Annotated in this window: 59 protein-coding genes (2 of these 59 cut by a window edge); 34 read left to right on the forward strand and 25 right to left on the reverse strand. The window is 40.9% G+C overall.

The features are described 5' to 3' along the window. Both C9J45_RS11265 and C9J45_RS11270 read right to left on the reverse strand, forming a co-directional pair. On the reverse strand, positions 1-145 hold the 5' end (the start) of the coding sequence (locus tag C9J45_RS11265; RefSeq protein WP_107292532.1) for a phosphoethanolamine transferase. Its footprint begins 1,259 nt before the window's first position; only the first 145 of its 1,404 coding nucleotides appear in the window; it begins with the start codon at positions 143-145; the stop codon falls past the left edge of the window. 198 nt (positions 146-343) lie between these two features. Beyond that, positions 344-2,170, reverse strand: a complete 1,827-nt coding sequence (locus tag C9J45_RS11270) for a sodium:proton antiporter (RefSeq protein WP_107207362.1) — start codon at positions 2,168-2,170, stop codon at positions 344-346. A 382-nt stretch (positions 2,171-2,552) separates the two neighbouring features. Here C9J45_RS11270 and C9J45_RS11275 point away from each other — a divergent pair, with 382 nt between their 5' ends. Together C9J45_RS11275 and C9J45_RS11280 are read left to right on the forward strand one after the other, a co-directional pair. Next, positions 2,553-2,774 carry a hypothetical protein gene (locus C9J45_RS11275; RefSeq protein ID WP_107207363.1) on the forward strand — a complete coding sequence of 74 codons (222 nt, stop codon included), beginning with the start codon at positions 2,553-2,555 and terminating at the stop codon, positions 2,772-2,774. A 274-nt stretch (positions 2,775-3,048) separates the two neighbouring features. Further along, positions 3,049-3,267, forward strand: coding sequence for a hypothetical protein (locus tag C9J45_RS11280; RefSeq protein ID WP_107261330.1), 219 nt, complete (start codon positions 3,049-3,051; stop codon positions 3,265-3,267). A gap of 98 nt (positions 3,268-3,365) precedes the next feature. Here C9J45_RS11280 and dbpA read toward each other — a convergent pair whose 3' ends face one another. Next, on the reverse strand, positions 3,366-4,751 hold the full coding sequence (gene dbpA / locus C9J45_RS11285; RefSeq protein WP_107292533.1) for an ATP-dependent RNA helicase DbpA: 1,386 nt from the start codon (positions 4,749-4,751) through the stop codon (positions 3,366-3,368). Positions 4,752-5,136: 385 nt separating this feature from the next. On the opposite strand from dbpA, the gene C9J45_RS11290 reads away from it, so the two are divergent. Beyond that, entirely contained in the window at positions 5,137-5,694 is a 558-nt protein-coding gene (locus tag C9J45_RS11290; RefSeq protein ID WP_045083127.1) for a type II secretion system protein, read from the forward strand. A gap of 58 nt (positions 5,695-5,752) precedes the next feature. On the opposite strand, the gene C9J45_RS11295 is transcribed toward C9J45_RS11290, so the two are convergent. Further along, positions 5,753-7,282 (reverse strand): sodium:alanine symporter family protein, encoded by a 1,530-nt coding sequence (locus C9J45_RS11295; protein ID WP_107292534.1) that lies wholly within the window; start codon positions 7,280-7,282, stop codon positions 5,753-5,755. Between the two features lie 109 nt (positions 7,283-7,391). Here C9J45_RS11295 and C9J45_RS11300 point away from each other — a divergent pair, with 109 nt between their 5' ends. From C9J45_RS11300 to C9J45_RS11320, 5 genes are all read left to right on the forward strand, one after another. Beyond that, positions 7,392-7,634, forward strand: coding sequence for a hypothetical protein (locus C9J45_RS11300; protein ID WP_107292535.1), 243 nt, complete (start codon positions 7,392-7,394; stop codon positions 7,632-7,634). A gap of 622 nt (positions 7,635-8,256) precedes the next feature. After that, complete coding sequence (gene trpS / locus C9J45_RS11305; protein ID WP_107207368.1) at positions 8,257-9,273, forward strand: tryptophan--tRNA ligase; 1,017 nt, start codon at positions 8,257-8,259, stop codon at positions 9,271-9,273. Positions 9,274-9,313: 40 nt separating this feature from the next. After that, positions 9,314-11,032: a VRR-NUC domain-containing protein gene (locus tag C9J45_RS11310; protein ID WP_233217696.1), complete on the forward strand. Its 1,719-nt coding sequence runs from the start codon at positions 9,314-9,316 to the stop codon at positions 11,030-11,032. Between the two features lie 92 nt (positions 11,033-11,124). Next, complete coding sequence (locus tag C9J45_RS11315) at positions 11,125-11,469, forward strand: hypothetical protein (RefSeq protein ID WP_107292536.1); 345 nt, start codon at positions 11,125-11,127, stop codon at positions 11,467-11,469. Between the two features lie 280 nt (positions 11,470-11,749). Then, the gene (locus tag C9J45_RS11320) at positions 11,750-12,322 is read left to right on the forward strand and encodes a DUF2913 family protein (RefSeq protein ID WP_107207371.1); all 573 of its coding nucleotides are present in this window, start codon (positions 11,750-11,752) and stop codon (positions 12,320-12,322) included. A gap of 172 nt (positions 12,323-12,494) precedes the next feature. Here C9J45_RS11320 and C9J45_RS21535 read toward each other — a convergent pair whose 3' ends face one another. Beyond that, positions 12,495-12,641: a hypothetical protein gene (locus tag C9J45_RS21535; RefSeq protein WP_158260222.1), complete on the reverse strand. Its 147-nt coding sequence runs from the start codon at positions 12,639-12,641 to the stop codon at positions 12,495-12,497. Between C9J45_RS21535 and C9J45_RS11325 the strand changes: the two genes are divergently transcribed. Next, positions 12,640-13,191: a DUF2799 domain-containing protein gene (locus C9J45_RS11325; protein WP_107246520.1), complete on the forward strand. Its 552-nt coding sequence runs from the start codon at positions 12,640-12,642 to the stop codon at positions 13,189-13,191. The genes C9J45_RS21535 and C9J45_RS11325 overlap by 2 nt on opposite strands. A gap of 230 nt (positions 13,192-13,421) precedes the next feature. Here C9J45_RS11325 and C9J45_RS11330 read toward each other — a convergent pair whose 3' ends face one another. The 9 genes from C9J45_RS11330 to C9J45_RS11370 are packed head-to-tail and all read right to left on the reverse strand — an operon-like array spanning position 13,422 to position 20,318. After that, positions 13,422-13,865, reverse strand: coding sequence for a F0F1 ATP synthase subunit epsilon (locus C9J45_RS11330; protein ID WP_005366515.1), 444 nt, complete (start codon positions 13,863-13,865; stop codon positions 13,422-13,424). Between the two features lie 16 nt (positions 13,866-13,881). Further along, positions 13,882-15,267, reverse strand: a complete 1,386-nt coding sequence (atpD, locus tag C9J45_RS11335) for a F0F1 ATP synthase subunit beta (protein ID WP_107207373.1) — start codon at positions 15,265-15,267, stop codon at positions 13,882-13,884. Between the two features lie 21 nt (positions 15,268-15,288). Beyond that, positions 15,289-16,161, reverse strand: a complete 873-nt coding sequence (atpG, locus tag C9J45_RS11340) for a F0F1 ATP synthase subunit gamma (RefSeq protein WP_107207374.1) — start codon at positions 16,159-16,161, stop codon at positions 15,289-15,291. A gap of 58 nt (positions 16,162-16,219) precedes the next feature. Next, the gene (atpA, locus tag C9J45_RS11345; RefSeq protein WP_105061588.1) at positions 16,220-17,761 is read right to left on the reverse strand and encodes a F0F1 ATP synthase subunit alpha; all 1,542 of its coding nucleotides are present in this window, start codon (positions 17,759-17,761) and stop codon (positions 16,220-16,222) included. 13 nt (positions 17,762-17,774) lie between these two features. After that, positions 17,775-18,323, reverse strand: a complete 549-nt coding sequence (locus C9J45_RS11350) for a F0F1 ATP synthase subunit delta (RefSeq protein WP_107287967.1) — start codon at positions 18,321-18,323, stop codon at positions 17,775-17,777. A 14-nt stretch (positions 18,324-18,337) separates the two neighbouring features. After that, a complete protein-coding gene (atpF, locus tag C9J45_RS11355; protein WP_107207376.1) occupies positions 18,338-18,808 on the reverse strand; it encodes a F0F1 ATP synthase subunit B in 471 nt (156 codons plus the stop codon). 52 nt (positions 18,809-18,860) lie between these two features. Then, positions 18,861-19,097, reverse strand: coding sequence for a F0F1 ATP synthase subunit C (gene atpE / locus C9J45_RS11360; RefSeq protein WP_004730405.1), 237 nt, complete (start codon positions 19,095-19,097; stop codon positions 18,861-18,863). 53 nt (positions 19,098-19,150) lie between these two features. Continuing rightward, on the reverse strand, positions 19,151-19,918 hold the full coding sequence (gene atpB, locus C9J45_RS11365; protein ID WP_107207377.1) for a F0F1 ATP synthase subunit A: 768 nt from the start codon (positions 19,916-19,918) through the stop codon (positions 19,151-19,153). 1 nt (position 19,919) lies between these two features. Next, the gene (locus C9J45_RS11370; RefSeq protein WP_107207378.1) at positions 19,920-20,318 is read right to left on the reverse strand and encodes an ATP synthase subunit I; all 399 of its coding nucleotides are present in this window, start codon (positions 20,316-20,318) and stop codon (positions 19,920-19,922) included. Between the two features lie 1,393 nt (positions 20,319-21,711). On the opposite strand from C9J45_RS11370, the gene C9J45_RS11375 reads away from it, so the two are divergent. Together C9J45_RS11375 and C9J45_RS11380 are read left to right on the forward strand one after the other, a co-directional pair. Further along, complete coding sequence (locus C9J45_RS11375; RefSeq protein WP_107290657.1) at positions 21,712-22,773, forward strand: helix-turn-helix domain-containing protein; 1,062 nt, start codon at positions 21,712-21,714, stop codon at positions 22,771-22,773. A 161-nt stretch (positions 22,774-22,934) separates the two neighbouring features. Next, positions 22,935-23,156 carry a VF530 family DNA-binding protein gene (locus tag C9J45_RS11380; protein ID WP_005366553.1) on the forward strand — a complete coding sequence of 74 codons (222 nt, stop codon included), beginning with the start codon at positions 22,935-22,937 and terminating at the stop codon, positions 23,154-23,156. Positions 23,157-23,446: 290 nt separating this feature from the next. On the opposite strand, the gene ltrA is transcribed toward C9J45_RS11380, so the two are convergent. Beyond that, positions 23,447-24,919: a group II intron reverse transcriptase/maturase gene (ltrA, locus tag C9J45_RS11390; RefSeq protein WP_107288191.1), complete on the reverse strand. Its 1,473-nt coding sequence runs from the start codon at positions 24,917-24,919 to the stop codon at positions 23,447-23,449. Positions 24,920-25,750: 831 nt separating this feature from the next. Between ltrA and C9J45_RS11395 the strand changes: the two genes are divergently transcribed. Then, positions 25,751-26,308, forward strand: a complete 558-nt coding sequence (locus C9J45_RS11395; RefSeq protein WP_146144066.1) for a DUF6402 family protein — start codon at positions 25,751-25,753, stop codon at positions 26,306-26,308. Continuing rightward, positions 26,308-26,709 carry a DUF6201 family protein gene (locus C9J45_RS11400; RefSeq protein WP_107207382.1) on the forward strand — a complete coding sequence of 134 codons (402 nt, stop codon included), beginning with the start codon at positions 26,308-26,310 and terminating at the stop codon, positions 26,707-26,709. The genes C9J45_RS11395 and C9J45_RS11400 overlap by 1 nt, the downstream gene beginning before the upstream one ends. A 365-nt stretch (positions 26,710-27,074) precedes the next feature. On the opposite strand, the gene C9J45_RS11405 is transcribed toward C9J45_RS11400, so the two are convergent. Both C9J45_RS11405 and C9J45_RS11410 read right to left on the reverse strand, forming a co-directional pair. Continuing rightward, entirely contained in the window at positions 27,075-27,290 is a 216-nt protein-coding gene (locus tag C9J45_RS11405) for a DUF465 domain-containing protein (protein ID WP_107207383.1), read from the reverse strand. Positions 27,291-27,442: 152 nt separating this feature from the next. Then, positions 27,443-28,684: an NAD(P)/FAD-dependent oxidoreductase gene (locus C9J45_RS11410; RefSeq protein WP_107246523.1), complete on the reverse strand. Its 1,242-nt coding sequence runs from the start codon at positions 28,682-28,684 to the stop codon at positions 27,443-27,445. Between the two features lie 247 nt (positions 28,685-28,931). Here C9J45_RS11410 and C9J45_RS11415 point away from each other — a divergent pair, with 247 nt between their 5' ends. Then, positions 28,932-29,810: an alpha/beta hydrolase gene (locus C9J45_RS11415; RefSeq protein WP_107246525.1), complete on the forward strand. Its 879-nt coding sequence runs from the start codon at positions 28,932-28,934 to the stop codon at positions 29,808-29,810. Positions 29,811-29,820: 10 nt separating this feature from the next. On the opposite strand, the gene C9J45_RS11420 is transcribed toward C9J45_RS11415, so the two are convergent. Continuing rightward, on the reverse strand, positions 29,821-30,888 hold the full coding sequence (locus C9J45_RS11420; RefSeq protein WP_107292537.1) for a methyltransferase: 1,068 nt from the start codon (positions 30,886-30,888) through the stop codon (positions 29,821-29,823). A 127-nt stretch (positions 30,889-31,015) separates the two neighbouring features. Next, complete coding sequence (locus C9J45_RS11425) at positions 31,016-31,414, reverse strand: hypothetical protein (protein ID WP_107246528.1); 399 nt, start codon at positions 31,412-31,414, stop codon at positions 31,016-31,018. Positions 31,415-31,645: 231 nt separating this feature from the next. On the opposite strand from C9J45_RS11425, the gene C9J45_RS11430 reads away from it, so the two are divergent. From C9J45_RS11430 to C9J45_RS11510, 17 genes are all read left to right on the forward strand, one after another. Beyond that, a complete protein-coding gene (locus C9J45_RS11430) occupies positions 31,646-32,377 on the forward strand; it encodes a beta-ketoacyl synthase chain length factor (RefSeq protein WP_107261735.1) in 732 nt (243 codons plus the stop codon). Then, positions 32,374-33,192 (forward strand): 1-acyl-sn-glycerol-3-phosphate acyltransferase, encoded by an 819-nt coding sequence (locus tag C9J45_RS11435; RefSeq protein WP_107246532.1) that lies wholly within the window; start codon positions 32,374-32,376, stop codon positions 33,190-33,192. The genes C9J45_RS11430 and C9J45_RS11435 overlap by 4 nt, the downstream gene beginning before the upstream one ends. Before the next feature lie 5 nt (positions 33,193-33,197). After that, positions 33,198-33,458, forward strand: coding sequence for a phosphopantetheine-binding protein (locus tag C9J45_RS11440; RefSeq protein ID WP_045148502.1), 261 nt, complete (start codon positions 33,198-33,200; stop codon positions 33,456-33,458). A 15-nt stretch (positions 33,459-33,473) separates the two neighbouring features. Continuing rightward, positions 33,474-33,728, forward strand: coding sequence for an acyl carrier protein (locus C9J45_RS11445; RefSeq protein ID WP_107246534.1), 255 nt, complete (start codon positions 33,474-33,476; stop codon positions 33,726-33,728). A 3-nt stretch (positions 33,729-33,731) separates the two neighbouring features. Next, a complete protein-coding gene (locus C9J45_RS11450) occupies positions 33,732-34,295 on the forward strand; it encodes a hypothetical protein (RefSeq protein ID WP_107246535.1) in 564 nt (187 codons plus the stop codon). A 61-nt stretch (positions 34,296-34,356) separates the two neighbouring features. Then, positions 34,357-35,754 (forward strand): AMP-binding protein, encoded by a 1,398-nt coding sequence (locus C9J45_RS11455; protein WP_107292538.1) that lies wholly within the window; start codon positions 34,357-34,359, stop codon positions 35,752-35,754. A 14-nt stretch (positions 35,755-35,768) separates the two neighbouring features. Further along, a complete protein-coding gene (locus C9J45_RS11460; RefSeq protein WP_107292549.1) occupies positions 35,769-36,143 on the forward strand; it encodes a 3-hydroxyacyl-ACP dehydratase in 375 nt (124 codons plus the stop codon). After that, positions 36,136-37,827, forward strand: coding sequence for a glycosyltransferase (locus tag C9J45_RS11465; protein ID WP_107292539.1), 1,692 nt, complete (start codon positions 36,136-36,138; stop codon positions 37,825-37,827). Before C9J45_RS11460 ends, C9J45_RS11465 begins: the two co-directional genes overlap by 8 nt. Beyond that, positions 37,814-39,373, forward strand: coding sequence for a histidine ammonia-lyase (hutH, locus tag C9J45_RS11470; RefSeq protein WP_107292540.1), 1,560 nt, complete (start codon positions 37,814-37,816; stop codon positions 39,371-39,373). Before C9J45_RS11465 ends, hutH begins: the two co-directional genes overlap by 14 nt. Before the next feature lie 122 nt (positions 39,374-39,495). Further along, positions 39,496-39,936, forward strand: a complete 441-nt coding sequence (locus C9J45_RS11475; RefSeq protein WP_107207395.1) for a thioesterase family protein — start codon at positions 39,496-39,498, stop codon at positions 39,934-39,936. Next, positions 39,920-40,591, forward strand: a complete 672-nt coding sequence (locus tag C9J45_RS11480) for an outer membrane lipoprotein carrier protein LolA (RefSeq protein WP_107207396.1) — start codon at positions 39,920-39,922, stop codon at positions 40,589-40,591. The genes C9J45_RS11475 and C9J45_RS11480 overlap by 17 nt, the downstream gene beginning before the upstream one ends. Continuing rightward, positions 40,575-42,938 (forward strand): MMPL family transporter, encoded by a 2,364-nt coding sequence (locus C9J45_RS11485; RefSeq protein ID WP_107292541.1) that lies wholly within the window; start codon positions 40,575-40,577, stop codon positions 42,936-42,938. Before C9J45_RS11480 ends, C9J45_RS11485 begins: the two co-directional genes overlap by 17 nt. A 15-nt stretch (positions 42,939-42,953) precedes the next feature. Continuing rightward, positions 42,954-43,559, forward strand: a complete 606-nt coding sequence (locus C9J45_RS11490; RefSeq protein WP_107246543.1) for a DUF3261 domain-containing protein — start codon at positions 42,954-42,956, stop codon at positions 43,557-43,559. 40 nt (positions 43,560-43,599) lie between these two features. Next, on the forward strand, positions 43,600-44,814 hold the full coding sequence (locus C9J45_RS11495) for a beta-ketoacyl-[acyl-carrier-protein] synthase family protein (RefSeq protein WP_107292542.1): 1,215 nt from the start codon (positions 43,600-43,602) through the stop codon (positions 44,812-44,814). Further along, complete coding sequence (locus C9J45_RS11500; RefSeq protein ID WP_107207400.1) at positions 44,807-45,283, forward strand: hotdog family protein; 477 nt, start codon at positions 44,807-44,809, stop codon at positions 45,281-45,283. Before C9J45_RS11495 ends, C9J45_RS11500 begins: the two co-directional genes overlap by 8 nt. Next, the gene (locus tag C9J45_RS11505; protein WP_107288059.1) at positions 45,280-46,005 is read left to right on the forward strand and encodes a 3-ketoacyl-ACP reductase FabG2; all 726 of its coding nucleotides are present in this window, start codon (positions 45,280-45,282) and stop codon (positions 46,003-46,005) included. Before C9J45_RS11500 ends, C9J45_RS11505 begins: the two co-directional genes overlap by 4 nt. Continuing rightward, on the forward strand, positions 46,002-47,228 hold the full coding sequence (locus tag C9J45_RS11510) for a beta-ketoacyl-ACP synthase (protein WP_107207402.1): 1,227 nt from the start codon (positions 46,002-46,004) through the stop codon (positions 47,226-47,228). Before C9J45_RS11505 ends, C9J45_RS11510 begins: the two co-directional genes overlap by 4 nt. A 94-nt stretch (positions 47,229-47,322) precedes the next feature. Here the strand turns inward: C9J45_RS11510 and C9J45_RS11515 are convergent, their stop codons facing one another. Further along, on the reverse strand, positions 47,323-47,688 hold the full coding sequence (locus C9J45_RS11515; protein ID WP_107207403.1) for an STAS/SEC14 domain-containing protein: 366 nt from the start codon (positions 47,686-47,688) through the stop codon (positions 47,323-47,325). A 550-nt stretch (positions 47,689-48,238) separates the two neighbouring features. Here C9J45_RS11515 and ectA point away from each other — a divergent pair. The 3 genes from ectA to C9J45_RS11530 are packed head-to-tail and all read left to right on the forward strand — an operon-like array spanning position 48,239 to position 50,473. Beyond that, entirely contained in the window at positions 48,239-48,796 is a 558-nt protein-coding gene (gene ectA, locus C9J45_RS11520; protein ID WP_107207404.1) for a diaminobutyrate acetyltransferase, read from the forward strand. Between the two features lie 10 nt (positions 48,797-48,806). Further along, complete coding sequence (ectB, locus tag C9J45_RS11525) at positions 48,807-50,072, forward strand: diaminobutyrate--2-oxoglutarate transaminase (protein ID WP_107292543.1); 1,266 nt, start codon at positions 48,807-48,809, stop codon at positions 50,070-50,072. Positions 50,073-50,086: 14 nt separating this feature from the next. Beyond that, positions 50,087-50,473 (forward strand): ectoine synthase, encoded by a 387-nt coding sequence (locus tag C9J45_RS11530; RefSeq protein ID WP_005366605.1) that lies wholly within the window; start codon positions 50,087-50,089, stop codon positions 50,471-50,473. Between the two features lie 95 nt (positions 50,474-50,568). Here C9J45_RS11530 and putP read toward each other — a convergent pair whose 3' ends face one another. From putP to C9J45_RS11555, 5 genes are all read right to left on the reverse strand, one after another. Further along, a complete protein-coding gene (putP, locus tag C9J45_RS11535; protein ID WP_107207406.1) occupies positions 50,569-52,065 on the reverse strand; it encodes a sodium/proline symporter PutP in 1,497 nt (498 codons plus the stop codon). 69 nt (positions 52,066-52,134) lie between these two features. After that, a complete protein-coding gene (locus tag C9J45_RS11540; protein WP_107207407.1) occupies positions 52,135-52,860 on the reverse strand; it encodes an aldehyde dehydrogenase family protein in 726 nt (241 codons plus the stop codon). Continuing rightward, positions 52,850-56,032, reverse strand: a complete 3,183-nt coding sequence (putA, locus tag C9J45_RS11545; RefSeq protein ID WP_107292544.1) for a bifunctional proline dehydrogenase/L-glutamate gamma-semialdehyde dehydrogenase PutA — start codon at positions 56,030-56,032, stop codon at positions 52,850-52,852. The genes C9J45_RS11540 and putA overlap by 11 nt, the downstream gene beginning before the upstream one ends. Positions 56,033-56,260: 228 nt before the next feature. Further along, a complete protein-coding gene (locus C9J45_RS11550; RefSeq protein WP_107207409.1) occupies positions 56,261-57,007 on the reverse strand; it encodes an AraC family transcriptional regulator in 747 nt (248 codons plus the stop codon). Positions 57,008-57,132: 125 nt separating this feature from the next. Further along, positions 57,133-57,671, reverse strand: partial view of a hypothetical protein gene (locus C9J45_RS11555; protein ID WP_158260223.1) — the 3' portion only. The gene runs 22 nt beyond the window's last position; only the last 539 of its 561 coding nucleotides appear in the window; the start codon falls outside the window, past its right edge; the stop codon is at positions 57,133-57,135.

Genomic DNA, 57,671 nt, shown 5'->3' on the forward strand with positions numbered 1-57,671 from the left:
TCATACCTACTGGTAAATAAAGCCAACTTATAATAAACAATGGTAATAACAAGCAGTATTTTACTTGCTTATATCCAGCGAGGATCATAACACCAACACAATACACCAATAATGATAACAAGTAATTGTGGTGCTTTGCTCCCATTGCAGTGGTCGATAATACAACAAGAAAAATTGATATTATAAGATCAAAGAGAAAGCGCTTATTTTTTATAAGCATTCTTATTTTTTGTTTCACGGTAAGCCACGATATTCTAAAAACTAAGTGGAAGATATTAACATATAAGAAAAAGAAAAAGGCACGTTTAACGTGCCTTTATCATTATGATGATAGCTAGAAGAGCTAAACTTCTGTTTTTATATCTTTAACTTCTTCTGAAACTTTTAATTCTTTAATTAAAGAAACTATCGTCCATCCCGCCTTCACAGCAAATTCATCGTTAACCGTATATGTATAAATATAACCTTTAGGATCAATCGCAAACATTGGAATAAGTTGACTTGCTTTATACTGCGCGTAGTAATCTTCTAACGTAAAGTTATCACTCAACTTAGTATGTTTAATCTCACCACCTTGGTTAATCAAACTCGCTAATTTCTTATAGCTAATATCTTCACCAAATAAAGCAGCACCATTATGCGCTTGAGATGCAGAGTGTTTCTCTAAACCACTATTATGCCGACGTCCGTTCAAACGGAACACATTACGGCTACCAAAGTCACTTTCAAAGTGCATAGCTGCTACTGCATTAAAATGCTTATCTGGTGTTAACGCTAATAAATGGCCAATACCAATCACATCTAAATACTCATCAGCATGGCTTGATACGGCATTACCGTAATAGGTTTCAAGCCCAGCCATACGTGCGGCACGAATATAATCCCAATTAGAATCTGTCACCACGACACGGCAATCATATTTTTTTAATGCTAACGCAATAGTGCGCGCAACGTCATTCGCACCAACAATAATAAAGCCTTTAGGTGAAGGCTCCGCAACGCCCAGTAACTTAGCCATTGGTCGCGCAGTTAAACTTTGCAAGACCACTGTGCCAATAATCACCATAAAGGTTAGTGGGACTAATAGTTCTGCACCTGCTACCCCATCGTTTGAAAGCTTTAACGCAAACAACGCTGAAATAGCTGCCGCAACAATACCTCGTGGCGCTACCCAAGCTAAAAACAGTTTTTCTTTAAAGGCTAACTGACTAAACATAGTAGAAATGAAAATAGATACTGGGCGTGACACCAGTTGAATCACCACAAATACAGCGATAGCTCCCCAACCTAATGCATGGAAATCAGACATTTGAATGCGTGATGCTAGGATCAAGAACAAACCAGAAATCAGTAAGATTGTTAAGTTTTCTTTAAAGTGCAAAATATGCTGAATATTGACGTCTTTCGCATTCGCCAGCCACATGCCCATCACTGTAACAGCCAATAATCCAGCTTCTGGCTCTAACGCATTAGCCGCTGAAAATACTCCAAGTACTAATGCTAAAACAGCAAACGGTTGGAGATATTCTGGCAGTAAATGACGACGTAATACATGCGCTAATAGCCAACCTGCAACACCACCGAGCACCAGACCCACCAGCAACATAAGACCAAAAACTTCAACACTATGGATGGTGCTACTAGAGACGATAAACTCATAAACAATAACAACGAAAATTGCACCAATGGGATCAATTAAAATCCCTTCCCACCGTAAAATATTAGCAAGTTTGGCTTGTGGCCTAACGGTACGTAATAGCGGCACAATCACCGTCGGCCCTGTTACAACTGTCATAGAACCAAACAGCAAGGCTAATGGCCAACTAAAATCCAATAAGTAATGAGTAGCGACACTGGTGATCATCCATGTAATGATTGCCCCAACAGTGACAATAGATTTTACATTACGCCTTACATTTTTAATTTCATCAAAATTTAGAGTCAAGCTGCCTTCAAATAGAATCACAGCAACTGATAATGAAATTAATGGAAACAGTAAATCACCAAATAAAATATTAGGGTTAAATACTCCTGTCACAGGCCCTATTATTAATCCAGCCATCAATAATAATAAAATAGCTGGCAATTTCATTCGCCATGCTAACCATTGACAGCTCAGGCCTAAAACGCCTAATCCCGCGATAGTTAGGCCAATCATTTCTTCATGCATGAGGTCATACTCTATAGCTTAATACACATCACATTATTTATGTGATTTTAAAATATAACGAATATAGCTCGCTATATTCTTATCTGCCCAATATAACTAAAGCTATTGTTTGCCACTACCTGACTAATAAATGGGTGCTGAGTTCAACCTTATCATTTTGTTGCTCATATTTAGAACAAATAGATGACAAAAATGAGGATTTCAAAACAAGGATAAGATAAAGAGACGAGACTATTTGTTGCCATTTTACGCAAATAAGTCACTTAGAAACAAACAACCAAAAGTAAAAAATGAGATCTCAATAACGCTATAAACATAAATAATTGCCTGTGAGTATCTTAGGGCTATTCTTCTTGCACAGGAAGATTATAAGGTTATCAGTATGGCTACATTAAATATTACATTCGCTGCAAATGAAAAGTTCATTGCTAAGATCCCTCCAACTCACGAACTGCAACTTTGGAAGATGGTTGCAATTTCTTTAAAAGAAGAAGATGAAGCTAATGACATCTACAGCTTTTTAAGTATTGATGATCACTCTTTTAAAGTGCCTCAACACCTAGGTGAAACCATTTATGTTCAGTACCAACATTATTTTTTATAACCTTTTCCTGAATCTCTAAATGAATTTATTCAACCTATTTTACAAAAGCCGATATTGCATCGGCTTTTTTTCTATCATCTTATCTTATTTAAACGGCTCTAATAGCTAACTCTAAATATTCATAACCTCAACCAGCTTATTTATAATAACTATTCAAAAAATTCTGATAAGCAAGCGGTATTTTGGGATATTAATGCCATAAAAACCGCATAACCATTGCTCAAAGGAATAATTATGCATATCATCGCTCAACTTTACCACTGTATTATTCCGCATGGCCATTTTAACAATAAATTTCAATAGTGATGAAAAACTCATCGCTGATATACCACTAAGTCGCGAATTACAATTATGGAAAACAATTGCGATAGCTATCAACTCAATTGATGAAGAAGAGCGAGACTGTACCTTGTGTATTGATGAGCATTCATTCCAACTTTCTTACTATCTTAGTGAGTTAATTTACTCTCAATACCAACACTACTTCTTATAAAACACTTTGTTATATCGTGGTTTATTACTATTGAATTGGAAAAAAGCCGATATTACTATCGGCTTTTCTTTAGATTTTTTATTTGATTAAAAGTGCAGTTAGCGTAATTGACGAGAGCGGAAGTTACGACCTTTAATTCGACCGTTTTCTAACTTCTTCAATGCAGCACGTGCAACTTCACGCTTCACTGCTACATAAGCGCAGAAGTCAAAGACATTAATTTTACCCACATCACTACCAGCGATACCATTTTCACCCGTCAATGCACCTAAAATATCACCCGGACGGACTTTCTGTTTTTTACCGCCATCAATCATTAACGTTACCATTTCAGGGCGGAACGTTGGTTGATCTAATAGATGCTCGGCTGGTAACGCTTCACCTGAGATTGGGCGATCTAGGTAATCTTCAAGTAATGCGACTTTATAATGTTCTTTATCGCTAAATAACGAACAAGCAATACCTTTACTACCTGCACGACCAGTACGACCAATACGGTGCACATGCACTTCAGTATCACGTGCTAAGTGATAGTTAATCACCGCATCAAGATTATCAATATCAAGGCCACGTGCAGCCACATCAGTTGCCACTAGAATTGAACGGCTTTTATTAGCAAACAATACTAAAGTACGATCACGTTCACGCTGCTCTAAATCACCGTGTAATGCAATTGAGCTAAAGCCGTAATCTTCAAGATCATCAGAAATCTCTTGTGCTTCACGCTTGGTATTACAAAAAATCACACATGACTCAGGGCGATGCTGGCTAAGTAACAAACGTACAGCACGTAAGCGGTCATCATTACTCTCTACTTTATAAAAGTGCTGAGAGATGCTGCTATTATCGTGGTTAGATTCAACTTTCACTTCAATAGGGTTACGCATAATACGTTTTGCAATAGAAGCAATTTGAGTTGGATAGGTTGCACTAAACAGCAGTGTTTGGCGATCGCTTGGCGCAACATCAATGATGGCATCTAATGAGTCTTGAAACCCCATTTCTAACATACGGTCAGCTTCATCAAGCACTAACGTATTTAGCTCATCTAAACATAGAAAGCCTTTACGCACGTGTTCTTCTACACGACCAGGCGTGCCCACAATAATATGCGCACCATGTTCTAATGAACCAATCTGTGGCCCGAAAGGTGTACCGCCACATAATGTTAAAACTTTAATATTGTGAATTGCACGAGCTAAGCGACGAATCTCTTTCGCTACCTGATCGGCAAGCTCACGCGTTGGGCATAATACTAGCGTCTGCACACGAAAGCGTTTTACTTTTAGATTCTGTAGTAATCCCAAGCCAAATGCTGCTGTTTTACCTGAACCTGTTTTACCTTGAGCAATAACATCTTTTCCCTCAAGAATTAAAGGTAGGCTTTGCGCTTGGATCGGCGTCATTGCGTCGTAACCTAATGACGTTAAGTTACTGAGCAAATCAGGGTTAAGGTTTAACGTAGAAAAAGCAGTCTGGCTCAAAATTATTTCCTGTATACAACTAACACACCATAGCGTGTTTTTAGAATATCGGCATGTTGATTTAGCAAGCATGCGTAAGGGGTGCGACACTAACAGCTAATGGTCATGCTGACAATCTACTTCAACAGGATCAACCCATTTGTTTAACTAGCAACGCGCTAATATCTCTTTTCATTGACCGACCAAAATCAAACTTTCGTCATATCAACGTTATCTTTTAAAACGTTAAGCAATTCGTATTCACTAGCATTCAACAAATAGCGCTTAAAATGAATAACAAACCAAAATAATACCCTATAATAGATAATTATATTGCCAAAATATCACCTAGGAATACAACCCACAAAAAACACCACTCAATTGAATGATGTATGAGTTATCCCCGATGAAAAAGAATGGTTTTACGTTAATAGAACTTGTCGTTGTTATTGTTATCTTAGGTATTTTAGCAGTAGTCGCTGCGCCTAAGTTTATGAACCTACAAAATGATGCCAGAGATGCCTCATTAAGAGGGCTTGAAGGCTCATTAAAATCCGTATTTGGAACAACGTATTCTAAACTAGCCGTTGCAGGACTAGAGAATGAGCCTTACGTTGCAACACGAAATAAAGGTAGTTATGACGGTGCGGGAGTTTATGCCGCAGATCTAAAAATCCCCGGCTGTTCGAGTAAACCTGGTCATGACTGTGTATTTGCTTATGGCTATCCACTTAATGATAGCGGCACATTAAAGAACTTAATTGATAATTTTAATACTGACTGGCGTATTACCAATCATGCAGGAGAAAACAGAATCACCTTTAAACAATTTGCTGAACAAGCAAAGAATGATGAAGGTCACTTCATCGGTTATAAAATGAATCGTGATAACTGTTACCTAACCTATACTCCTGCATCATCAACAGCATCAGGTTATAAGCTAACGTTTACTCCTTGCAAATAGCCCAAACATAAAAATGCCGAGCATATTGCTCGGCATTTTTCTATTTAACAGCTATACCTTATTGCTTAGCAAGTTTCGCTGCATCTTTACCTTGTTCTTTAATTTCACCGTTTTTCAAACGTAGTAGGTAATCTTTCAAATCACGTTTTACTTCTGGTGCCATGATGTATAGACCGACAATGTTAACCAGTGCCATTGAGAAGATCATCGCATCAGAGAAGTCGATAACAGGACCTAGGTTCATTGATGCACCGATAACAACGAAAGTACAGAACATCAGTTTAAACGCCATCTCCGCTTTCTTACTTTCACCGAATAGGTAAGTCCACGCTTTAAGGCCATAGTAAGACCAAGAAATCATTGTAGAGAAAGCAAATAGAACAACCGCGACAGCAAGTACCAATGGGAACCAAGAGATTGAGCTACCAAATGCTGCTGAAGTTAGTTCTACACCTGCAAGGCCTGAACCTAATTGACCCGTAATAATGATAACCAAGGCAGTCATCGTACAAATCACAACCGTATCGATAAACGGTTCTAACAGAGATACATAACCTTCAGAAATGGGCTCTTTGGTTTTAACTGCTGAGTGAGCAATCGCCGCTGAACCCACACCCGCTTCATTCGAGAACGCTGCACGTTTAAAGCCTTGGATTAGCACACCAATCACACCACCAGTAATACCTTCACCGGTAAATGCACCATTAATAATTTGGGCAAAGGCATCATCAATCAGATTGTAGTTCATCACTAGGATAACGACTGCTGCACCAACATAAGTAATCGCCATGAATGGAACAACTTTCGCTGTTACTTTAGCAATCGACTTAATACCACCAATGATAACGAATGCCACCAATAGCGCGAGGATCAAGCCAAACAACCAACCTTTATCAGCAAAGAAAGATAAATCGCCACCCGTTACACCAACAACTTGCTTATACGCTTGGTTGGCTTGGAACATGTTACCACCGCCTAACGCGCCACCAATCGCAAAGATTGAAAACAGAACCGCAAGCGTACGACCTAATGCTGCATTGCCACGTTTTTCTAAACCTTGGCTTAGGTAGTACATAGGACCACCAGAGACAGTGCCATCTGGATTATAAGTACGGTACTTAACGGCAAGTGAACACTCAACAAACTTAGTCGACATGCCCAGTAAGCCTGCAAGGATCATCCAGAACGTTGCACCAGCACCACCAATTGTCACAGCAACAGCAACACCTGCAATATTACCTAAACCAACAGTACCAGAAAGCGCTGTCGATAAAGCCTGAAATGGGGTGACATCACCACTGTCTTTAGGATCAGCATAATCCCCTTTAACAATTTTAACGGCGTGTTTAAAACCACGAATATTGATAAAGCCCATGTAAGCGGTAAAAAATACAGCAGCGACAACAAGCCAAAGTACAATCCATGGCGCTTTAACATCCGTAAAAGGAAGCGGAATGGAAGAGAAAATCATTCCAACAAAAGGGTTAACAATCGGGGCAACAACCTCATTAATCTTCTCATCAAGAGAGCTAGCAAAGGTGCTACCTGATGCGCCAAGCATGGCTGCCGTCATTAAAATTTTATTCATACAACATCCTTGTTTGAATATACAAAATTCATATTGGTAGTTTTACATTTTGTTTACACTTTTAACATAGCAACATCCTAAATTTGAATAAAGCCCCAATCATAAGAGTATGAAACAAGCATTGCATATCGCAAAAATAACAATCAACTTACTTGCCAACAAAGAACAAGAAAATAAAAAACACAAAATAAACAACAAGATAAAAAACAATAAGGAAGGATATGACGCTATTTTTAGAATGAGAGTCAAACAAGCAGGTGAGAATAATCATCATATAAATCGCATATTTCTTACAAAAAAATCGCGGATTATGGAGAATATCTTACACAGATTAGTATTTTTATCTGCATAAATGAGATGACTATCGGATAAAGAAAAGAGTACTAGCACAAAATAAAGAATAAAAAATCAATATTAGTGAATATAATATCAACACAATCACCTAGGTAGCCTTGCTAGAGCGATTATTTACCATGAAATAATATTCTTTATTTTACCGGCCAGCCCCCTTTGAAATCAGAATAATCATCCAAAATAAAGATTAAATAAAACTTATTAAACGGAAACAGCAAGTAGCGGAATACCGATCCAAAGTACGGATGCAAAAATGAAGAAAAAGAAATAAGTAGACTTAAATGACATGATTTAGACCTCGATTTAATCTTTATGTACTGCATTTTATACTTTTTAGTCATTCTCGTATGTTCAAAAAATCAGTCGTTAGTTTTCAATTTTAGTAAACAAGATAAAGCATAAAATGCTTGCTAGAAAAAGATTAGAGGGATATTGTTTCCTCTATGGAATTACGATTAAGTTCACCTCACCTCTTTCTTTGTTGGTGGCGCTCTTACTAGAGCGGCGCTGAACTAACACACCTTATTTTTATGTTCATACGCTGCCGGAAGGTTTGCCATGAACAATTATGATCTTGTTTCAGTCCTCTCCGGTAGCAACAATTATTTTTGGAGAATACTATGACAACATCAGCACAAAGCACTAACGTGATTCTTACTGGCGATCGAGCAACAGGTCCACTTCACCTTGGCCACTATGTGGGTTCCCTTGAACAACGCATTCAACTACAACATCAGTACCAACAAACCATTCTTGTCGCTGATATGCAGGGACTGACTGATAATGGGCATAACCCACAGAAAGTCGCTTCTAATATTTTAAACGTGGTAGCCGATTATCTCGCAGTTGGTATCGATCCCAACTTAACCACTATTTGTTTACAGTCATCACTACCCGCATTGGCTGAGCTGACCATGTACTATTCAAACTTGGTATCGATTTCTCGACTTGAACGTAACCCAACCGTTAAAAATGAAATTCAATCTAAAGCATTTGGTCGTTCCATTCCTGCCGGATTTTTAACTTATCCCATTTCTCAAGCGGCTGATATTACGGCATTCAAGGCTAATTTGATCCCTGTCGGTGATGACCAATTACCCATGCTAGAACAAACCAATGAAATCGTAAGAAAAATTAACCATATCGCCGGAAAAGAAATCTTAGTCGAATGCCAAGCACTACTAAGTAATGTGGCACGCCTACCAAGTACTGACGGTAAAAACAAAATGTCGAAATCAATGGGAAATGCGATTACGTTAGGCGCAGACAGTAAACAAATAAGCCAAGCGGTGAAATCAATGTACACCGATCCTAACCACTTACGGGTTGAAGATCCGGGCAACATTGAAGGTAATGTTGTCTTCACCTATCTTGATGCTTTTCATCCAGATCAAAGCTATGTCGCTGAACTAAAAGAGCATTACCAACGTGGTGGTTTAGGTGATGGTACAACAAAGAAAATCTTAGAGGCGTGCTTACAAGATTTAATCACGCCTATTCGTCAACGCCGTGAAGAATACTTAAATGATAAAGCCTATTTAGTTGAAGTATTGAAAAAAGGCACCGAAAAAGCCAATCAAGAAACTCAGCTCGTATTACATGATGTGAAAAGCGCATTTGGGCTTAACCTTTTCTAATGGTTTCGGATATCGAAGTCACTTGGGTATAAAGGCAGCTATGTTTATACTGACTCGATTTTCAGATAAACATAGCCGTCCAATCACACAGTGCAGTTATATGGCAACCATCGAACTCGAACAAGACTACTACCTTCACAACTTTAAGGCGTTACTTAAAACCGTAGAGCAGTATCATGCTTCATTATTAAGTACAGATGAAAAGCACTGGCTGCAATCTTTCCACCAGCTTTCAACCGATGCGCAAATGTTGCTGATCCGCTTACTATCACGTAAAGGGATCTTATTTCGTTTTAACAAACTTAATTATGACGAAATTACAAATATCGACTTAGCCAAAGATACGCTGATTAATGCTCATTTTATTAGCCAAGAAATCACCGTTCTTCTCCAGCAGCAAGTTATCAGCATCAGTGATATTTTCTCACTCTATACCAAACCTGAACTACAGCGTTTATTCCCAACCCTTATTGAAAAAACAGATAAGAAAGCTGAAATACTATTTAAATTAGAAAGCCATGATGATAGTGAATACTTGCTTAATGTCATTAGCGAGCCACTTGTTATGGTGCAACAACAAACCCTGCTCGCAAAGTTTCTATTGCTGTTTTTTGGTAATAGCCATCAAGATCTTAGCCAATTTGTATTAAGTGATTTAGGGCTCCATAAATTTGAAAATTACCGGATTGATGCCAGCACGCAACTGTTCCACACCACAGAACAAGTCGACCAATGGCTGACACTAACCCAATTATCCGACTTATATTGGCGTGCCCATGAAACGAAAGACTACGATACTATTTCTTCCCTTGTACCACTATTGCCAAAGGCTACTTCATGGTTGCCTCTCGAAAATAAACGCCAAAAACTGATCAATCATATGGCGCGAGATTTAGAGCGAAACCATCAATATGACGCAGCACTTGCTCTCTTTCGTCAAACTGAACGTACGCCAAGCCGTGAACGACAAGCACGAATACTCATGGCGCAGCAGCAATACCAAGCAGCCTACAATGTCGTGAAAAATATTCAGCATGATGCGAAAAATGAAGATGAATACGGCATAAGTCTGAGGTTAGAGAAAAAGCTCGCAAAGTCAGTCAATCACATTTTTACAGCTCCAAAAACGTTTGCTCCAAAAGCGATACAACTGCAACTTGCGAATCCTGAACACCAAAGGGTTGAACACTGCACTGCTGGCTATTTTGAGTCTCAAGGTTGGACGGTGTTCTATCTTGAGAACCAATTTCTCAACAGCCTTTTTGGGTTAGCAATGTGGGATATTATCTTTGCCCCCATCAAAGGCAGCTTTATTAATCCTTACCAATTAGCGCCACTGGATATGTTCAATTCAGAGTTTTACCTCAAGCGAAAAGACGTAATTGATGAACGCTTACAAGCGATTGAACAAGGTCACTATGATGGCTGGCAAACACACTTTGAGACAAAGCAAGGGATCTCTAACTACTGGGTACATTGGGAGCTATTTAATCAGCAAGCACTTACATTGGCTTTAAGCCATATACCACCAGCTCAATTAGCGGTAATGTTTCGTCGATTACTTAAAGACTTACGCCACCACCGCTCAGGAATGCCTGATCTGATCATGTTTAATGACACGGGTTATCAGTGGGTAGAAGTCAAAGGACCCGGTGATAAACTACAAGACCACCAGTTACGTTGGCTCGCTTTTTTTGATCAACATAGAATTCCCGCACAAGTGGCTTATATTACATTTTCAGATCCTAACGAAGACTAAGCGAATAAATAGACGTTTTTTGCGTTAGCGTAATAAAAGCCTGCCGTAAATTCGATACCATGCTGCGATTAGCACTAACAGGTATGTTTATAATGAAAATAACTGTGGATGGCGGCTCATTTAAGGTCGCAATTGATACTGAGTATGAAGGCCTAGTCGCAGAAGCAACTGCGGTGTATAACGAAACATTAGAACAGGCAACAACACCAGATAAGGCTATACTGCGCTTTCTTCAAATCATTCTTGAACACCGTGATAATGATGACGCTATCGGTTATGCCGTATTAGGCTTACTTGGCTGGTATAACAAAATAATTAATCCTGTTACAGATAAAGATATCGAGCTAAATCTACCCAAAATTCTACCGCATTTGCTAAATCCGACGGGTGATTTAACCGCATTCAATCCCATGGAAAAAACGATGTTCGCGCATTAATCATCGTATTGTAAGTGCCTATTTCTCAATACCGATAATAGGCATTATTGCGACACTTAAAACCTTAACCTTACGCTATTTACTCATGTCATTTATCCTCTGTAAGCCCTACGTGACGCTTATAAATATAAACTTTTTATCAGTAACTGTTTGTTTATGACACGCTTATAACAAACATGCTAGTATATCGTCATTGAAAAAAAGTCTACTATATGACGCTACTATTACCTCAGTAATAGTATGATATTATTGTTAATACCTGTTTCAACTCGGTACTCGAATGAACCAATCAGAACTATTATTAGACGTTAGTACTCACGCTTTACTACACCTAGAATTCAAAAAACTAGATAAACGACTAAGCCTTGCAGAAAAAAATAATATATTGGTTCAATACCTAAAGCCAATCGTCAAATCTCACCAGTATCGACGAGTAAAGAAGACGACGAAAAGCTGGCTACAAATGGGTAGAAGGCTAAATACCGATTTCGAAGCAACATTAAATCAAGAACGCGAACGTTTGCAGCAAATGAGCTCAACCGATCTCTACCAGTTTATTGCCCTGATTCAAGAGATCGAAACAGAGCTGGACACGAAAGCGCAGTATTCATTGGCACATGCCATTGATCTTAATGCGCGTTATGGCAAAGTCTTGGTCTGTGTTGTCGATGAAGATCTAACATCAAGCTTTGATGAAGATGGTTTAATGACCAAAGCAACGCAAATACTCTTTATTGGCGACGAAAAGTTGAAAGATCAATTTTCTTCAATTGTCGATAAGAGCACAGGCTTCCAATCTGTCATTGCTTATGAAGATGAAAACCATTTACGTATTGAGCTATTTCGTCTTTAAACAGCCTATTGTCGCCTAGCCGTCAGCTTATAATTCATCGCTGTTAAGCCTTTTCGAAAGACAATCGTAAAGGCTATCTTTGCTGTCCTCCCCCTTTTTTTTCCAATATCATTTCCGCTCACTTATTTACAAATAAAGTTTACTTTAACCATCCAGATCACCACGTTTTTAACTATTTTAGACGAGATACACCTTTATCTTTATTAACGATACCTTTAGAGTATCCACCTTTATATTTTTGTAACAAGTTAGCTATGACGATAAAGAATTTAACAATAACACTCATGCTGTGTTCAACATTGAGCGCATGTTCTGTCATGAATCAACAAGAGTGCCAAACAGCTAACTGGCAAGCACTGGGTTACATGGATGGCTCTCAAGGTGCCTCTTCAACCCAATTTAACGAACGTAGCTCTGCCTGTTCGGAATACAATGTTCGCGCTGACTTTTCTCAGTATCAAGCCGGTTATCAAAAAGGCCTAATCAGCTACTGTACTGAAAGCCATGGCTTTTTTGTCGGATCTCATGGTAAGTCTTACCAAGGTGTCTGCCCGCAAAATACCGCCAAAGCGTTTGTAAAAGGCTATAACCATGGCCAGCAACTCTACACAGCGCAAGAAAATGTTTCTCGTGCAGAACGAGAATTGAGCTATGAGCAACATGAAATTGATAACCAAAAAGAGAAATTAAACGAGTTAAAAAACAGTTTAATTTATGACCAACTCACCCCACGTGAGCGCCGTGAAAAGCTCGATGAGATTGATGAAATAAATAATAGACCCAACGATCTGAAACGAAAGCAGCATCAACTTAACAAGTTAAAACAAGAACTTGAAAAAGTACGAGCACAAATGAATACATACTATTAAAACGGTATGAAAAAGCCCTTACTCTCGGTACAAAGTAAGGGCTTTAATTGTGATGGATTTACTGGAGATACCATCAGCAATAAATAACATCCATTCTATCTATTACTTTTCCTTTCACACCATGATGGTTATGCAAAAGGAATGCCTCCTTGATGGTATAAAACAATATCCGCTTATTTTTCTATGGTGATTTAGTCCAACAAACGGTCACTGTATTTATTCCATCAAGGTTAGCGGCGCATCTGTTTCTGGGTTAATTCAACCGCACGTAATTGTGCCATTGCTTTTGCCAGATCCATTTCCGCCATAGCGAAGTTAATATCATCAGCATGCTTGTTGATATTTTCTTCTGCGGCGCGTCGAGCTTCATCAGCGCGAGCCTTATCAATGTCCTTCCCATGCATTGCCGTATCGGCAAGTACAGTTACTACAGAGGGTTGGACTTCAACAATCCCGCCTGAGATATAAAGGATTTCTTCAGGATCCTTTAGATCAGTGACAAAACTCGCCACACCAGGTTTTAGTCGGCTCAATAAAGGAGAGTGACCAGGGCGTATACCCAATTCCCCATCAGAGCCAGAAATTGCCAGCGCATGAGCTGGGCCAGAAAACAATGGACCTTCTGCACTCACAATGTTGAGTTGGAACGTGTTTTCGGTTACGCCAATAGCCATGATGCCTCCTTACGCCTTAAAGATTTTTCGCTTTTTCAAGCACTTCTTCGATTGCGCCACAGTACAAGAATGCTTGCTCTGGTACGTCATCATACTCACCGCTTAGTAAGCCTTTAAAGCCTGCGATAGTTTCTTTAAGTGATACAAATACACCTGGTTGACCGGTAAACACTTCCGCTACGTGGTAAGGCTGAGTCAAGAAACGTTCAATCTTACGAGCACGAGATACTGTCTGCTTATCTTCTTCAGATAATTCATCCATACCTAGGATAGCAATAATATCTTTAAGCTCTTTGTAACGCTGCAGTACGGTTTGTACACCACGCGCAACATCGTAGTGATCTTGACCAACAACCAGTGGATCAAGCTGACGAGAAGTTGAATCTAGTGGGTCAATCGCAGGGTATAAACCAAGCGCGGCAATGTTACGAGACAGTACAACCGTCGCATCAAGGTGAGCGAACGTCGTTGCTGGCGATGGGTCAGTCAAGTCATCGGCTGGTACATATACCGCCTGAATAGAGGTGATAGAACCTGTCTTCGTTGAGGTAATACGCTCTTGTAGTACACCCATTTCTTCCGCTAGTGTTGGCTGATAACCTACCGCTGATGGCATACGGCCAAGCAGTGCTGATACTTCAGTACCAGCCAATGTGTAACGATAAATGTTATCGATAAACAGAAGTACATCACGGCCTTCATCACGGAAACTTTCAGCGATAGTTAGACCAGTAAGTGCAACACGAAGACGGTTACCCGGTGGCTCGTTCATCTGACCGTAAACCATGGCTACTTTATCAAGTACCCCAGCTTCTTTCATTTCGTAGTAGAAGTCGTTACCTTCACGAGTACGCTCACCGACACCAGTAAATACTGATAAGCCCGAGTGTGCTTTCGCGATGTTGTTGATAAGCTCCATCATGTTAACGGTCTTACCTACACCCGCACCACCGAACAGACCAATTTTACCACCCTTAGCAAATGGGCAGATAAGGTCGATAACTTTCACACCCGTTTCTAACAGTTCAGAGCTGTTAGATTGTTCTTCATAAGACGGTGCTTCACGGTGAATGGCATATTTGGTTTTTTCGCCAATTTCACCACATTCATCAATCGGTGAGCCTAACACGTTCATGATACGGCCAAGGGTTTCTTCACCCACAGGGACAGTGATCGGTGCTTTGGTATTTACCACTTCTAGGCCACGACGAAGACCGTCTGATGAACCCATTGCGATACAGCGAACAACACCGCTACCAATTTGCTGCTGTACTTCTAATACTAATTCAGCATGCTCACTATCACTAAGGGTAAGCGCATCATATACACGTGGTACGCTATCTTGGTCAAATTCCACGTCAACGACAGCGCCGATGACTTTGACAATCTTACCAGTACTCATTTGATGTCCTCAAAATTCTATTTAAACGGCTTGTGCCCCAGCGACAATTTCACTTAGCTCTTGGGTAATAGCAGCTTGACGGGCTTTGTTATAAACCAGCTGTAAATCATTAATCAGCTCGCCCGCATTATCGGTTGCTGCTTTCATCGCAACCATTCGCGCTGCTTGTTCACAAGCGATACTCTCAACAGTGCCTTGGTAGACCTGTGATTCGATATAGCGAAGCATCAGTTCGTTGAGAATGGGTTTTGGATCTGGCTCGTAGATATAGTCCCAGCGGCTTGATTCATTAGCATCCGCTAACTCTTCTTCTTCAAGCTGAGGATTAGGTAGCAATTGTGCCACCTTCGGCTTTTGCACCATGGTATTTACAAACTCGTTGTAAACTAGGAACAAGCGGTCAATCTTGCCTTCGTCGAAATACTCCAACATGGCGTTAACTGGGCCTAAAATATCTTCAAGTTTTGGTTCATCACCAATACCGGATGTTTGTGCAATCACGTTGCCGAAACGATGGAAAAACGAAATCGCTTTTGAACCGATCAAGGTGGTATCAACCTCCACCCCTTGATCTTTCCACTGACGCATATCTGCCAGTGCTTTCTTAAACAAATTAATGTTCAAGCCACCACATAATCCTCGGTCTGAGGAAATAATGATGTAAGCGACACGTTTTACTTCACGCTCTTCAAGATAGGGATGCTTGTACTCCAACGAACCCGAAGTCACGTGTCCGATCACTTTACGCATGTTCTCTGCGTAAGGTCGGGTCGCTTCCATGTTCTGTTGAACTTTGCGCATCTTACTTGCGGCAACCATCTGCATAGCACTCGTGATCTTTTGCGTATTTTGCACGCTGGCGATCTTAGTGCGGATCTCTTTTGCATTTGACATGGTTAGCTCCTATCTACATTCATACTGCATCGTACTTGGACGGAAATGTTCTCGTCGCTTAGTACGACTGGGTATCAACGAATGTTTTTAGAAGCTGGTGCAAGCTTGCTTCGATGTCATCGTTGTAATCACCAGACTCATTAATTTTTGCTAGTAATTCAGCTGACTGACTCTTAGCAAATGCCATTAATGCTTCTTCAAATGCACCGATTTGAGATAACTCAACGTTATTCAAATAACCTTTCTCGGCAGAGAAAATAGCCAGTGCTTGCTCAGCGACAGACATAGGTGCGTACTGCTTTTGCTTCATTAGCTCAGTTACTTTTTCACCATGGTCTAGCTGTTTACGTGTTGCATCATCAAGATCCGATGAGAACTGAGCAAAGGCTGCTAATTCACGATACTGTGCAAGTGCGGTACGAATACCACCAGACAGTTTCTTGATGATCTTAGTCTGCGCCGCACCACCAACACGAGAGACCGAAATACCCGGGTCAACCGCTGGACGTAAACCTGCGTTGAACAAGTTAGTCTGCAAGAAGATCTGACCATCAGTAATCGAAATTACGTTGGTTGGTACGAAAGCTGATACGTCACCCGCTTGGGTTTCAATGATAGGTAACGCAGTTAATGAACCTGTTTGACCTTTCACTTCACCGTTAGTAAAACGCTCAACATAGTTAGCATTTACACGTGATGCACGCTCTAGTAGACGTGAGTGAAGGTAGAAGACATCACCAGGGAAGGCTTCACGGCCGGGTGGACGCTTAAGCAATAGTGAGATTTGACGGTAAGCAACAGCCTGCTTAGACAGGTCATCATAAACAATCAGAGCATCTTCACCACGGTCACGGAAGTATTCACCCATCGTACAACCCGCATACGGGGCTAGGTATTGAAGGGCGGCCGCTTCAGACGCTGATGCTACAACAACAATGGTATTTTTCAGCGCGCCGTTTTCTTCTAACTTACGCACAACGTTAGCAATTGTTGATGCTTTTTGACCAATAGCCACATACACAGAGTAAATACCAGAATCTTTCTGGTTAATGATGGCATCAATCGCCATCGCTGTTTTACCTGTTTGGCGGTCACCGATAATCAACTCACGCTGACCTCGACCGATTGGCACCATAGAGTCAACCGCTTTGTAACCAGTCTGGATTGGCTGATCAACCGATTTACGATCGATTACACCGGGTGCGATAATTTCAACAGGCGCAAAGCCATCGTTGTCAATCGCGCCTTTACCATCAATAGGCTGACCAAGGGTGTTAACAACACGACCCAATAAACCTTTACCTACTGGCACTTGGAGGATACGACCGGTACCTGTTACTTTCATGCCTTCAGCAAGATCAGCATAAGGACCCATCACTACCGCACCTACAGAGTGACGCTCTAAGTTAAGTGCCAATGCATAACGGTTGTCTGGAAGTTCAATCATCTCACCTTGCATAACATCAGCAAGACCATTGATAACAATAATACCGTCGCTTACAGAGACGATAGTACCTTCATTACGTGCCTGACTGGTCACGTTAAAGGTGGCGATTCGTTGTCTAATTAAATCGCTAATTTCGTTGGAATTCAGTTGCATATCTAATTACCTATTACGCCTGAAGGCTTGTAGCAAGTCGGTTGATAGAGCTTTTTAGCGAGCCATCAATCACCATTTCACCGGCTTTGATTAGCATTCCGCCAACTAGCGACTCATCAATGTGACAATCAAGCTCAACACTGCGATTTAATTTCTTTTGCAGCGCCTGTATCAGGTTCGCTTTCTGCTCATCTGTTAACGGCTCGGTTGTTGTTACTATCGCTGTTACCATGCGCTCATGATCTTCTTTCAGCTCATGGAACAATTCAGCAACTTGCGCAATCACATTTAGACGTCCATTTTCAGCCATTACTCTGATCAGGTTCTGGCCATGTTCATCCAGCAGCCCCTCACAAACGCCCAAGAACATGTCAGTAAACGCTGATGAGTCATGCTCGCCAAACTGCTCGCTATCTTCAATTTGCTGAGCAATAACGGGTTGGCTAGCAACCGTTGCTGCGATAATTAACATTTGCTCCCATTGTTCCAATGCATCATTGGCAAGAGCGAAATCAAACGCTGCTTTGGCATAGGGCTGAGCAATAGTTAGTGGATCTGACATAATGTGCTCTCCGCTTACATATCCTTGATGAGTTTATTAACAAGATCGCGGTTAGCATCTGTGTCTAAGTTACGATTAATCAGTTTCTGCGCCGTTTCAATCACCATGTCAGACATTTCTGCACGGAGTTCTTGGCGAAGGCGATTACGATCACTTTCCACTTCAGCATTGCCCTGAGCAATAATGCGAGCTTTTTCTTTCTCACCTTCCGCTTGGGCTTCTTCGATAATTTGAGCGCGACGCTTATTACCTTGCTCGACTAATTCATTTGCACTTTTCTTCGCATCATCCAGAAGCTTTTCACCATTAGCTTTTGCTAATTCAAGCTCTTTTGACGCGTTTTCGGTATGAATCAGTCCTTCAGCGATTTCGCGCTGACGTTGGTCAATTAACGCAGATAGCGGTGGCCAAACATATTTCATACATAGCCAAACAAAAATCACGAATGAGATTGCCTGACCAAGCATGGTTGCATTTAAATTCATACCATCCTCACTATTTAAATAACGTTATGATTTATAACGGTAGTTCTGGCTATTAAGCCACAGCAAAGATGATGTAAAGACCGATACCTACACCAATCATAGGTACCGCATCCACAAGACCCATCATGATAAAAAACTGAGTACGTAACATAGGGGTTAAATCTGGCTGACGTGCAACACCTTCAAGGTATTTACCCGCAAGATTACCGATACCAGAAGCCGCACCTGCCGCGCCTAAACCAATGAGAAGCGCACCAGCAACGTAAAGAACTGCACTTACAATATCCATGAATGACTCCAAAAATTTATTTAATAGATAAAACTTAAATCGAACTTAATTTATTAATGTTCTTCAGTTGCCATCGCTAGGTACACAACAGTTAGTACCATGAAGATGAAGGCCTGAAGGAACACAATTAAAATGTGGAACAATGCCCACGGCACGCTTAACGCCCACTGCATCCACCACGGCATTAATGCAATCAGGATAAAAATCATTTCACCTGCATACATATTTCCGAAGAGTCGAAGTCCAAGAGAAATTGGTTTTGAAATTAATGTCACCAACTCCAAAACGAAGTTCACCGGATACAACAATGGGTGTTCAAATGGTTGTGTTGTTAACTCTTTAATAAAGCCAACAAGTCCCTTAGTTTTTAAGGTGTAACCAATGATTAAAATAAACACACCTAACGCCATCGACATCGGTACGTTCACATCAGCAGAAGGCAAATCACGGAAATGTTCAAAGCCCAGTGCTCGTGCTAATGCAGGAACGAAGTCGACCGGAATTAAGTCGATCATATTCATTAAGAAAACCCACACGAAGATAGTTAACGCTAAAGGGCCGACTATCTTGCTTCTCGTCTGAAAAATTTCCTTAACAAGGTTGTTTACAAATTCATAAGTGATCTCAATAAAACATTGCAATCGACCTGGAACCCCAGAGGTTCCGTGGCTAACAACATATTTAAAGACACCGATGAAGAGTAAACCTAACACCCATACCATAAACATGGAGTCTATATTTAGGCTCCAAAAACCGTGGCCTACAGTAAGGAATGTTAAGTGGTGCTCAATATATTCGTGAGCGGTAGTTACTGCTTCCACCTTACGTCATCCTAAATTGAGGTTTGTTAAGTATCGGGGTTAAAAAGCATCCTAAAAATGTCACGCTATAAGCTAATAACATAGCTACATGATTTACTGGAATAAAACGAACAACAGCTAAAATCATTACCGCGGTATATACCCACTTAATAAAACTATTAAGTTTGGCTAAATATCGAATACTAATGTCTTTATTTGTTTTTATTTTAAAAGCAGCGGCACTTAATCCTAACAATGAAGGAATAACTGCAATAGCCACCCCAATAATTGAAGATTTAACGCCAAACCAATTAGTCGTAATAGAAGCAAAAAAAATAAAAAGTAAACCTAATATTATTTGCCCAATCACTATTACTTTTGCTGCAGATAAAATATCGCTAGAACCAGATTTCGTATTCATTTCTAATCCTCTTTATTTATGCAATAACCTGCTAACCCCCTCCATTTCAACTTGTTACGGGTTATTTCAACTTGTGATTAAATTTACACAAACGTAAGGAATGAATAATATCGCAAGAGAAAATTCCCTCACCAAGAGCAAATATCTCATCAACTAAAATGTTAAATAAATATTAAATACCGAAGCAGAAAAGTGTTATTTATATCAATGCAACTTGCAACACATTTAAAATCAATAACTTTGACGCCACCTCTTGATGATTAAAATTTACGTGATCGTTATCACTAACGCTATTAAAAAAAATGAAATCAATGTTTTTCATTTTTGAGTAAGTAAATGATTGCAGCCTGAATGGATTATATTGTAAGCAAAGCGAATAATTATGTATTAACATCGATAATCAAAATGAGCGAAATACAAAACTCACGGCGTATTAATAATTATTATCAACCATAAAAGTTGACGGTTATTTGCTATTTATTGTCTTTTTTTGCAATAAATTTCAATTTTAAAACGGCAAAATCATGCGATTTAAGCTTGTCTTCTTGCTCTTTCACTGCGAGTTCAAGGAAGAGAAAACATAACAATCAGCACTAGCAGGACGCTCTCTGTGGCGAAAAAAGAAGAAAAGGGAATAAAAATAGTTGACTGTATATATAGCCAAATTATTTTTTAAAAGAAGGTATCGGTACAGCGTTATTAATAAAATTCCGATATCACAGAATGAAATAATAAGATGCTGATTAACAAAGGTAATAAAAGCCTTTAACGGCACCCAAAAACGTTCACCTCTAAGCTCAATAAATATAAACAAACGCTCATTGAAAGCTATTTTCAACGTTGTAAATGACAATATGAAGTCATAAAAAATAGACAACATTATATTTAAAATATCGATCACTACGAGCGATAATATGCCCTAAGAAAAGAACATAAATAATACATTAAAATTAAAATATAAAAGTCAACATATGCATCCAATGCTATATATAAAATAGAGACGTTAAGAATTGCTAAATTCAGCCATTATATTTACCAATTAGGTTATATATAATAAAAATGAATCGTAATAAAAATAGAGCTATCCGACAAAATTTATCGACTGTTTGATCTATAATTATAGATTAACAATTTTTCCATACGTAGAATTAGCACAAAATAAACAATATTAATGTGCTACAAATATTGCTAATGTAAATAAACCAAACAACGATGATACATATTTACTGATAAAAAATAAAGACAAAGACACATAGCTGTTACTTTAAAGACACATTATCAACTAACTGATAACTGCATTTAGTGACATTAATTTGTACCCTCTATTTAATCTTGTCTTTTAATACGCTGGTATGTTTCTGAGATGTAACTTTTATGAGGTATATAAGTAACAATGGAAGTCAAATCTCAACTCTCATCATTAAAAAATACCGTCTCTTCAGGTTGGAAAAGTGTCATTCCTTTTGCAAACTTCAATATTGAAGAGAATCACACCTTTGACATGACCCATTTTGAAGGTCTGTGGCTAAAGCAATACCTCTCAACTATCACGCCTGAGTATCATGCTTTATCCACTCAAATTACAAAAATAGCCCAGTCAGTAAATCCTTTAACCTTTAACTTCTATAGTTTAGCGCTATGGACGAGCCCAGATCGCTACACGCAATTACATACACTGTGCCACTACAGCGCATTACTCAATAGCTCTATTCGTTTTCATTTAGATGAAAATAAAGGTGACAACATCAACTTGTGGCTATTAAGTAATGAACCGATCGCAAAACATTCAACAGAAAGCCTATCGTTATTGGCTTTACACTTTGCGCTATTATTGAATGTCATCAAGCAAACGTGGGGCACACAAACACTTAAAGGTGATGCGTATTTACCCTCGCTGACCAATTTACGTATCGAACAACCGTTGTTTGATAACCTGATTGCGTCATCTGCACTGAATATAAAATGCCACTATAGCTTTCCGTTGATCCGCCTGACTTTTAGTAAAAAGTCGTTATCCTTGCCATTAACCGATTCTGATCCGGTGATCCATCAAAACAGCTTATGGCAGTTAAAACATCAGCTCGTAAACTATCAGCAGAACAATGTGATTCATCAAGTTTACCGTGCGCTCAGAAGCCTACCTGATTTAGAGGCCGCCTCTGGCAACCATATCGCAAGTTTAATGGACATCAGCTTTCGCACCTTAAATAGACGTTTAGCATGTTTATCAACAAGTTATCGTGGGGTTTTAGAAAACTATAAATTAGAAATGGCGTTATCCCTGTTAGATAATTCAGAGTTAGGGTTAGCTGACATTGCACAGCAATTAGGTTTTTCTGATCTCAGTACCTTTTCACGCGCGTTTAAACGCTGGACAGGACTATGCCCGTCTCAGTTAACCAGTAAAAACCAAACAATAGCACCGCGTGTGGTTTCACATTGGGAACTCATTTAAGACTCGTTACTTCACTATTGTTCAATTAGCTGCTAAATAGGTAGCTGATTGTAGTCGATAAGCTAACGAGATAGGCTTTAATTTTGTGAAAACCTTAAACCAGACCAGCGCATTCTGCTAAACTCCGTCGACAGATTTCGCGATGGTAGGAACACTCAATCATGAGCCAAGAACAAATCAACAACCCATTACACGGTTTGACGTTAGAAAAGATCCTTGTACGTTTACAAGAGCACTACGGATGGGAAGGGCTAGATGCAAGAATTAAAATTAACTGTTTTTACAGCGATCCCTCTATTAAGTCGTCTTTAAAGTTTTTACGCAAAACCCAATGGGCAAGAGACAAAGTAGAAGCCTTATATATTGAGACTTTTTGTAAGTAACCCGATTGGCATACGCACTTTAACTAATACATAAGTAAGGTATGCCATTTCTTCTTCGCTGCTCACCTCTCCCTTTCTTTAAATAACCATCACAATCAACAGTCTTACTATATTGTTTAACCAATCCGAATAATGATATCGATGTCATTAAATGTGGTTAGTTGTTCTAGCGCACTTCTGTCGAGTAGACGACACCTGTTACCAAGTGTCGTCCCTCTAAGAACCCAGCGTGCAACTTTCACCGCACTAGGCTCAAGCCTTCACGAAGGCACCGATTGGCACCCAGCAACTTATAAAGCAGCGAGAGCAGGCTCATGCCAAGAGTTACGGCATTGCTTCTTTGATTTTCTCTTTGCCAAGTATTCTTGGTATTGAGGATCAAAAGGCGTAGCAGCGCTCCTGATTTTCACATGTCTCTCTATTGGCACCTTGGCTATTTGAAACAGATTGAACTGACAGTCCATATTCATGATCTTCTGCCAACCGTGAAATTGCCATTGGCCTTGACGGTTGATGAAGTACTTAAGGGCGATCCAAGTTCTGGATTTTGTTGGATGACGCCTTTTTGCCCAGTGCCATAACGTATGGAATAGCTTGTGACCTACATATCCGAATACCTGTTTAGCCACGCAGTGTCGATAGTAATTCGACCAGCCCCTTAGTTTCGGATTTATTAACTTAATTAAATCGTTAACGGGGATAGTTGCGTGCTTTTTGATGAGTTCGCGCAAGTTGGTCAAGAACAGTAGTGTATTGGATTTGCTCGGTTTAATGAGTAATTTCCCTTTGTATTTCCTATGGTTAAAACCTAGAAAATCAAAACCACGACTGATATGAGTCATGTGCGTTTTCTCTTCGGAGAGTGTTAGGCCTCTTTCTGCTAAGAAATCAGCAATCAACGGTTTGATATCGTTCTCCAGCACTTCCTTTGAAGCACAGGTGACGACGAAGTCGTCGGCGTATCCAATAAAGTTGGCTCTAGCACCCTTTTTAAGTGCGGTAGGCTTTATGTGCTGCTCCAGCCCCGCAAGAGTCATTAGCATCAAGGTTGGGGATATAACCCCTCCTTGAGGTGTTCCCTCATCAGTACGATAGAACAGCCCTTTATCCATAAAACCAGACTTTAGCCATTGTTCCAACATGCGTTTATCGACGGCAATGTTATCCATTAACCATTGATGTCCGATCTTGTCGAAACAAGCTTTGATATCTCCCTCAAGAACCCATTGTGCAGATTTCTTTAGCGCCAGACATTTGAAGCACTGAGCGATTGCATCGGCAGTACTACGGTTTGGTCTAAATCCGTAACTATTAGGGTCGGCAAGTGTTTCTGACACTGGCTCTAGTGCAAGAAGATGAAGCGTTTGCTGCGCTCTATCGACCATACAGGGGATACCCAGTGGTCTAAGCTTGCCGTTTTTCTTGGGGATGTAGATACGCTTGAGCGGTTTGGCTTTATAATCTTTTCTGCTCAATTGATTGACTGCTTTCATGCGGCGCGTATCTGTATTCCAGATAACGCCGTCAATTCCAGGCGTTTTACTGCCTTTATTTTGTGATACCCGCTTAACAGCAAGAAGTTTTGCTGAGCGTGAGTGAGTCAGTATCCACTGCACCGCTTTCGCTTTGCCGTGTTTACCTTCTCGTGTTGCCTTTGCAATACGCATCTGAAGCTTTAAAACATGGGATTCAACGGCCTTCCAATTGATGGATTGCCATTGAGCACTGTCAGGAGAGGCACTAATCTCTTTTGAAATCATCATTTGCGTTTCTCCTTGAATAAAGTTCTTCAAATTATCTTGCAACGGAAGACCAGTTAGAAGTCAGCTCACTTTCGTGCCAGATAGAGACCTGTATCTGCATCGTTACAATGCAGCCTTCGCTTTTTCCAACATCCTCTACCTGCATCACTATCGGTCGCAGAGACTTTCCCAGTGGGAGTGATACAGGCTTACCGTGTTCCGTATGTCGCGCAATGTCAGTTTAGATGCCCGCTATGGTGCGGAGAGTTCAACGATCACGAAAGAGCATGGGGCAATCTCTTTCCGACTCTCGTGCCTTTTGGCTACAGCGTATTAACCACTTCCGCTGTTTCATAATATAACGCACCTTACGCGGATTCACTTATGTTCATCATGCTGACTACCTAGCACTCACCCGATGTTGTGGTTATCAGGAGGATCGTCCTCTCACGACTTCAATCCCGATTGGAAAATACCAACCTTCGTTACATTGTCAGAGCCGCTACTTTATTCAGGCTCCTAGGTTCATCTGGTGATACAGATGGTTCACTCGTTGAGCGGTGAACAGCGCTTCATACGACATCACGTCGCACGCCCCTTTATGAGTTAGACCTAATACTCATTCATATCGTATTAATGTGATTTTGGATTAGTTTTATTAGGCCAACTTTATCTGTCAGTAAAACGTCACTTTTAGGTTTTCATGCGCAAACTCCGCCCCTGATTGAATACTTTGAAACTAGTAACATCATTAACAAAAACACAATGTCTATTTTTTGTTTTTCCTATGCTTTTTCTTATGGCGATGCATGCTTTGCTGTACAATCACCTTGGGCTTCAATCATGATATGCGTGAAAGATCAATTAAAAGCAAGATTAAGAATGCACGGTTGGGATGGTAAAAATAATGTTTTTCTAAGAAGAAGTGAAGATGTCTTAGAAATTGATGCAACCTCTCAGGTTAATATAAGAACTATTGGCAGTTTACTTGACACCATAGATGATTGGTATGGTGCGATTGGTAATGCCACTTTAAAACTAGCTGTCTCAGGATTCACAACAACATTTGATAATGAACCGTATTTTATCGTTGAGAAAATAGGTTTTTATTTAAAGGATACTTACGATTTTTTATCGGATAGTAAATGGACTAAATTTGGTTTATCAGAACCACTAGGTATATGGAGTAAATCGGGAACTTTAGATAAAGCTAAAGCATCAATCTATATTAGTTCTTATACACAAGGGCTATTTGGATTATTGGCAAGAGAGTTTTCAGATTATGTTCCTGTTGAAAATGATGATTTTAGGTCATGGCAGAAAAAACATAATTCGGGTGGTGATTATATTGTTTTCTCTGACATTATATGGATGGAACCTTTAAATAAGGATAAATCGGTAAAATTATAATGGCAAATTATTTAAAATTAACTTTAATATTAATAGTTCCGTTTTTTTTATTTTGGTGGGCTGTGTTGTCACCAGTTTCCTTCATTGATGATAGTCATTCTCATACAATAATTAGTCCAGATAAAAAATGGAAAATAGTTTTATCACCGGTAACAATGACAACACCATTATCTTTAATTCAAGGATTGGAAGGTAAAAGATATATAACATTATTTGACAAAAATGGTAATTATATAGGACAAAGTACACCTTTTTGTATTATGAGGATGGAACAATATAATATATTATTCCCGTCAAAGGACAGGCCGTATCTTGGTGTTTTACCAGAGAATTGTGATTATGATATACCGATTAATAAAAAAAAATGGTGGAGTAAGATCATAGGATTCATTTCTTATTGATATCACTGCTATATCTTTTGATGATTTAACTTTATTAGTACGCATAAATAGCTTTATTGTTAAATGACCGTCCACAGTGGCAGTCTTTTTGTTCCCTAAAGATACTTTGTGAAGAAGTTACCAATACTTTCTCTAATGCTTATCAGCCTAAATAGAATAGAAAGCCTAAGAAGGTTTTGTCCAAAAGTGTGTTAGGCGAAGCTATGATCGCAGTGTGATAAATACAGATTATCTAATGAGTCACGCACTCTGTTCACTATAGCCATTCGTTATTGGTTGCTATATTCAGACAAATAAAAAACAGAAAAGAAAAGCTCTCACTTATCTTTTCTGTTTCTTTTCACTTATTGTTGATTAATAAATGATTATTTAGCTTCTACACTTTTTAAATAAGCCAAGATTTCATCTTTAAGCAATAGTTTTTCTTTTTTAAGCTTATCAATAACATCTTCGTCGTAACCGTCTTTCGCTGTCATCTTTTCAATTTCAGCGTTAAGCTCGCTGTGTTTATTGTATAGACGATCAAAAGCAACTTCTTTGCCTTTTAAAGAATCGATTAACTCTTTGTATTCTGGAAACATCGGAACTCTCCTTATAAATAGCTTATGTCTTAGTTATACGCCTTCTATCTAATTAAATTAAGACAAAAATCATGTTTTTGCTGCGCTATTTATGAAAACCAATATTACTATTTCAAGCCATTGAATATGGCTTGAAAAAGGCGCAAGGCGACTTAACTACAAATTTCAGCGAGAGTTCTTAAGCGGCGTTCAGATTGAGCAACAAACGGGTTTTTCTGATCCCATGCGTAACCTGCCAGTATCGAGCACACCATTTGTTTTATTTTAGGATCGGGATCGGTATAGAAAATCACTTTTTGTAATTCACCAGAGTACCAACCTTCGACATAGGTACGGAAGGTATTTACCCCTACCATTAATTTATCGGCATATTCTTGCTGCCAATTAACGTCATCGCCTGCTAATTGCTTCAATAAGGCGCTAACAACCAAATCTGCCGATTGCATTGCAATGGTCACGCCTGATGAAAATACAGGGTCTAAAAACTCCCCGGCATTGCCTAATAACGCATAGTTGTTCGTCGCAAGGTGTTTTACATTGGCAGAATAACCGCCAATTTGCGCTGCAGGATTGGCGTATTCAGCTTTGCTAAGCAGCTTATTTAATGTTGGCTCTTGCGCCACAATTTGCTGCAATGCTGTTTTTTCATCAGCATCGTATTGGGCTAAAAATTCAGGCTCTGCCACCACACCTAATGAGCAAGTCCCGTTGCTAAATGGAATAAGCCAAAACCACACATCTTCATTCGTTGGGTGAACGGAAATTAAAATCTTTTCACGATCGTGCTCAACACCGCTATCTTCAATATGATCCACCACATGGGTAAAAATGGCATGGCGCACAGGTAAACAAGACGGCTGCTCTAAATCGAGTAAACGCGGTAATACACGCCCAAAACCACTGGCATCTAAAATAAAGTCGGCTTCGAGCGTATAGGTTTGTCCTGTTAACGCATCACGAACCGTAATAACGGAGCGAGTGTCCCCACATTCAATTGCTTCTACGTTGTGTTGATAACGAATTTCAACCCCTTGCTTGGCCGCTTCATCGGCTAACACTTTATCAAAGTTGCCACGCTGTACTTGATAAGTCGTACCAGCGCCTGCTGTGAATTTATCGCGAAAATCAAACGCCGTATAGGTATCACGACGGCGAAATGCAGCGCCATTTTTATATTGAAAATCAGCGCCTGTTACTGCATCGAGCATATTGGCTTTTTTTATCACTTCCATACAGGCAGGTAATAAGCTTTCGCCGATAGAAAAACGAGGAAAAGTGTTTTTCTCTAAGACAACAACATCAATATTATTTTGATTGAGCAACGCTGCTGCAACAGAGCCTGATGGGCCTGCGCCAATAATTGCAACTTGGGTACGTTGTCTACTATTCAACATCTTTTTCCTTTTATTAGCACTGTAAATGTCTTACCTGACAGGTGTGAGATAAGAAGCAACGATCGGTTTGGATATATTATCAGCGCAGAGTTTAACAAAGTTATTTCTTCACACCATACAACGGGGAGCGCTTTATCTTAAAAAACAGCAATTAGGGGCATTGTTTTATTTTCTCACAGGAGAGATCACATTTTCGTTTTAAGGCGTACACACTATTAATACATCATGACAAATCAGGAAGATGCCCATGAACTCTTTTTTGCTTCTGACTCTGTTATTACTTCCTGTAATATCTGGTTGTGCCAACCAAGCATTTTTCTCGCCATCAAATAATGATATGCCAAGTAAAGAGGTCGTTTGGCTTGATTCGCTCTCTGGCAATAAAATTGCTTATCGCTATTATCACCCCACGAATACTTCTTCTATGCCGTCACCTGATCTTCGCGGTACTGTGGTTCACTTTCATGGTAACAGTGGGCAAATGGAGCAAACCCAAGAAAAAGTCGCATGGCTGACAGATTATGGTTTTAACGTGATCACTTTCGACTATTCAGGCTTTGGTCACTCGACAGGGACGGCAACAGACAAAGATGCGTACCTTGATGCGATTTCGATCCTTAATTACATCAATCAATATAACCACCAGCCATTATTTGTTGTCGCTACCTCTACTGGCAGTAATATCTTTTTACGGGCTTGGGCTGATAATCCGATTGAAATTGACGGTATTATTCTTGATTCTCCCTTTACCAGTTACGTTAAAGAAGCGCAGTTTGTTTTAAGCCAAAGCCCTTTTGGTAAACTCTATGATTGGTTTGCACTGGTAATTATGCGAGATGATTATGCCGCAGAGCAGAGTTTGCATCGTGTGCCGGAAAGTCATGCCTTGGTAGTACACTGTGAAGAAGATAGCGTTGTGCCGTTTGAATTTGGTGAGACCCTCTATCAACAGCTCAAGGGGAATAAAGAATTTATGGCTTTCGATGATTGTCGCCACGCGAGAGCCATGACAGGCGACCATCCTCGTTATCAGCACAATATTGCCCAGTGGTTAGTTAACACCGAGCAATATGTGAGACAAAATAACCGAGAGCAAGTCACGCAAATGATCGCTTATAATGAATAGTTCGGTTCGTTTATGCGGCTGATAAGGTTAATAAGGTATGACCTAAACCAATATTGTCTTCGCGCTCTGTCACAATAAAGCCCGCTTCTTTGACTATTTCTAGAAAATCATCACTGCGATAGAAACGGCTATTACCGTTGGCTAAACAAGTGAAATATAACGAGGTCGCATTCAAGCTATAGGTCGCCGCTTCGTAACGCTGTGCATCCCAGAAAAGCTCTAAAATATACACCACCGCATCAGGTGACATCGCTTCACGTACGCGACGTAAAATACTCAGTATTTCCATCGGTGAAAAACAATCTAAAAACTGGCTCATCCACCACACATCCGCTCCTTGCGGTAATGCTTGAGATTTATCCAGTAAGTTAGTGCCTACACCCGAAATGCGTTCTGCCAGCCCTTTTTCTTTGGCTTGCGTGAGTGCCATCTCAACTTGTTGTGGTAAATCGATAATAGTAACGTTCACATCAGGATCATACGCACAACACTGTTGCGCCCACTTACCCGTGTTGCCACCGATATCAAATAAGCGTTTAGGCTTTTTCGCAAAGACACGTTCAAGTAGTAACGGAAATGAACGATCAGAATAGAAATGGTCGAAATTAAACCAACTTTCTTTGGCGGCCATAGGTAGTTGAGATAGCCCTTGATAAATGGTTTCCCAATCGCCTAATTCAACAAGGCCTGCGGGTTTGCTTTCTTTAATAGATTGAGAAAGGTGCATCATCGCGGCGTAACAAACATCTGCGGTAAAATCGATATTTGCTCGAGTCATACCATCGTGCAGTAAATAATGTCCCAGATTGGCTAAACGGTATTTTGGCGCGTGCCAAGTGACAATATGTGCGCTTAGGCCCATATCTAATAACACTTTTACACCATATTCACTGATCCCTGTTCGCTTTGAAATGGCTACAGCATCCAACCCATCTTTTTTTACTTCATCTAATGCGGCTAAGATACCAAGATCACGCAGAGATTTAGCGGTTTGAAATACGATAGGAGCGAAAGCAAGTTTTTGCGCTTCTGTTTTTGCATCAAGAGCATTGAAAGGATCTACAGAATAATCGGTCACACGACACCTACATAGGTTAAACAGTTGCCGCTTATTCTATCGACCCTTTACTCACTCTTATTGTTTTAAAACAAATTATCAGTCATTAGTTAATATCATTCGCTATGCACTTATTACGATAATTTTATTAATAGTTCTGAATAGTTACACCAAGTTGTTGTTGGATAGAGCGAGATAATTTCATCACCCAGTTATTGTAATTGCGGTGAATATCTGTGCCGTCATAATCCAAATTTTGACTATTTTTATAATCAATACTGTAACTTAATGTTGAATACGAAATGTCGACCGTTGCGGTATGAGTTCGAACAGAAAGGGTTGCCACAATCAAGCCAGGTTTTATTACTCGAGCGCTCCATCCTCGTTGCTCTGCTGCGGTTAATATCGCTTTTTGCACATCATCAATAGAATGTTGTTGCCCAGTGACAGTGCTCGGCACATAGACATCGTTTAAATTCATGACAGGTTTGCTGGTACAACCTACAATCAGCAAACTCGCCATTATACTAACTAGGGTCTTTTTCATTTAACGCTCGTCATGGTTTTAATTAATCGTCAATAAAGATTATCATCTAGATTGATAGCAACAAACAAGATAGACATTCCATTTTGGAATGAATGACACCTTGAAAACATTACATAATATTTTTCATGGTAGATGCCATAAACAACACAAATATGTTTTTCAATCACAGGTAGACTTTATTATCATAAGCCACATTCATTAGAACACGATATTTATTGCAAACGGTTAACCATGAACTCTGTGCACTTTACAATCAACCAGTGGGAAGCTCGCTCACTCGGCTTGTCATCTCTCGCTGAGTGGCAGCAATGGGCAATAACCCAAGACTGGCCTCAAGCACCAGAGCCTATCGTGTTTGATAAAATACCGCCGATGATGCGACGCCGTATGAGTAATTTAACCAAATTGGCGTTACAAACAGCTTTGCATATCTCAGAACAACAGCAGATTGATTACATTATTTTCTCAAGCCGTCATGGTGAATTACACCGCACTGTTAATTTAGTTGAATCGATCATTGAGGGTGACGATGCATCCCCCATCGCCTTCTCGCAATCGGTTCACAATACAGCAGCAGGGCTTTATACCATCATCACTAAACAGCCAATCCCTGTGACATCGTTATCGGCAGCAGAGCACACGCTTCACTCCGCACTCATCGAAGCGGCGTGTTATCTAAGCGAAAATCCAGACCACCAGGTTTTATTAGTCGATTTTGATGAACCATTACCTGAACAATATCAAGAATTTGAAACCCAACCTCATCAAGGTTATGCATTCAGTGCTATCTTATCTGCAGGTAATGGCTACACGCTACAGTGGAATGAAACAGACAGAAGCAGCAAGGAAGTCGCTATGGGATATCCACAAACATTAGATGTCATTAAACATCTCGCTTTAGATAACGAAGCGTTTAACCTGTCAGATCAGCGTAACCACTGGCATTGGGTACGAAACAAGTGACAGCATCAAGACTCACTCTGTCACAACAGCTGAATAAATATTGGCGTATTGTTGCAACCGGATTTTGCTTTAGTTTATTTGGTGTTGGCGCACTTACCTTAACCTTCATTATTTTCCCGTTAATGACGCGAACGGCAAAAAATACCCAACAGCGCGAATTTAAAATACAGAAAATCATTCAACAATCGTTTGATTTTTTCTGTCGCACCATGCGTTTTTGCGGCACGATTGATTACCGCTTTGAAAACACAGAATTATTAGAGAACGATAGAAATTGCCTTATTGTGGCCAATCATCCCAGTTTAATTGATTATGTTCTGATCGCTTCTCGACTTCCTCAGTGCGACTGTTTGGTAAAAGCGGCTATTTGGCATAACCCATTTATGAAAGGTATTGTTAAAGCCGCTGGTTATATTCCCAATAGAGATCCAGAAAGTTTGCTCGATGACTGTAGTGAACGATTAGGTAGCGGTAATGTCTTATTAGTTTTTCCTGAAGGTACCCGTACTACGCCGGGGAAAAAATCAAAATTACAACGTGGGGCTGCACAAATAGCAGTTCGCACAGCGTCGGATCTCCGTGTTATTCATATCACGGTTGAACCTAGCTTTTTAACCAAAGAAAAAAAGTGGTATCGCGTTCCCGACAGCAAGCCTTTCTTCTTAGTCGAAGTAAAGGATAAAATAGCGGTTGGATCATTTCTTGAAAGTAGTGATTCCGCCACAACAGCAGCACGTAAGCTCAACCGTTATCTTGATGATGCTCTTTTTCCTGCTCAACACACTGTTCAGCATCATGATAACAATCACAAGTAGGTACTATGGAACAACTACATAACGAATTAAAAACACTCATCATTGATGCATTAAACCTTGAAGACATCACCATTGATGATATTGAAACAGATGCCCCGCTATTTAATGATGGCCTAGGTTTAGATTCTATTGATGCGCTGGAATTGGGTTTAGCGATTAAGAAAAAATACAATATTGTTATTGATGCAGATGACACCAATACTCGTGAACATTTTGCATCAGTTGCTAACTTAGCAAACTATATTTCTAATAATAAAAACTCATAAAATAGCGTAAAAAAAATGACAGAAGCGAATCGTAACCAAGTTTTTGACCAAGTGAAAAATGTTCTTGTGGAACTGTTTGAGCTTGATGCAGATGACATTCAACCGCAAACCAATCTATACACTGAACTTGATTTAGACAGTATTGATGCCGTTGATTTAGTCGTTCATTTACAAAACATTACTGGTAAGAAAATCAAACCTGAAGAGTTCAAAACTGTCCGTACCGTTGATGATGTGGTTGATGCAGTGATCGAGCTTATTGAGGAATAATTGATGATGCGTTTGCTGACAGGTGTGTCAGCATTAGCGTTACTCGCCTACCCCCTTGCGGTTTACTATGGTTTAAGCCGTTGGGGGTTAGGGGTGGTTGCTGGGTTACTGGCAGTATTGTTTTTACTCCGCATTATCGCGGCGAAGCAGACTCAGCTTCGTGAACTTAAGTATATTGCATGGCTCAGCGGTGGCGCGGGACTCATCCTTGCTTTACTCGGCAGCATTTTTCGTGAACATGGCTGGTTTCTTTATTACCCAGTGATCGTCAATATTCTTATGCTTGGGCTGTTTAGTGCCAGTTTATGGCAAAAACAGAGTCTCATTGAACGACTAGCGCGACTGCAAGAGCCAGATTTACCACCAGATGGCGTTCGCTATACCCGCAATGTCACTAAAGTATGGTGTGTATTTTTCATTGTTAATGGCTCAATCGCACTCACAACCTGTTTTCTTCCACTGCAAATATGGACGTTATACAACGGTTTGATCAGCTACCTTCTTGCGGGCAGTCTGTTTGCGATTGAATGGGTTGTGCGACAATTTGTTCAACGTAAATCACAGTGAGAAATCAATCTCTAAATTATTGCTCCTCTCTACTTGTTCTACCTTCAACACCGGAATTACCATGAAACCATTAATACTGCCGACAACAATGATTCCGTTATCTCAATTAATGCAGCAGTCTGATCGCCAATCTCCGGTGTCTGTCGATCCATCAGGTCATCAATCATGGCAGCAGTTTCACAACGATGTTGCTTTGCTGAGTGAAAAACTAAACAGCTATGAGCAACAACAATGGGCGATATGTTGCGAAGATAGCTACTTCTTTGCTGTCGCCTTTATGGCATTAGCCCACAGTAAACAGCACATGGTGTTACCAGGTAATCACCAGCCAGCAGCACTTGCAGAGCTTAGTCACCATTTTGATGGCTTACTCCACGATAACAATATCCAATGCCCTGCATCGTGTATTAGCCTCAAACTAAATACGATAAATTGGCAGTCCTCACTCAATGTTCCTATTGTATTTGAACCACTAACGCTCGCTGATATTCAACTGACGCTATTTACGTCTGGCTCTAGCGGAAAACCTAAAGCCATTCTTAAAAACCTCGCATTATTAAATAACGAAATTGCCCAGTTAGAAATGCTATGGGGACAACAATTAGCGCAAACCACGATTGTTAGTACCGTTTCGCATCAACATATCTATGGCTTATTGTTCCGTATTTTATGGCCGCTGTGCTGCGATCGTAGTTTCAGTCGTTTTGATTTGATCTACCCAGAGCAGGTAATGGCACAAGCCAGTGATGATTGTGTGCTCATTAGCAGCCCTGCGTTGCTAAAACGCCTTGATAATGAGGAAAAAACACAACACTATCGCGCCATTTTCTCTTCTGGTGGGCCGCTACCCTTAGCGGCAGCTCAACAATGCCAAACACTATTTAACCAATTACCTTTTGAAGTCTTTGGTAGTACGGAAACCGGAGGGATTGCTTATCGTCAGCAACAGGATGCTTCGACGCCGTGGCAACGCTTCCCTGTCATTGACATCGCACTGAATGCAGAGCAATGCCTTAAGATCTTATCGCCGTTTATTGATCAAGAACGGTGGTATCAAACCAGTGATCATTGTGAACAAATCGATAACGATCATTTCATTTTAAAAGGTCGTACCGACCGCATTATTAAAATAGAAGAAAAACGTATTTCGTTAACCGATGTTGAGCAGCGCCTGTGTTCGTTACCATGGATTGAAGAAGCCGCAGTATTACCCTTAGAGCAAAATAATCGTCTTATTTTAGGCGCAGTGATTACACTCTCAAATGAAGGAAAAAAAGACATTCAGCAACGTGGAAAAGGGAAATTTTGGTTGCTCCTGCGCCAACAACTTCGCCAATGGATTGAGCCGGTTGGTATTCCGCGCAGCTATCGCCTTGTTGATAGCATTCCTTTAAATACGCAAGGAAAGCGTTTAGTTAGCGATCTAGAATCGTTATTTACTGATGACGCCTCGACATAGTAAGCATAATAATGATGACCAATAGAACACCCACATTACTCGCTCAACATATTGATGGTTATAAGGCCGAGATCACCTTGCGCCCTGACAACCAACTCTATGATTTTCAAGGGCACTTCCCAACTTTTCCGTTATTACCCGGTGTGAGCCAAATTGACTGGGCAGTACATTTTGCCAAGCAATGTTTTTCTGATATGCCGACCTTATTTAACGGTATGGATGTGATTAAATTCCAAGAGCCAATCTTGCCAGATAGCACCATCACGCTCACACTTGAATGGCGTGACGATCAGCAAAAACTGCATTTTAGCTATACCTCAATCGATGCTAGTAACACGCTACATAAACATTCATCAGGTAAAATTAAGCTAGGTCGTCAACATGTGTGAATTTAAGCCTTGTTTTCTGATCCCTTGCTATAACCATGGCGCAACGGTGCCTGCCGTTGTGAATGGGTTGATAAATTATGATTATCCCATTGTCATTGTTGATGACGGTAGTGAATTAGCCACCCGTAAAATTTTATCGGAACAAGCCAAACGCCCCAATATCAACATTGTTACTTTGCCGCAAAACCAAGGTAAAGGGGGGGCAGTTATCGCTGGCATAAAACAGGCACAAGCACTTGGCTTTACCCATGCAATTCAAATTGATGCCGATGGTCAGCACGATTTATCTGCGTTACCTAAGCTGATCAATGAATCAAAAAACTATCCTGATTCACTGATTTCAGGCCAACCGATCTACGATGAATCAATCCCTAAATCGCGACTCTATGGCCGTTATGCCACCCATATTTGGGTCTGGATTGAAACCCTTTCGTTTGCTATCAAAGACAGTATGTGTGGTTTTCGCTCATACCCTATCGATGCCGTGATGAATGTGATTAATCACAACAAGCTTGGTTTAAGAATGGATTTTGATACTGAAATCATGGTGCGTTTTTACTGGGATAACGGCGATATTCGTTTTATTGATACCAAAGTTATTTATCCAAAAGATGGCATCTCTCACTTTGATGCATTGTGGGATAACGTCAAAATTAGTTGGATGCATACCAAGCTATTTTTTGGCATGTTGCCACGTATTCCTAAACTAATTAAACGCAAATCATCCGATCAACAACATTGGTCATCCCATGCCGAGCGCGGAACCATTGTAGGGATCAAAACATTACTTGCTGTGTATTCTCTGCTCGGACGAAAAGCATTTAATCTGATCTTAAAAGCTGTGATGGGCTATTACTACTTAACAGGGAAAGCGGCTCGTAAAGCATCTGAAGATTATCTAGAGCAACTTGAACATTACGCCAGTGAAAATCAGCTTTCCTTGCCGAAAAAGCTCAACAGCTATGATCATTTATTATCGTTTGGTCATACCATGCTCGACAAACTTGTGGCATGGAAAGGCGATTATTCAGAGCAACACTTAACCATTCATGGTAGTGAACATTTTGATGCTCTCGCCAAACGAAAACAAGGTGCCATCATTTTAGGCTCTCACCTTGGCAATCTAGAACTTTGTCGTGCGTTAAGTTCTCGTCATCCCGATATAAAAGTTAATGCTTTGGTCTTTACCGAACACGCAGAGCGCTTTAATGCGGTATTAAAAGCCATTAACCCTGATTCCGATCTGAACCTTATTCAAGTCAATGAGCTCAGCGCAAGTACTGCCATCATGTTGCAGCAAAAAATTGAGCAAGGCGAATGGGTGGTGATTGTCGGTGATAGAACGTCGGTCACCAAAGAGCAACGTGTGGTATGGGCCGATTTCTTAGGTAAACCCGCCCCGTTTCCACAAGGCCCGTTTATTCTGGCTTCGGTCATGAAAGCGCCCGTTTATTTACTCTTTGGTTTACGTGATGACAGCCAAGCAGATCCCCATTTTGATATTTACTTCGAACCCTTCAGCGATGCTTTGATCTTACCTCGTAAAACACGAGAAACGGCATTACAACAAACAGTTCAAGACTATGCATCACGGCTAGAATCTTACACAATTCAAGCCCCATTGCAGTGGTATAACTTTTTTAATTTTTGGCAGCTTAGTGGAAAAAATAATGACAACGACTAATTCAACAACAACTCAACAAACCATTAAGTTTGGTGCTGAACGCCTCACAATTGAAGATGTTTGCGCGATTGCCAATGGTGCTCATGCAGAAATGAACAACGACACGGCATTTAATGACAAAATTGATCGTGGCGTGGCATTTCTTGAACGCTTATTGAAAGATGAAGGCGTCATTTATGGTGTAACCACAGGCTATGGCGATTCTTGTACTGTGGCGATCCCACCTAAACTGGTTGACGAATTGCCACTGCACCTTACACGCTTTCATGGTTGTGGTTTAGGTGAAGTGCTACAGCAACCTCAAGCTCGCGCAGTCCTTGCCACACGTTTATGTTCTCTGTCACAAGGCGTTTCAGGCGTAAGTCATGAGTTGCTCAACCAGTTAGTCACGCTGATTAATCATGACATCGTGCCACGTATTCCAGAAGAAGGATCTGTGGGTGCTAGTGGCGACTTAACACCACTGTCTTATGTTGCAGCGACCTTAATTGGTGAGCGTGATGTTATCTACAAAGGTGAAATTCGCCCCACCGCTGAAGTGTTTGCAGAGCTTGGCATTTCGCCAATCCAATTACGCCCTAAAGAAGGGTTAGCGTTAATGAATGGCACATCTGTGATGACCGCATTGGCCTGCCTCGCCTACAAACGCGCCGAATATCTTGCGCAAATGGCAACCAAAATCACCGCGATGGTTTCTGTTGCCATGCAAGGTAATGATTTCCACTTTGATGAGGCACTGTTTGCGGTAAAACCTCACCCGGGTCAACAACAAATCGCAAGTTGGTTACGTTCTGATCTGCAAGCTGAACGTCCACCTCGTAACAGTGATCGCTTGCAAGATCGCTACTCTCTCCGTTGTGCGCCGCATGTTATTGGGGTTTTACAAGACAGCCTGCCTTGGCTACGCCAAATGATTGAAAACGAACTCAACAGCGCCAACGATAACCCAATTATTGACGGTGATAACGAGCGTGTTCTGCATGGTGGTCACTTCTATGGCGGTCATATTGCGATGGCAATGGATACGCTAAAAACAGCCGTCGCTAATATTGCCGATCTACTCGATCGTCAAATGGCTCAACTAATGGATTATAAGTTTAATAATGGCTTACCCTTTAACTTAACCGGTGCCGTTGGTGAACGTAAGCCGATCAACCATGGCTTTAAAGCCGTGCAAATTGGGATTTCAGCATGGACCGCAGAAGCATTAAAACACACCATGCCAGCCAGTGTTTTCTCTCGCTCAACGGAGTGTCATAACCAAGATAAAGTCAGTATGGGAACCATTGCATCACGTGACTGTTTACGTGTATTACAGTTAACAGAGCAGGTGACTGCCGCTTCGTTACTGGCAGCAACCCAAGCCATTGAACTGAGAAAACGTGATGATGAACTTAACGCTTCACACCTCAGTCCTGCATTAACAAAGATGAATCAATCCGTGTTAGAGCACTTTGAACCTGTGATTGAAGATCGCCCGCTTGAACATGATTTACGTCTGTTCATTGATATGATTCAGCAGCAGCACTGGGCGTTGTATTACTAACCTCTATCACGTGTAAAAAATTAACCAAATACTCACTCTACATACAGAGTGAGTATAGTTTTTTAAACTATCATCTTGATAACTTATATTTTCTTATTTTATGTGTGTTGGGAAATCAATAAATGACAGTAGGTAAACCGATATTGATTAGTGCAGAGCTATCACTCACCACAAACTTTCAAGATGCCGATCCAATGGGCGTTATTTATCACGGTAACTACTTTCGCTATTTTGAAGAAGCACGTCATCAGTTAATGAACAAATTGCACTACAGTTATCGTGAAATGGAAGCATCTGGCTATGTGTGGCCTATCATTGATACCCGAGTTAAATACGTAAAAGCGATTCCCTATGATCACCCCATTCGAGTGACGGCAACATTAACTGAATGGGAAAATCGTCTGCGGGTTGATTACGTCATTTATGATGGTGAAACTGGCGCACGTATGACGAAGGGATACACCATGCAAGTGGCTGTTAGTATAGACAAACGTGAAATGTGTTTTGTTTCGCCTAAAATATTTACCGACAAAGTGGAGGCATATCATGCCAACAATGTGTAGTCATTCTCGCTTTAGTGCCCATTTAAAACGCGTGGTAAAAGCATCCTTTACTATGTGTATGTTAGCACTTACCAGTATTTCAGCTCATGCAATAACGCTAGAACAATTACAAACAAAGTTATCTTCAGAGCCTTTAGTGCGCGGTGATTTTAGCCAACAACGTGAAATGGCCATGTTTGATCAACCACTCATCTCTAGCGGTCAGTTTCTCTTATCAGCCAAAAAGGGATTATGGTGGCATCAAACAGCCCCTATGCCTGTTTCTTTAGTGCTAACACAAGATAAACTCAGCCAACAATTTGATAATCAACCTGCACAAGTGCTGGCTGCCAGTAAAAATCCAATGGTATTTTACTTTAGCCACGTATTCTTATCACTGTTTAAAGGCGATACTTCACAGCTTAAAGAGCAGTTTGATTTATCACTGAAAACCTTAAAAGACAGTAAAACCCATGAACAATGGCAGTTAGTGCTTACGCCTAAAGCAGCCCCGTTAAATAAAGTCTTTAGTCAAATTTCAATTGAAGGTGGTCAGTTTATTAATAAGCTAGAGCTAGACGAAATTCGAGGAGATAAAACCCTCATCACCTTTAGCCAACAAACCACCACCCCAACGACTCTGACATCAGAAGAAAAACGTGTTTTCCAATTCTAAGTTAGCCAGCTTATGGCTCGCGATTATGTTGATTTTGGTAGCCGCACTTGGCTACCAACTCACCGCGCGTAAACAGCTCCCTATCGAAACGAACATCTTGGCACTGCTCCCTGAAAATCGCCAAGATCCTATTGCTCAACAAGCGTTTGATCATATCGCCACCAGCATGAGCGACAAAGTCGTCTTTGTTGTCGGCAGTAAAAACAGCGATACCATGATTAAAGCTGCCAACGATTTTAGCCAAGCACTACCTTCGCTAAAACTCTTTAGCCATATTGATGCCAAAGTCAGTCAAGATCAGCAACAAGCATGGGCCAAACTGTATTACCCCAAACGCTTTCAATTGCTCACGCCAGAGCAACAAACGCGACTGCGAGAACATCCCGAGCAACAAACACAAAACGTATTAAATGCCATGTATAACCCGTTTTCTGGCATTACAGGCACAGAGCTTACTAACGACCCATTCTTATTATTTCGTGAATACCTTACCGAGCTCACTGCCAAAGCGGGAAAATTCAGTCTCAAACAAGGTTTTCTCACCACGGAGTATCAAGGTAAGCATTACGCGTTAATTACCGCTAATCTCGCTGGCTCAGCCTATAACATTGAATTACAAGATAAACTTCCCGCTTTACACGCTTTAGAAAAACAAATAGAAAGTAAGTATTCACTTGCAGGTTCCGCATTAGATATTCAGCAAACTGGCGTGATTTTCTATGCCGCCCACGGGACAAAAAGTGCTGAAGATGAAATCAGTACGATTGGATTAGGCTCACTACTGGGCATTATCGTGTTATTGATCGCGGTATATCGCAGCACCTTGCCTTTAGCCCTTGCCCTGTTATCTATCACCTGTGGTTTAGTTGCCGCCTTTGTCACAACCGTGGCTATTTTTGGCAAAGTGCATCTGTTTAGTTTGGTGTTTGGCGCAAGTTTAATTGGGGTATCGATTGATTATGCTTTTCATTACCTCACCGACAGATTAGCCGCAGGTAAGCACTGGAATTCACAGCAAGGCTTAAAACATATCTTTAGCGCGATAACGCTCGGTTTAATTACGAGCCTAATTGGTTATTTGGGTATGTTGGTCGCCCCTTTCCCAGGGTTGCAGCAACTCTCTTTATTCTCAGCCATTGGTTTAACTGCCGCCTACGCCACTGTGGTGTGTTGGTATCCAACCCTTGCCGCTAAACCTAGCCCACCTCGGTCGATTCCCTTTGCTAGCGTATTAGGTCGCTGGCTACATATTTGGCAACAGCCGAGTGTTCGCTGGGTAACACCGATCCTATTAGCACTGTTAGCCCTCTATGGTTTAACTAAAGCGAGCTACAACGATGACATTCGCCAGCTACAAGCGCTTCCAGCTTCATTACAACAACAAGAAGCCACCATTAAAGCGATTACGGGAGTAAGTAGTAGTCAACAAATGCTGTTAGTGAAAGCGGATAGTGAACAAGCGCTGCTTAATAAAATTGCCTCAACCGATCACACCTTGGATGGATTAATTCAACAAGGAGCATTAAAAAGCTACCAAAGCCTTGGCCAATATATCCCCACACTTGACCAACAAAAAGCCAATTTCGCACTAGTCAAACAGCTTTATCAGGAACAAGGTGCAATACTAAGTCAACGCTTAAACCTTGCGAAACCTGTTACGTTTTCAGCAACCTTTGAACCGTTAACGATGACGCACTTCCTCGCCTCATCTGTTTCTGCCCCTCTTCGCTTTATGTGGTTAGGTTCACTCAAAGATCAGCACGGTGTAAGTAAATATAGCGCTGTCATTTTACTGCACGACATCAAGCAACAGCACACCATAGCAGAATTAGCACAACACGATAATGGGTTAACATATCTCAATAAAGCCGATGAAATTTCATCGCTCTTTGGTCAATATAGAGAACATGTCACATGGCTACTGATTGCGGCAAGCTTTGCCATTTATCTGTTACTTGCATGGCGTTATGGCATAAAGCAAGGGGTAAAAATGATCGCGCCATCATTAATTGCAGGGATAGCAGGCATTGCGATCACTAGCTTAACAGGCACCCCACTTAACTTGTTCAACCTATTAGCCTTGATATTAATTTTGGGTATCGGTATTGATTACAGCCTCTTTTTTGCTGAACTAAAACCTAACACAGGACACCAACAAGGGATCACGACATTGCTCGCGATCACCTTGTCAGCATTAACAACGGTCTTATCGTTTGGCTTATTAGCACTGAGTGAAACCCAAGCCATCCACAGCTTTGGTATCACGGTGTTAACAGGTATCATTATCGCTTGGCTACTCGCGCCACTGGCAATGACTCGAGTAAGAACACCACAAACACCCAAATAAGTAAGGCAACGAGCGATGAAAAACAGAAGAAAACGTACAACCAGTATGCTTACTTTATTAATAGCTAGCCTGATGTTAGTGGGATGTGCGACTAAACCAATGGTGCAACAAAACCAAGTTGAGATTGCACCTAATACGCTTGTGACCTTACCGACGCCTGCTCAACTGGGTTACTCATTAACGGCGAGCCAATTAATCACTGCGACATGGAATAAAAAAAGCCATCAACTGCCCGTCCAATTACAAGTTGATCCTAAACGTGTCGCTTTAGCTGGTTTTTCCTCGTGGGGAACACGTATTTTAAGTTTAGATTACCAAGATCAGAAAGTTGAGACGTACGTGATGCCAGGGCTAGGAGCAACATTACCCGATCCCAAACAAGTATTATTTAATATCATGATCACGCTGTGGCCAATCAATGCTTGGCAAGCCCCATTAGAGCAAGTAGGTTGGCAATTAAAACAAACACCAAACCATCGACAACTAATTGATAGTAAAGGTGATATAATCGCGGACATTGATTATAAAAATGCCAATCCTTTAAAAGGTGAGATTATCTTCACCCATCATCAACAGCACTATACGATTGACATTAAAACACTACAATCGACGCAAAAATAACGAACTCTCAGCCATCATTGAATAACCGAATACGAGCACTATGCAAAAGATAGCCGACAAACAGCCAATCTATATTCGAGGGTGTGGGTTTAACTCAGCGTTAGGCTGTAGTAACGACATTATCCACCAACGCTTACGTCAGGGAATGAGCCCTGATATGCAACCAGTTCAGGGCTGGTTAAATGACGGCTCTGATACTGTCATAGGTAAAGTATCATCACCATTACCTACCATTGATGACAACGTTTTTCCGCATCAGAATACGGAAAATAATCGTTTAGTTTTATCGGCCTTACAGCAAATTGAAGCTGATATTCATGGCGCAATTACCCAGTATGGTCATGATCGTATTGCCGTCATTGTTGGAACAACCACCTCAGGGATCAGCGATGGTGAACAAGCGTTAACCAGCCAAAAAAACACCCAAAATTTTCCAACCGACTATCACTACCACCAGCAAGAGCCTTCTAATACAGGGCAATTTATCGCTGACTATTATCAGTTAACCGGTCCTTGTTACACCTTATCAACCGCTTGCTCGTCTAGTGGGCGGGTATTTTTATCTGCCAAGCGTATGTTAAAAGCTGGGGTAGTGGATGCTGTTATTGTCGGTGGCGCAGATACTCTCTGTCGTTTAACGCTTAACGGTTTTCATGGTTTAGATTCACTCTCTAGCACCTTATGTAACCCCTTTAGTGATAACCGTAACGGCATAAATATTGGTGAAGGTGCCGCTTTTATGTTGCTAGCTCGCACGCCTGATGAACGCCAACCCGCTCCTCATATTGCGTTACTCGGTATCGGTGATAGCTCTGATGCTCACCATATTTCAGCACCACACCCAGAAGGTACTGGTGCAGAAATGGCAATGCGAAAAGCCCTTAAAGATGCCAAACTTACCCCTGAAGATATTGGTTATATCAACGCCCATGGAACAGCAACCCCGTTAAATGATGCAATGGAAGCAAAAGCGATTGCACGCGTTTTTGGCAATCAAGTCCCTGTAAGTTCAACCAAACCATTAACAGGACACACGCTAGGTGCCGCTAGCGCAGTTGAAGCGGCCATTTGCTGGCATTTACTGCGTTACGACTTACCGCTACCAACACAAATTAATGATGGTGCTGTCGCAGACGATCTGCCAATCCAATTAGCACCTGTAAATACGGCATTCACCAAACCTGTCATGTTAAGTAACTCATTTGCATTTGGTGGTAACAACATCAGCCTTATTATTGGACGTACCGATGACTAATTGCCCTCCATTACATCAACTTTTACCCCATGAAGCACCGATGATCCTTGTTGATGATCTGATTGATGTGGGCGAAAAACATATTCATTGTCGTGTCGCGATCAGTCGCCATTGCCTCTACTTTGATTCAGAAACACAGTCGATCCCCGCTTATGTTGGGATCGAATTTATGGCGCAAACCGTCGCAGGTTGGTCTGGTTTCCACGCATGGAAAAAAGGTGAAGATGCCCCCATTGGTTTTCTGCTAGGTTGCCGTCGCTACCACAGTGAATGTAGTGCATTTCAAGAACACGAAATTTTAGACATTCATGCCGAACAAATTATGGAAAATAACGGTATGGCTGTTTTTGACTGCAAAATCATTTGTCATCAGCAAATCGTCGCAAGCAGTCAACTCAATGCCTTTGTTCCCTCAAAATCACAATTAGAACAAATGCAACTAGATAACAATAATAGGAAAAACGCATGACTCAACACGTACTCGTAACAGGTGCCAGTAAGGGGATCGGTCGCGCAATTGCTATACAGCTCGCTAAAGATGGTTTCACTATCGCCGTTCACTACATGAGTGATAAACCAGGCGCTGAAGCAACATTAGCCTCGATTACTGACGCTGGCGGCCATGGTCGCCTTATTCAATTTGATATCAGTGATCGTCAGCAATGCCGCGAGCAGCTTGAAGCCGATATCGCCGAACATGGTGCTTATTACGGTGTCGTCAGTAACGCAGGGATCACCCGAGATACCGCCTTCCCTGCGATGACAGAACAAGAATGGGATGGCGTGATCCACACGAACCTTGATAGCTTCTACAACGTGTTACACCCTTGTGTAATGCCTATGGTGCAAAAGCGTAAAGGCGGCCGCATTGTGACCTTAGCATCGGTTTCAGGGATCACCGGTAACCGAGGGCAAACCAATTACAGTGCCGCAAAAGCGGGGGTGATTGGCGCAACTAAGTCATTAGCGCTAGAGCTTGCTAAGCGTAAAATTACAGTTAACTGTGTCGCGCCCGGCCTGATTGATACCGGTATGGTCGATGAGCACGTAAAAGAACACGCACTCCCACAAGTGCCTCTTCGTCGTATGGGAGAGCCTGAAGAAGTAGCAGGACTGGTGAGTTACTTAATGTCTGATATTGCAGGCTATGTGACTCGCCAAGTGATTTCGGTAAACGGAGGTTTAGTATGAGTCGTCGCGTTGTTGTCACTGGTATGTCGGGTGTAACAGCCTTTGGTAACGATTGGGAACATATCGAACCTAAACTTCGTGCTTGTGAAAACGCCACTATTTATATGCAAGATTATGAGCTTTATGACGGCTTAAATACCAAACTTGCAGCTCCTATTGAAAATTTTACATTACCGAAGCATTACACCCGTAAAAAAATCCGTTCAATGGGGCGTGTTTCTAAACTATCAACACTGGCGACAGAAAATGCACTGACTCAAGCTGGGTTACTGAACAATGAGGTACTGACAAACGGTCAAACGGGTATTGCCTATGGCTCATCAACCGGTAGTACGCCTGCAATCAGTGCATTTGGTGTAATGCTAAATGAGAAAAGTACCCGTGCTATCACCGCGACAACTTATGTTCAAATGATGCCACATACAACAGCTGTCAATGTCGGCTTATTTTTTGAATTACGTGGCCGTGTTATTCCCACAAGTAGTGCATGTACTTCAGGAAGCCAAGCGATTGGTTACGCCTATGAAGCGATTAAACACGGTTATCAAACCGTGATGGTTGCAGGTGGCGCAGAAGAGCTTTGCCCAACAGAATCGGCGGTATTTGATACCCTGTTTGCAACGAGCCTTAAAAACGATGAACCAAAATCAACACCACGACCTTATGATACGGATCGTGATGGCTTGGTAATTGGTGAAGGTGCTGGCACATTAGTGTTAGAAGAATACGAGCATGCCGTTGCACGTGGCGCTAAGATCTATGCCGAAGTGGTAGGATTTGCGAGTAACTGTGATGCCGCCCATGTAACACAGCCACAAAAAGAAACCATGCAGCTTTGTATGGAGATGGCACTGCAACAGGCAAATTTATCGCCAAGTGAAATTAGTTACATTTCAGCACATGGTACTGCAACCGAAAAAGGTGATATTGCAGAAAGCCAAGCCACAGCGAGTATCTTTGGCAACAACACTCCAATTAGCTCTCTGAAAAGCTATTTAGGCCATACCCTTGGGGCCTGTGGTGCGATTGAAGCGTGGCTAAGTTTAGAAATGATGCATGGCGGCTGGTTCAGCCCAACGCTTAACCTTGAGAACGTTGATCCTGAATGTGGTGATTTAGACTACATTCGTGGCGAAGGTCGCAACCTTGATTGCCAATATATTATGAGCAACAACTTTGCGTTTGGCGGGATTAACACTTCCATTATCTTTAAGCGAATGTAACTTAAGATACTCTAACGATACCGTATCTATACCATTATAAATAACCATGCTTGAACATTTTATCACTTCTCAAGCATGGTTAATTTCAATCGTATTATTGCTGTTTTAAAAACGTAATTGCCTGATCTTTTTCTTCTGGCAGGAAGAATTTAATGTCTATTTTACGAAACAGCTTATCTTCCACTTTTACGATTTTTTCTATCCATTTTTTCTCTGCAACAACAGCCACTTTTGCTACATGTGATATTCCCGCATGAAACAAATAGCGCACTTCTTCTAGCAATGCTGAAAATTCAATCCCATCAAAATTGTCAATCTGCTCAAAGATAACAACTTTACCGTGTAATTCTGTCTTCGCCTGAGCATCAAACAAAATACGTTTCATATCATCTTCAGTCACTTTGCCATCAATTGAAAAAGCCACGGCATTATCAATATCTAAGTTAATCATAGTTAACATTATAAGTTTCCTTAATCCATCAAGAAATGATGAAAATACTATGCGCTTTTTAAATGAAAACGACAGTAATTAAAGAGCATAATTAAGGGAAATGACATTTCAGAAAGATCGTATATTCAAGAGAACGATAAACGTTAAATAGAATAGTAAATACTCAATAAATACCTGAAGGTATATATATCAATATATAAATACACTCACAGCGACATATAAATATCAACATCATAAGTATAATCACTATTTATTATTTATATCCCCATCAGTAAATAACGACACAAACTGTCACACCATGCCGAGCTTAGTTACAGCAGAATAATAGAAAACAAGATGCATAATATTGCTTTTAAGTCTTTAAAAAGGTTCTTCGTGAATACTTTAACAACCAAAACAATTTAGAGCTCTAACCACTTAACTTTCATTTATGTACATCAGAAAACGAGATCTTGCTCAAATAAATTACGATTATTCAACTTTTATTCAGATAATTATCATCCTGATAGGTAATAATACCCACCAAATTATTTAGAGCTCAAAGGAATAGACTCTTAATATGGACATATCAACACCTTCGGTAATGACTTCCGATACAGGTGAAGACCAGATACAAAAGTGGACTTTTTCAACACCAACAGCTCATGATGGCGATGACGTTTTTACGTTGATCGCAAACAGTCCCCCTCTCGATACCAATTCATCTTATTGTAATTTTCTTCAAACAACTCACTTTAGTAATACGTGTGTTATAGCAAAAGATGATGGTGGTGAAATAGCAGGTTTTATCTCTGGTTACCCAAAACCTAATCAGCCAAATACTTTATTTATATGGCAAGTTGCCGTTGCTCCTCAATTTCGAGGAAAAGGGCTCGCCTTTACCATGTTAGATAACCTGTTAAGTCGAGACTCTCTAAATAATATTACCGCTATAGAAACAACCATTACGGAAGAGAATAATGCTTCGTGGGCGTTATTTAATAAACTTGATGCACGTAATGGTAACAATGGCGAAGTCAGTACATTTTTAGACAAGAATATACATTTTAAAGGCAAGCACGATACGGAATTGTTGTATCGCATCCCTTTAATTCAAATTAAACAGAAAGGATTATAACGGCCATATCATGGATATTTTTAAGAAGCAGGAATCTAAAGTTCGTTCTTACTCAAACAGTTTTCCCGTCGTTTTTACTAAAGCAAAAGGGAGTTGGCTTGAAACCGAACAAGGAGATCGTTACTTAGATTTTCTAGCCGGTGCTGGATCACTGAACTACGGCCATAATAACCCTACTTTAAAACAGGCTTTGCTCGACTATATCGAACAAGATGGGATCACTCATGGTTTAGATATGCACTCGACAGCAAAGGCTAATTTCCTTGAAGCATTAGAACGCAATATTTTAGCTCCTCGCCAACTGAATTACGTTACTCAATTTACCGGCCCAACGGGTACTAACGCTGTAGAAGCGGCACTAAAACTTGCGCGTAAAGTGAAAAAACGTAGCTCTATTGTGGCTTTCACCAATGGTTTTCATGGTTGTACAGCTGGAGCGCTAGCTGCAACAGGCAATCAACATCACCGTCAAGGTGCAGGGACAAGTTTAAACAATGTTACTCGTATTCCATTTGAAGGTTATGCGGACATTGATGGCCTTAAATTGTTTGAAACTATGCTAGCGGATAATTCAGCAGGTATGGACAAGCCAGCCGCTGTCTTGATTGAAACAGTACAGGGCGAAGGCGGCTTAAACGTTGCGTCTAACCAGTGGTTACAACGATTAGAAAAAGTCTGTAAACAAAATGATATTTTATTGATTGTTGATGATATTCAAGCAGGCTGTGGCCGTACTGGTACCTTCTTTAGCTTTGAGCCGTCAGGTATTAAACCAGATATGGTTACCCTATCTAAATCAATTGGTGGTTACGGCTTACCAATGGCAATCGTGCTATTCAAACCAGAGCTCGATATTTGGAACCCAGGTGAGCATAACGGCACATTCCGTGGCAACAATCACGCATTCATTACAGCAACGAAAGCACTCGAAACCTATTGGGCTGATGACCAACTAGAAAAGCACGTTGCAACATGCTCAAACATTATTGCTAACGTCATTGATAAATGCCTACACGACCATCCTGATATGTTTGTGCAAAGAAAGGGTCGAGGCATGATGATTGGTATTGAGTGTAATAATGGCGATCTGTCTAGCCAAATCACCAAAGCCTGTTTTGAAAATGGATTAGTGATTGAAACCGCGGGTCCTAATGATGAAGTCGTGAAGTTCTTTAGTCCACTCACCATTACAACGGCAGAGCTTGAGCAAGGCTTAGCAATTTTTGAAAATGCGGTTGAGCACGTTGTTGCTAAAAACTTTAGAAAAGCATCGTAATTTAAGGACGAAAAATGATTGTTAGAACATTAGATGAATGTCGAGACAGTGAACGCCGTGTAGCTTCTGAAACTTGGGAAAGTGTTCGTATGCTGCTTAAAGATGACAAGATGGGGTTTTCTTTTCACATCACGACAATCTTTGAGAACACTGAAACCCATATTCATTATCAAAATCACTTAGAGTCTGTTTACTGCATGAGTGGTGAAGGTGAAATTGAAGTTGTTGGGGGCGAAACTTACCCAATTAAACCAGGTACACTATATATTCTTGATAAACACGATGAGCATTATTTACGTGCTTATAAAGACAAAGAAATGGTGATGGCTTGTGTATTTAATCCGCCAATCACAGGCAAAGAAACACATGATGAAAACGGTGTTTATCCACTCGTTGACTAAAACATTACGTGTATAGCCAGTGCACTTTCAGCGAAAAAAAATCCCTGTATAGCAAAGCTGATACAGGGATTTTTCTTGCGTAATATTAGATAATATTAATCGAATTCAACCAGATTTTTTTGATATTGCTGATGTTGCTGTTGTACCGCTTCTGACGGACGACCCGTTGCTTTACTTACCACCACAACCGCAACAGTGGCAAAAATAAAGCCAGGAATGATCTCATATAAGTCAAACATTCCACCTGTTAGTTGCTTCCATACCACAACGGTGACCGCACCTGTCACGATACCTGCAATCGCACCATAACGGTTCATCCCACTCCAGTACAAACTTAATAGCAATACAGGGCCAAATGCCGCACCAAACCCCGCCCAAGCATAAGACACAAGACCTAAAACGGAGCTATCAGGGTTTAATGCTAAAACGAAGGCAACAATTGATAATGCAATAACCGCAATACGCCCAACCATAACAATTTCGTTGCTTGACGCTTGTGGACGAAATACTTGTTTATAGAAATCTTCAGCCAATGCCGATGAAGAGACTAACAACTGAGAGTCCGCAGTACTCATGATCGCCGCTAAGATTGCCGCTAGTAAAATACCGGCCATCACGGGATGGAAAATCGCATTCACTAACAACATGAAGACTTTTTCACTATCCGCTAACTCACCACCAAGGTTGCCATCAACATAAACAATACCCGTTAAGCCAACTAACAACGCACCAATCATCGACAGAGCCGTCCACACCACGGCAATACGACGCGCCGTACCAATGTCTTTATTTGAACGTGTCGCTTTAAAACGCGCAAGAATATGAGGCTGACCAAAGTAACCAAGCCCCCAACCTAATAGTGACAAAATAACCATAAATGATAATGGCTGGCCTTTAATATCATGCCAGAGCGTTAATAATTCAGGGTTCTTGTTATGAAGCGTTTCTATTAGCTGAACGGGATCGGCATTCATCGCTGCGATCGGCACAATAAGCAATGCAGCTGACATCAATAGGCCTTGCACTAAATCAGTCCAAGATACCGCAAGGAACCCCCCAAATAAGGTATACGTTACAACACACAAAGTACCGATAAATAGCGCGAGCGTGTAATCTAAACCGAAGACGGTTTCAAATAGTTTTCCGCCTGCCACTAAACCAGCACTGGTATAGAAAAGGAAAAAGAGCAAAATAAAGAAGGCGGAAATCGTTTGGATAAGCTTTGAATTATCATCAAATCGACGTGATAAAAACTCAGGTAAAGTCAGTGAGTTGTCTGCTGTTATACTATAAGTGCGCAGGCGTTTAGCACAGATCAGCCAGTTCAACCACGTCCCCAGTAATAGGCCACCAGCTAGCCATAATGACTCAAAACCAGCGATATATGCATATCCCGGTAATCCTAATAATAACCAACCACTCATATCCGATGCTCCTGCAGATATCGCAGAAGGCCAAGGACCTAATGAACGCCCACCGAGAAAGTAATCACTGGAGCTCGATGTGCGTTTATAGGCGATATAACCAATCGCTAGCATCCCTAGTAGATACGCTACAAAGGTCGCTGTAATCGCGAAGTTATTTTCAATCATAAGTTGTACTTCCTGTTAAGTGGCCTTTGTTCATGGCAAAGGCCTATTATCATATTAAGCAAGGTCTGGTCAGTCGGTTTCTCCACAACCAAGCTCTAATAACGTTGCATTACCGCCGACGGCTGTAATATTGATGGTTCTGGTACGTTCAGTGATAAAGCGTAAACAGTAACTTGGGCTACCAATGACAGGTAGATGATCAAAATCGGTTTCTGCCACTAATTGCGCTAACTGTCCGCTTCTCGCCGCTAATTGACGCGCTAAGCTCAACGCACGTTCAGCAGTACCGCTATAAGCAACTGCTGCAACCTCTTCACTTTGAATTAACGATTCAAGCTCAATGTCCTCAATAACACTAAGTACATTGGCGACACATCCTGCCGGCTCTAGCTGACTGAGAATGGCACCAGTATTTAAAGGGTGATCAGGCGATAAACACAACATAACGCTGTTACCACACACCAATGCAGTGGCGATTTGAGCAATCACCACATGATTAGCGACGTCATCGCTTGCAGTGACAACAAATACGCCGCGTCCAACACAATAAAGCGTGTTACTTTCACCTGTTGGCCCTGGCATTACTTGCATTTCAGCCACCATTTCCAGTGCATTATTACACTGAAAATTCACCATCATCGCAGATTGATTATCTAGCGATTTTGCCCAGCGGCGTAGAATAGCGATTCGCGTTTCAAAGTCCAGATCATTCCATACCGAAAACGCAAAAATGCTACTTTGTAGTGATTTTTGTAATTGCGGAGATAACGCCATTAACTGTGAATTATTTTTCATCGTTTACTCCTTCCATCTCGCATTGATGAGTAACATTGATTGGCGCAATCGTTGACTGCATAAAACGATACAAATAATGAGGCCCGCCCGCTTTTGGTCCTGTTCCTGATAACCCTCGACCACCAAAAGGCTGGACGCCAACAACGGCGCCTACTTGATCGCGATTGATATAACAATTACCGACTTTTGCGCGTGACGCTATTTCACTATAGGTACGCTCATTTCGACTATGTATTCCCATTGTTAAACCAAATCCTGTTTGATTAATTTGATTAACGACTTGATCAATCTCGCTCGCCTTAAAACGCACAATATGCAGAATTGGGCCAAAGTGCTCTTGCTCTAATAGGTTAATATGTTTAATTTCAATGGCCGTCGGCGGAACAAAATCGCCATTCGCACAGCTTTCTGACAGCGGCGTTTGGCAAATCAATCGTGCTTGGTTTTTTAACGATTCAATATGAGTAAGCAGCTTTTGCTTTGCCGCACGATCAATGACAGGCCCCACATCGGTAGCATGTAATTGCGGATCCCCAACCTTAAGTTCAGCCATCGCCCCTTTGATTAACGTGATCACACGTTCGGCAATATCTTGCTGAATAAAGAGGACGCGTAATGCTGAACAACGTTGACCGGCAGAGGCAAACGCGGAACGTAATACATCACGTACGACTTGTTCCGGTAGTGCTGTACTATCAACGATCATTGCATTTTGACCGCCCGTTTCGGCAATGAATGGGACTGGCGCACAGTCACGTGCCATTAAGGTACGATTAATCAATTGCGCTGTGGGTGTAGAACCTGTAAAGGCGATACCAGCAACACGCTCATCTGACGTCAACTGATGGCCTATCTCACGACCCAATCCTGTTACTACTTGAATAACACCTTGTGGAAGACCAGTAAGCAGTAGTAATTCAATAGCACGACAAGCAATTAATGAGGTTTGCTCTGCAGGTTTCGCCACGACGGTATTACCTGCAACTAAAGCGGCACACACTTGACCTAAGAAAATGGCCAACGGGAAATTCCAAGGGCTAATACAAACAAAGACACCACGCCCTTGATAGGTCATCTCTTGATCGACACCATCAAAGCTAGTGATGCGTTTAGGCTTAGCAAAATTAGTTTGTGCCTGCTCTGCGTAATAACGACAAAAATCTACCGCTTCACGAATTTCATCAATGGCATCGTGGATAGTTTTACCTGCTTCACGGTGACACAACGCCACTAATTCTGCTTGATGTAATTCAAGTTTATCGGCCAATAGCAATAAGTAATTTGCACGATCGCTTGCAGAACGTTGTGACCAATCAGCAAAAGCGTCATGGGCAGATGCCATTGCGGTATCCACTTGTGATGATGTGGCATAGATCAGTTCACCCACCACTTCCTCACGATCATAAGGTGCCGTCACGCAAACTCGCTCGGCAGCTAAAATAGCCTTTGGTTTTCCATTCAAAATAGGCGAGGCTTTCCACCTCACCTTATCAAAGGCACGTACCGCCTGATGAAATGGCTGCCACTGTGATTCAATATCAATATTAATACTTGATGAGTTTTTACGTTCAGCGCCAAAAATATCTATCGGTAATGGGATCAAGCTATTGTGCAGTGTCTTACGTTGCTTAAGCACATCAACAGGGTGTTGTGTGAGATCGGCAATTGGACAATTAGCATCAACCAAGCGATGAACAAACGAACTATTGGCACCATTTTCTAATAAACGACGAACAAGGTATGGCAGTAAGTCTTTATGGCTTCCCACTGGTGCATAAATACGTACCTGTGTTTTATGCATATCCATCACATGGTTATATAGCGCATCTCCCATGCCATGCAGGCGTTGGAATTCAAAGTAAGAATGCTTCGCCATCGCGACAATAGCACTGATCGTGTGAGCATTATGAGTCGCAAATTGTGGGTAGATCAGCCCTTTTAAAGGCTCAGATAGTAGAAATCTCGCACAGGCTAAATAAGAGCTGTCTGTCGCTTCTTTACGAGTAAAAACTGGGTAGCCATTGAAGCCTGCTTGCTGACAAAGTTTCAGTTCACTATCCCAATAGGCGCCTTTTACTAATCGAAGTGGAATCACATCACCTTGTTGTTTAGAAAGGGCAGCAAGCCACGCTAATACAGGTAGAGCACGTTTCGAATACGCTTGTACAACTAAACCGAAACGCCCCCAACCTTTTACTTCTTTTGCGCGATACAGTTTTTCAAATAGCTTTAATGATAATTCTAATCTGTCTGCTTCTTCAGCATCTATCGTGATCCCAACGTTATGCTCGCGGGCAAAAATTAATAGCTCAAGTACGGAATGGTACATTTCCTCTAACACACGCGCTTCATTGGCGACTTCGTAACGAGGATGCAAAGCAGATAACTTAATGGATACGGTAGGATCTGATGATTGACGAGCCGATTGAGCTGAAATGGCACTATTGACCTTGCCTACCGCTTTAATCGCCGTTAGGTAGTCTTGGTAATATTTTTCGGCATCTTGAGCGGTGAGTGCCGCTTCACCTAGCATGTCGAATGAATAAGTAAACCCTTGCTCTCGTTTAGGTTTGCCGTTTTTCATCGCCTCAGAAATATCTCGCCCTAGAACAAATTGATGCCCCATGATTTTCATCGCTTGGTGCATAGCTTGTCTGATCATTGGCTCTGACATTTTATTAACCAAGCGGTTAATTACATTCGTAGGTGTACCGTCTTGTTTTGCATCTAACGTTACTACTTTCCCTGTTAGCATGAGCCCCCATGTTGAGGCATTCACAAATAATGAATCAGAGTTTTTAAGGTGAGATTTCCAATCAGCAACACTTAATTTATCGCGAATTAGGGCATCAGCAGTAGCCGGATCAGGAATACGCATCAGTGCTTCAGCTAAGCACATTAATAAGATCCCTTCTTTGGTCTCTAGGCTATATTCCAATAGCAGTGCGTCTATCATTTGCACCGCATTTTTATCGGCACGGACACGAGCAATAAGCTCACTGGCTTGCGCTGCACTATACGTACGTTCTTCATCGGTAGGTTCTGCTAAGGGTAGCAACTGTGTTAACCACTCAGACTCATCAACAGCATACAGTGGTGAAATTAATGCCCATAATTGAGCTAACGGCTTCTCTATAAAGGAAGAATGGAGTATATCAACGGCTTTAAACATCAGGTTTCCTCTATGGCATCTCAGTGAGATGATAATAAACAACACTGTCATGTTATTAATCTGTTATTGCCTGTAGATAGTATGGATAAAATTTTATCTCGTCTTATGAATTCCTACGGGATGTTTTATTTTTTCTCCAACAATGAATAATACGAGATCTCACACATAAAAAAGCGCTATATAGTTAACCCATATAGCGCGATATTACTGCTAAGTGCTACTTATAACTTATTGAATAAAGAACTGATATCGTATGGGAGATGTCCCGTATAGACGGCGAAAAGCTTGACTAAAGCTGCTTTGACTTGAGAATCCGCATAATTGTGCAACTTCCGATAACGGTTTTTGAGTTTCTGCAATCAATTGCTTTGCTAACTCTAATCGTTTTCGCAATACATATTGATGTGGCGTTATCCCCATTTGCTTTCTAAATAAGACATAAAATTGGCTTTGTGCTAAAAAAGCAATGCTGGATAGATCAGCCACTGAGATCTTCTTCTGAATATTCTGCTGGATATAACTATCAATAAGCGCCATATTTAGACGTGTTACTTTTTTTTCATCAAAGCTCATTAAGCTACGATTAATTAAGCACTGTAAGGTGTTACTGATCGATTGTGATAACACACTATCCTGAGCATGTTCTTTTAATTCAATCGCTAACAATGAAATAAGCTGATGAGTACGTGCATCTAAGCTGAAATTGCCATTACTGAACTGTTCCACATCAGTCATTGATATCAATGGTGGTAAATTCATCACTAAAACTTGGTTGTTAGGTCCGCCACAAAAACCATGGTTAACATTGGCATTAATTCGGCATCCCATACCAGAAGAAAGACAAAGTGAACTATCTTCTATCGACAGTTCACTTTGCCCCATTAATCCTATAATAATCTGAGGATAATCATGATGATGGTATGTTTTTGATTCGTCTAACGTTTCGACATGGAATGTCGGCATTTTTTTTTCCATACACCACCTCCTTTTTTTGTACACCACAAAGTATGTGGTACTTATATACTGCGCCAACTGCTTTAAAATAAAACAAATAAGCGCATTAAAATAATGCGCTTATATTTAATAGCAGAATTTAATCACTACCATTCATTTAAAATTTCAACGTTCACTTTCACGTCTTTTTTTAACATCGCAAGGTTAGTATTGGCTAGTAAATCACGAGGGTAATGCAATGTAATAACACTGTTTGACATATCAGTGATCGGCGAAGAAACGCCATCGATACCAATGTCGTCTTGTACCATTAAGTTTTCAGATAACGATTTAGGAATATCAATAAATACTGAAAAACCCGCTTCATCCTCTTCTACCCCAGTCACTAATGCCGTGCTTTTAATGTTCCCTGTTAATCCGCCACGACCAACCACTTCACCAAATTTAGGGTGGATCTCAAGATTTACCTGATCACCTTCCTTTAAACTCTCAAATGTTGTCGTACCCAATGCTTGGTCAATATCAAAGTACACCGTATCGTTTAAAATACGCACGACAGTCAAGGAGCAACCATTTACTAACATTACAGTATCTATGTCAACAAGCTCAAGCATACCCCCAGGGAATACAATACCATGTCGTTGACTATCTTCACTTTTTGATATGGATTTAATAACACCACGAC

This window comes from Photobacterium sp. GB-1 (genome assembly GCF_003026165.1).
Classification (GTDB): domain Bacteria; phylum Pseudomonadota; class Gammaproteobacteria; order Enterobacterales; family Vibrionaceae; genus Photobacterium.

Coding starts and splice junctions, on each gene's coding strand:
- C9J45_RS11270 (WP_107207362.1), bottom strand. CDS start 2,170: ATGCATGAAGAAATGATTGGCCTAACTATCGCGGGATTAGGCGTTTTA.
- C9J45_RS11275 (WP_107207363.1), top strand. CDS start 2,553: ATGGCTACATTAAATATTACATTCGCTGCAAATGAAAAGTTCATTGCT.
- C9J45_RS11280 (WP_107261330.1), top strand. CDS start 3,049: ATGGCCATTTTAACAATAAATTTCAATAGTGATGAAAAACTCATCGCT.
- C9J45_RS11290 (WP_045083127.1), top strand. CDS start 5,137: ATGAAAAAGAATGGTTTTACGTTAATAGAACTTGTCGTTGTTATTGTT.
- C9J45_RS11295 (WP_107292534.1), bottom strand. CDS start 7,282: ATGAATAAAATTTTAATGACGGCAGCCATGCTTGGCGCATCAGGTAGC.
- C9J45_RS11300 (WP_107292535.1), top strand. CDS start 7,392: ATGAAACAAGCATTGCATATCGCAAAAATAACAATCAACTTACTTGCC.
- trpS (WP_107207368.1), top strand. CDS start 8,257: ATGACAACATCAGCACAAAGCACTAACGTGATTCTTACTGGCGATCGA.
- C9J45_RS11310 (WP_233217696.1), top strand. CDS start 9,314: ATGTTTATACTGACTCGATTTTCAGATAAACATAGCCGTCCAATCACA.
- C9J45_RS11315 (WP_107292536.1), top strand. CDS start 11,125: ATGAAAATAACTGTGGATGGCGGCTCATTTAAGGTCGCAATTGATACT.
- C9J45_RS11320 (WP_107207371.1), top strand. CDS start 11,750: ATGAACCAATCAGAACTATTATTAGACGTTAGTACTCACGCTTTACTA.
- C9J45_RS11325 (WP_107246520.1), top strand. CDS start 12,640: ATGAATCAACAAGAGTGCCAAACAGCTAACTGGCAAGCACTGGGTTAC.
- C9J45_RS21535 (WP_158260222.1), bottom strand. CDS start 12,641: ATGACAGAACATGCGCTCAATGTTGAACACAGCATGAGTGTTATTGTT.
- C9J45_RS11330 (WP_005366515.1), bottom strand. CDS start 13,865: ATGGCTATTGGCGTAACCGAAAACACGTTCCAACTCAACATTGTGAGT.
- atpD (WP_107207373.1), bottom strand. CDS start 15,267: ATGAGTACTGGTAAGATTGTCAAAGTCATCGGCGCTGTCGTTGACGTG.
- atpG (WP_107207374.1), bottom strand. CDS start 16,161: ATGTCAAATGCAAAAGAGATCCGCACTAAGATCGCCAGCGTGCAAAAT.
- atpA (WP_105061588.1), bottom strand. CDS start 17,761: ATGCAACTGAATTCCAACGAAATTAGCGATTTAATTAGACAACGAATC.
- C9J45_RS11350 (WP_107287967.1), bottom strand. CDS start 18,323: ATGTCAGATCCACTAACTATTGCTCAGCCCTATGCCAAAGCAGCGTTT.
- atpF (WP_107207376.1), bottom strand. CDS start 18,808: ATGAATTTAAATGCAACCATGCTTGGTCAGGCAATCTCATTCGTGATT.
- atpE (WP_004730405.1), bottom strand. CDS start 19,097: ATGGATATTGTAAGTGCAGTTCTTTACGTTGCTGGTGCGCTTCTCATT.
- C9J45_RS11370 (WP_107207378.1), bottom strand. CDS start 20,318: ATGAATACGAAATCTGGTTCTAGCGATATTTTATCTGCAGCAAAAGTA.
- C9J45_RS11375 (WP_107290657.1), top strand. CDS start 21,712: ATGGAAGTCAAATCTCAACTCTCATCATTAAAAAATACCGTCTCTTCA.
- C9J45_RS11380 (WP_005366553.1), top strand. CDS start 22,935: ATGAGCCAAGAACAAATCAACAACCCATTACACGGTTTGACGTTAGAA.
- ltrA (WP_107288191.1), bottom strand. CDS start 24,919: ATGATGATTTCAAAAGAGATTAGTGCCTCTCCTGACAGTGCTCAATGG.
- C9J45_RS11400 (WP_107207382.1), top strand. CDS start 26,308: ATGGCAAATTATTTAAAATTAACTTTAATATTAATAGTTCCGTTTTTT.
- C9J45_RS11405 (WP_107207383.1), bottom strand. CDS start 27,290: ATGTTTCCAGAATACAAAGAGTTAATCGATTCTTTAAAAGGCAAAGAA.
- C9J45_RS11410 (WP_107246523.1), bottom strand. CDS start 28,684: ATGTTGAATAGTAGACAACGTACCCAAGTTGCAATTATTGGCGCAGGC.
- C9J45_RS11415 (WP_107246525.1), top strand. CDS start 28,932: ATGAACTCTTTTTTGCTTCTGACTCTGTTATTACTTCCTGTAATATCT.
- C9J45_RS11425 (WP_107246528.1), bottom strand. CDS start 31,414: ATGAAAAAGACCCTAGTTAGTATAATGGCGAGTTTGCTGATTGTAGGT.
- C9J45_RS11430 (WP_107261735.1), top strand. CDS start 31,646: ATGAACTCTGTGCACTTTACAATCAACCAGTGGGAAGCTCGCTCACTC.
- C9J45_RS11440 (WP_045148502.1), top strand. CDS start 33,198: ATGGAACAACTACATAACGAATTAAAAACACTCATCATTGATGCATTA.
- C9J45_RS11445 (WP_107246534.1), top strand. CDS start 33,474: ATGACAGAAGCGAATCGTAACCAAGTTTTTGACCAAGTGAAAAATGTT.
- C9J45_RS11450 (WP_107246535.1), top strand. CDS start 33,732: ATGATGCGTTTGCTGACAGGTGTGTCAGCATTAGCGTTACTCGCCTAC.
- C9J45_RS11455 (WP_107292538.1), top strand. CDS start 34,357: ATGAAACCATTAATACTGCCGACAACAATGATTCCGTTATCTCAATTA.
- C9J45_RS11460 (WP_107292549.1), top strand. CDS start 35,769: ATGACCAATAGAACACCCACATTACTCGCTCAACATATTGATGGTTAT.
- C9J45_RS11465 (WP_107292539.1), top strand. CDS start 36,136: ATGTGTGAATTTAAGCCTTGTTTTCTGATCCCTTGCTATAACCATGGC.
- hutH (WP_107292540.1), top strand. CDS start 37,814: ATGACAACGACTAATTCAACAACAACTCAACAAACCATTAAGTTTGGT.
- C9J45_RS11475 (WP_107207395.1), top strand. CDS start 39,496: ATGACAGTAGGTAAACCGATATTGATTAGTGCAGAGCTATCACTCACC.
- C9J45_RS11480 (WP_107207396.1), top strand. CDS start 39,920: ATGCCAACAATGTGTAGTCATTCTCGCTTTAGTGCCCATTTAAAACGC.
- C9J45_RS11490 (WP_107246543.1), top strand. CDS start 42,954: ATGAAAAACAGAAGAAAACGTACAACCAGTATGCTTACTTTATTAATA.
- C9J45_RS11495 (WP_107292542.1), top strand. CDS start 43,600: ATGCAAAAGATAGCCGACAAACAGCCAATCTATATTCGAGGGTGTGGG.
- C9J45_RS11500 (WP_107207400.1), top strand. CDS start 44,807: ATGACTAATTGCCCTCCATTACATCAACTTTTACCCCATGAAGCACCG.
- C9J45_RS11505 (WP_107288059.1), top strand. CDS start 45,280: ATGACTCAACACGTACTCGTAACAGGTGCCAGTAAGGGGATCGGTCGC.
- C9J45_RS11510 (WP_107207402.1), top strand. CDS start 46,002: ATGAGTCGTCGCGTTGTTGTCACTGGTATGTCGGGTGTAACAGCCTTT.
- C9J45_RS11515 (WP_107207403.1), bottom strand. CDS start 47,688: ATGTTAACTATGATTAACTTAGATATTGATAATGCCGTGGCTTTTTCA.
- ectA (WP_107207404.1), top strand. CDS start 48,239: ATGGACATATCAACACCTTCGGTAATGACTTCCGATACAGGTGAAGAC.
- ectB (WP_107292543.1), top strand. CDS start 48,807: ATGGATATTTTTAAGAAGCAGGAATCTAAAGTTCGTTCTTACTCAAAC.
- C9J45_RS11530 (WP_005366605.1), top strand. CDS start 50,087: ATGATTGTTAGAACATTAGATGAATGTCGAGACAGTGAACGCCGTGTA.
- putP (WP_107207406.1), bottom strand. CDS start 52,065: ATGATTGAAAATAACTTCGCGATTACAGCGACCTTTGTAGCGTATCTA.
- C9J45_RS11540 (WP_107207407.1), bottom strand. CDS start 52,860: ATGAAAAATAATTCACAGTTAATGGCGTTATCTCCGCAATTACAAAAA.
- putA (WP_107292544.1), bottom strand. CDS start 56,032: ATGTTTAAAGCCGTTGATATACTCCATTCTTCCTTTATAGAGAAGCCG.
- C9J45_RS11550 (WP_107207409.1), bottom strand. CDS start 57,007: ATGGAAAAAAAAATGCCGACATTCCATGTCGAAACGTTAGACGAATCA.